The organism is Capnocytophaga sp. oral taxon 329 str. F0087 (genome assembly GCF_000213295.2).
GTDB classification, from domain to species: Bacteria; Bacteroidota; Bacteroidia; order Flavobacteriales; family Flavobacteriaceae; genus Capnocytophaga; species Capnocytophaga leadbetteri_A.
In genome coordinates this window covers 1-42,545 of record NZ_KN389999.1, presented here as the reverse complement: position 1 = coordinate 42,545, position 42,545 = coordinate 1, and the positions used below count along the sequence as shown (strand labels likewise).

Annotated in this window: 35 protein-coding genes and 1 tRNA gene; 24 read left to right on the top strand and 12 right to left on the bottom strand. The window is 42.0% G+C overall.

Annotation, left to right across the window (positions count from 1 at the left end; translation table 11 throughout):
* Nucleotides 1-430: 430 nt before the first annotated feature.
* From HMPREF9074_RS05300 to HMPREF9074_RS05210, 19 genes are all read left to right on the top strand, one after another.
* Entirely contained in the window at nucleotides 431-1,519 is a 1,089-nt protein-coding gene (locus HMPREF9074_RS05300) for a hypothetical protein (RefSeq protein ID WP_009390993.1), read from the top strand.
* A gap of 3 nt (nucleotides 1,520-1,522) precedes the next feature.
* Nucleotides 1,523-2,104, top strand: coding sequence for a hypothetical protein (locus HMPREF9074_RS05295; protein WP_009390995.1), 582 nt, complete (start codon nucleotides 1,523-1,525; stop codon nucleotides 2,102-2,104).
* Between the two features lie 53 nt (nucleotides 2,105-2,157).
* Nucleotides 2,158-2,982, top strand: a complete 825-nt coding sequence (locus HMPREF9074_RS05290) for a thymidylate synthase (RefSeq protein WP_009390997.1) — start codon at nucleotides 2,158-2,160, stop codon at nucleotides 2,980-2,982.
* Nucleotides 2,983-3,073: 91 nt separating this feature from the next.
* The gene (locus HMPREF9074_RS05285) at nucleotides 3,074-4,219 is read left to right on the top strand and encodes an alpha/beta hydrolase (RefSeq protein ID WP_009390998.1); all 1,146 of its coding nucleotides are present in this window, start codon (nucleotides 3,074-3,076) and stop codon (nucleotides 4,217-4,219) included.
* Nucleotides 4,220-4,238: 19 nt separating this feature from the next.
* Nucleotides 4,239-4,787, top strand: a complete 549-nt coding sequence (gene rfbC / locus HMPREF9074_RS05280; RefSeq protein ID WP_009390999.1) for a dTDP-4-dehydrorhamnose 3,5-epimerase — start codon at nucleotides 4,239-4,241, stop codon at nucleotides 4,785-4,787.
* Nucleotides 4,787-6,046 (top strand): putative DNA modification/repair radical SAM protein, encoded by a 1,260-nt coding sequence (locus HMPREF9074_RS05275; RefSeq protein WP_009391000.1) that lies wholly within the window; start codon nucleotides 4,787-4,789, stop codon nucleotides 6,044-6,046. Before rfbC ends, HMPREF9074_RS05275 begins: the two co-directional genes overlap by 1 nt.
* A gap of 12 nt (nucleotides 6,047-6,058) precedes the next feature.
* Nucleotides 6,059-6,796 carry a TIGR03915 family putative DNA repair protein gene (locus HMPREF9074_RS05270; RefSeq protein ID WP_009391001.1) on the top strand — a complete coding sequence of 246 codons (738 nt, stop codon included), beginning with the start codon at nucleotides 6,059-6,061 and terminating at the stop codon, nucleotides 6,794-6,796.
* Between the two features lie 96 nt (nucleotides 6,797-6,892).
* Complete coding sequence (locus HMPREF9074_RS05265) at nucleotides 6,893-8,305, top strand: TolC family protein (protein WP_034539897.1); 1,413 nt, start codon at nucleotides 6,893-6,895, stop codon at nucleotides 8,303-8,305.
* A 41-nt stretch (nucleotides 8,306-8,346) separates the two neighbouring features.
* Nucleotides 8,347-9,330 (top strand): HlyD family secretion protein, encoded by a 984-nt coding sequence (locus HMPREF9074_RS05260; protein WP_009391003.1) that lies wholly within the window; start codon nucleotides 8,347-8,349, stop codon nucleotides 9,328-9,330.
* A 2-nt stretch (nucleotides 9,331-9,332) separates the two neighbouring features.
* Entirely contained in the window at nucleotides 9,333-9,797 is a 465-nt protein-coding gene (locus tag HMPREF9074_RS05255) for a GNAT family N-acetyltransferase (RefSeq protein WP_009391004.1), read from the top strand.
* 118 nt (nucleotides 9,798-9,915) lie between these two features.
* Entirely contained in the window at nucleotides 9,916-10,632 is a 717-nt protein-coding gene (locus HMPREF9074_RS05250) for an SMI1/KNR4 family protein (RefSeq protein ID WP_009391005.1), read from the top strand.
* A 71-nt stretch (nucleotides 10,633-10,703) separates the two neighbouring features.
* Nucleotides 10,704-11,057, top strand: coding sequence for an MmcQ/YjbR family DNA-binding protein (locus HMPREF9074_RS05245; RefSeq protein ID WP_009391006.1), 354 nt, complete (start codon nucleotides 10,704-10,706; stop codon nucleotides 11,055-11,057).
* A 71-nt stretch (nucleotides 11,058-11,128) separates the two neighbouring features.
* Entirely contained in the window at nucleotides 11,129-11,578 is a 450-nt protein-coding gene (locus HMPREF9074_RS05240) for an NTF2 fold immunity protein (protein WP_009391007.1), read from the top strand.
* Between the two features lie 119 nt (nucleotides 11,579-11,697).
* A complete protein-coding gene (locus HMPREF9074_RS05235) occupies nucleotides 11,698-12,126 on the top strand; it encodes a DUF4279 domain-containing protein (protein WP_232297125.1) in 429 nt (142 codons plus the stop codon).
* A 21-nt stretch (nucleotides 12,127-12,147) separates the two neighbouring features.
* Entirely contained in the window at nucleotides 12,148-12,630 is a 483-nt protein-coding gene (locus tag HMPREF9074_RS05230) for a hypothetical protein (protein WP_009391009.1), read from the top strand.
* 19 nt (nucleotides 12,631-12,649) lie between these two features.
* Nucleotides 12,650-13,801 carry an ABC transporter permease gene (locus tag HMPREF9074_RS05225; RefSeq protein WP_009391011.1) on the top strand — a complete coding sequence of 384 codons (1,152 nt, stop codon included), beginning with the start codon at nucleotides 12,650-12,652 and terminating at the stop codon, nucleotides 13,799-13,801.
* The gene (locus HMPREF9074_RS05220; RefSeq protein ID WP_009391012.1) at nucleotides 13,788-14,972 is read left to right on the top strand and encodes an ABC transporter permease; all 1,185 of its coding nucleotides are present in this window, start codon (nucleotides 13,788-13,790) and stop codon (nucleotides 14,970-14,972) included. Before HMPREF9074_RS05225 ends, HMPREF9074_RS05220 begins: the two co-directional genes overlap by 14 nt.
* 67 nt (nucleotides 14,973-15,039) lie before the next feature.
* Nucleotides 15,040-15,432: a 30S ribosome-binding factor RbfA gene (gene rbfA, locus HMPREF9074_RS05215; RefSeq protein ID WP_009391013.1), complete on the top strand. Its 393-nt coding sequence runs from the start codon at nucleotides 15,040-15,042 to the stop codon at nucleotides 15,430-15,432.
* A gap of 5 nt (nucleotides 15,433-15,437) precedes the next feature.
* Nucleotides 15,438-16,631: an ABC transporter permease gene (locus HMPREF9074_RS05210; protein ID WP_009391014.1), complete on the top strand. Its 1,194-nt coding sequence runs from the start codon at nucleotides 15,438-15,440 to the stop codon at nucleotides 16,629-16,631.
* Nucleotides 16,632-16,689: 58 nt separating this feature from the next.
* On the opposite strand, the gene HMPREF9074_RS05205 is transcribed toward HMPREF9074_RS05210, so the two are convergent.
* The 12 genes from HMPREF9074_RS05205 to HMPREF9074_RS05150 form a co-directional block, all read right to left on the bottom strand.
* A tRNA-Asn gene (locus HMPREF9074_RS05205) sits at nucleotides 16,690-16,763 on the bottom strand.
* Between the two features lie 194 nt (nucleotides 16,764-16,957).
* Complete coding sequence (locus HMPREF9074_RS05200; RefSeq protein ID WP_009391019.1) at nucleotides 16,958-18,343, bottom strand: dipeptidase; 1,386 nt, start codon at nucleotides 18,341-18,343, stop codon at nucleotides 16,958-16,960.
* Nucleotides 18,344-18,456: 113 nt separating this feature from the next.
* Entirely contained in the window at nucleotides 18,457-20,328 is a 1,872-nt protein-coding gene (mnmG, locus tag HMPREF9074_RS05195; RefSeq protein WP_009391020.1) for a tRNA uridine-5-carboxymethylaminomethyl(34) synthesis enzyme MnmG, read from the bottom strand.
* 97 nt (nucleotides 20,329-20,425) lie between these two features.
* Complete coding sequence (locus HMPREF9074_RS05190) at nucleotides 20,426-21,133, bottom strand: hypothetical protein (RefSeq protein WP_009391021.1); 708 nt, start codon at nucleotides 21,131-21,133, stop codon at nucleotides 20,426-20,428.
* A complete protein-coding gene (locus HMPREF9074_RS05185) occupies nucleotides 21,133-21,615 on the bottom strand; it encodes a hypothetical protein (protein ID WP_009391022.1) in 483 nt (160 codons plus the stop codon). Before HMPREF9074_RS05185 ends, HMPREF9074_RS05190 begins: the two co-directional genes overlap by 1 nt.
* Before the next feature lie 68 nt (nucleotides 21,616-21,683).
* Nucleotides 21,684-24,017 carry a glycoside hydrolase family 20 protein gene (locus tag HMPREF9074_RS05180; protein WP_009391024.1) on the bottom strand — a complete coding sequence of 778 codons (2,334 nt, stop codon included), beginning with the start codon at nucleotides 24,015-24,017 and terminating at the stop codon, nucleotides 21,684-21,686.
* 20 nt (nucleotides 24,018-24,037) lie between these two features.
* Nucleotides 24,038-24,730: a ZIP family metal transporter gene (locus HMPREF9074_RS05175; protein ID WP_009391025.1), complete on the bottom strand. Its 693-nt coding sequence runs from the start codon at nucleotides 24,728-24,730 to the stop codon at nucleotides 24,038-24,040.
* Between the two features lie 11 nt (nucleotides 24,731-24,741).
* Entirely contained in the window at nucleotides 24,742-25,866 is a 1,125-nt protein-coding gene (locus HMPREF9074_RS05170; protein ID WP_009391027.1) for a GNAT family N-acetyltransferase, read from the bottom strand.
* Nucleotides 25,853-26,791, bottom strand: coding sequence for a transporter (locus tag HMPREF9074_RS05165; protein ID WP_009391030.1), 939 nt, complete (start codon nucleotides 26,789-26,791; stop codon nucleotides 25,853-25,855). The genes HMPREF9074_RS05170 and HMPREF9074_RS05165 overlap by 14 nt, the downstream gene beginning before the upstream one ends.
* Before the next feature lie 45 nt (nucleotides 26,792-26,836).
* Nucleotides 26,837-28,486 carry a hypothetical protein gene (locus tag HMPREF9074_RS05160; protein WP_009391031.1) on the bottom strand — a complete coding sequence of 550 codons (1,650 nt, stop codon included), beginning with the start codon at nucleotides 28,484-28,486 and terminating at the stop codon, nucleotides 26,837-26,839.
* Nucleotides 28,487-28,495: 9 nt separating this feature from the next.
* Nucleotides 28,496-29,647 (bottom strand): AAA family ATPase, encoded by a 1,152-nt coding sequence (locus HMPREF9074_RS11765; RefSeq protein ID WP_009391032.1) that lies wholly within the window; start codon nucleotides 29,645-29,647, stop codon nucleotides 28,496-28,498.
* A 201-nt stretch (nucleotides 29,648-29,848) separates the two neighbouring features.
* Entirely contained in the window at nucleotides 29,849-34,102 is a 4,254-nt protein-coding gene (locus HMPREF9074_RS05150; RefSeq protein ID WP_009391036.1) for a cobaltochelatase subunit CobN, read from the bottom strand.
* Nucleotides 34,103-34,548: 446 nt separating this feature from the next.
* Here HMPREF9074_RS05150 and HMPREF9074_RS05145 point away from each other — a divergent pair, with 446 nt between their 5' ends.
* From HMPREF9074_RS05145 to HMPREF9074_RS05125, 5 genes are all read left to right on the top strand, one after another.
* On the top strand, nucleotides 34,549-37,806 hold the full coding sequence (locus tag HMPREF9074_RS05145) for a SusC/RagA family TonB-linked outer membrane protein (RefSeq protein WP_009391040.1): 3,258 nt from the start codon (nucleotides 34,549-34,551) through the stop codon (nucleotides 37,804-37,806).
* 12 nt (nucleotides 37,807-37,818) lie between these two features.
* Entirely contained in the window at nucleotides 37,819-39,267 is a 1,449-nt protein-coding gene (locus tag HMPREF9074_RS05140; protein ID WP_009391042.1) for a RagB/SusD family nutrient uptake outer membrane protein, read from the top strand.
* 179 nt (nucleotides 39,268-39,446) lie between these two features.
* The gene (locus HMPREF9074_RS05135) at nucleotides 39,447-40,703 is read left to right on the top strand and encodes a sigma-54 interaction domain-containing protein (protein WP_009391044.1); all 1,257 of its coding nucleotides are present in this window, start codon (nucleotides 39,447-39,449) and stop codon (nucleotides 40,701-40,703) included.
* 9 nt (nucleotides 40,704-40,712) lie between these two features.
* A complete protein-coding gene (locus HMPREF9074_RS05130) occupies nucleotides 40,713-41,156 on the top strand; it encodes a hypothetical protein (RefSeq protein WP_009733805.1) in 444 nt (147 codons plus the stop codon).
* A gap of 33 nt (nucleotides 41,157-41,189) precedes the next feature.
* Nucleotides 41,190-42,461: a nucleotide sugar dehydrogenase gene (locus HMPREF9074_RS05125; protein ID WP_009733806.1), complete on the top strand. Its 1,272-nt coding sequence runs from the start codon at nucleotides 41,190-41,192 to the stop codon at nucleotides 42,459-42,461.
* Nucleotides 42,462-42,545 lie beyond the last annotated feature (84 nt).

Below are 42,545 nucleotides of genomic sequence, written 5' to 3'. Positions count from 1 at the left end.
CAAAACGGTACAAGGGGCTACCCCCGATGCTTCATCGCCTCAGAAAAAAGGAAAACGTTTGGGCGTAATGTACGAGACCGAAAGTGGTGAAACGATATTAGTACCCAGCGAATAACGAATAAAAACAACAAATTACTGAATTAGCAAATTAGTAAATCAGAGATTTTCTCAATTTACTAATTTGCTAATTTTTTAATGAAAAAATATCTTCTATAGCTTCCCTTTACAAAGAATATACTTACCCTTTAGGATGAGCGAAGGATAAGCGAAAGCTCACCGAAAAATAAGCATCTAATTATCCTCTCAAAACCAGAAAAATATACTATCCCCATCGCACACCTCTCAGCCCTCCCAATCCTCCCATCAACCAAATTAGCAAATTAGCAAATTATTTTGTACCTTTGCCCCGAAAATATAAAATATCAATCGTATGAAAAAAATTTTATTCAGTATTTTAGCTATCGCAGCTCTTATAGGTTGTGGTAAAGACGACAACAATACCGATGCGCCTGCGTATTCAGCTGAGGAAGCCAAGACAGAAGTAAAAGCTACAATGGACAACTTTTACGACTGCCTCAAGAAAGCTAACGATGGTGGTTTTGCTAACTTTCTTTATAACACTATTACCAAAGCACCGGGGCAAAACCAAGCTTGGTTTGGTAAATTGGCAGACCAGTTTGAACACCAACATCAGGGGCTATTTACAGCGTTAGATGATAATAAAAGATTTGATTTCAACAGCTTTAAAGGTACTTATACTTGGAGCAATGTAACTAATAGTTGGACAAAAGAAGCTAATACCGCAAAAATAGTTCTTATATTTCCTGCTACAGCTACCAGCACTACTAACAATGCACGTGCCGAGATTGATAGTTATCAAGATGAACTAGTAATAAATCAAGATAATGAGAATGTTTATCTACCCAAAAAAGCGCACCTTTTCATTTCAGTAGATAATACTAAACAGCTTGAGGTAACGCTTCGCAATGTAGAGTACAAAAAGTTAGGTGAAGGTTTTATGCCTACTGCTATTGATTTGGCTATCTTTACCAATCCGTTTACTACTACTATCAAATTAGCTAAGAAAGAGCCAACTATCTATACGCTTAACTTCAATTTTAGTTCGCCACAAGGTTGTGCTACCGGATTAGTGGGTAGTATAAAACTAACTTCTGATAATTTAGATAGCTTTACATCATTTGAAGAAGCAGTAGAATCTATCAATGTAGTAGCTTTCCAAGATAAATTCCAAGTAATAGCAAATGTTGATGTTAAATCAGTACATAAAGCAGGAAAGAAATTAGCCGATTTGGAAGGAGCTGAACTCAATACTTACTTTAAAGCAGAGCTTTACAAAAACAACAGAAAAGTAGCCGATGTGAAAGTAGAAGAAGACAACAGAGGCGATTCAGACCTTTTCTTTATCTTCTCTGATGGTTCTAAACAAAGAGCCGAAAGCTATATAGAAGATTTTGAAGAGAAAGTAGAAAATATATTCAAGCGCTTTTTCAAAGACTAAAATATGAAAAAGATAGTATTTATCTTACTTATTATAACTAATGGCATTGCTCTCGCTCAAGAGGGCAATGCTATTTTTACACCTGCTGATAGCCTAACCACTGTCCCAAGGCACCAGATAGGTATAGGGCTTTCGCGCTTTGTTAATGCAGCTTTTCCCAGCGATAGTAACACTTTCTTATTAGAATACCGATACCTAAAAAGTCCTATTTGGGCGTATAGAGTAGGGGGGGACTATAGTGCTCATAACCAAACAGACAGCCTTTATGAGGTTGCCCTAAAAGTAGGAGTCGACCACCTATACAAAAACTATCAACGTTGGCACTTTTACTATGGTGTAGATGTATGGGCGCGCCATTTGTACTACAAAGACCGTCAGCAATACTTCACCAGCATAGCGGTGAATCCGTTTTTTGGCATACAATACAAACTGAGTAAGAACTTTTCTATAGCTACTGAACCGGGTTTCTTTCTGAAATATAACATACGCCGCGACCGTAGGAGTTTCGACCCTAATGCGCAAAGCGATACTTGGGAAAGCCGATTGGCTAAAATAGGAGTGGTGCAAGTCAATTTTCATTTTTGATTTGCTGATTTGCTAATTAGTGAGTACTTTTGCCGCCCATATTTATTGTACTAATGAAAATATATCAAGACCTTTTACGACATATCTTAGCCAATGGCTATTCTAAAGACGACCGTACCGGCACAGGTACTACCAGTGTATTTGGTTACCAAATGCGCTTCGACCTCAATGAGGGTTTCCCTTTAGTTACTACCAAAAAAATACACCTCAAGTCAGTAATTTATGAGTTGCTTTGGTTTTTAAAGGGCGATACTAATATCGGCTATCTCAATGAACACGGGGTGCGCATCTGGAACGAGTGGGCTGACCCTAATGGCGACTTAGGTCCCGTCTACGGAGCCCAATGGCGCAACTGGAATGGCGAGGCAATCGACCAGCTCAAGGCAGTAGTCGATACCCTAAAGCACAACCCTGAGAGCAGGCGTATTATTGTATCGGCTTGGAATCCTTCCGTGCTACCCGATACTCGCAAGAGTTTTGCAGAGAATGTAGCCAATGGCAAGGCTGCCTTGCCTCCTTGTCACGCTTTGTTTCAGTTTTACGTAGCCGATGGCAAACTCTCTTGTCAGCTATACCAGCGCAGTGCCGATGTATTTCTGGGGGTGCCCTTCAACATTGCTTCGTATGCACTGCTAACGATGATGCTGGCACAGGTGTGCGACCTGCAATTAGGCGATTTTGTGCATACTTTTGGCGATGTACATATCTACAACAACCACCGCGAACAGGTAGCCCTGCAGCTTAGCCGTACACCGCGTCCCTTGCCTACTATGCACCTCAATCCTGCTGTAAAAGACCTTTTTGCTTTTAATTATACTGATTTCAGACTCGAGGGCTACGACCCTTACCCTACTATCAAAGCAGCAGTAGCTGTCTGAAGCGTTAAAGTTTAGTTAAATAGAGAATAAAACTTTGCTATATGCTGTTTTTTAGCGTTATTTGTGCTGTCTTAACAAATAAATTATAGCAATGAAAAAAATCAGTACCCTATTGTTAGTGCTATTGGCACTACCTAATGTTTTTGCCCAATTTACGACAGAAAACTTCTCGTCTGGCAAGCTAAACCGCTCGCAGAAAATAGGTATTTACAAACCTGCTAACTACTCTGATAAGCAAAGCTATCCGCTATTGGTAGTACTCGATGCCGAAACGCTCTTAGAGCCTGTTATCACAATGGCTAAGTACTATGAGCAGTACCAAGAGATGCCCAAATGTATCATCGTAGGGGTGTTTGGTACAAAATTAGAAGATGTAGCTATCATCGATGAGGTAGCCCGCCCGATGAATGAATCTGCACGTTTCTTTGAGTTTATCTCTACCGAATTGGTGCCTTATATGCAGGGGAAATTCCCTATAGCCGAGATGAAAGGTATTATAGGGGCTGAGGCAGCAGGATTTCTCATCAACTACTATATGCTGTCAGAAAAGCCAGTGTTTAATATGTACGTCAGCCTCAATCCTGTAACCATACCACGTATGGGGGAACAGTTTGCTGAAGCCTTAGCATTAGGATTTAAGAAGCGTATGTTTTACTATATGGCAGTTGCCGATGTAGAAAACAAGTTGAATTACGACACAGCTATTCGTTTTCAGCAAGCGATGCGTTCTACCCCTGCCCACGAATCGGTACAATACTATTTTTCTGATATGAAGGGGGAGGCTGTCAATCGCGCTAAGTTAGAAGGATTAGCAGAAGCTTTTGATAAGTGCTTCGATGTATATAAACCTATAGGCGGCAAAGAATTCAAAACCAAAATGGAGACGCTTAACAGTGGTATTTTTGAGTATTTAGAAAATAAGTACAATACAATTGAGGAGTATTTTGGGGTTAAGAAAAAGCCAACACTTAATGATATAATGGCAGATTATACCGCCATAAAAGGCGCTGCTGATTGGCCTTCGCTCAAGAAACTATCAAAATACGTAGAGGATAATGGCTATGCCAAAACAGCTATGCCAAGCTACTTTATGGCAGAATATTATGAGAAAACCTCCGATTATAAAAAGGCGCTGAAAACGTACCAAAAGGCGTATACAGAGCAAGATATAGATTTTATCACCGGCGATTTGATAACAGATAAAATAAATCAGCTAAAATCAGGAGGTAAGAAATAAGAAAATTGAATTTTGAATTATGAAAGTTATTAAAACAAAGATTGAAGGGGTAGTGATTATTGAGCCCCAAGTGTTTTTTGATGGGAGAGGCTACTTTTTTGAGTCTTTTTCGCAACAGCGATTTAATGAGCAAGTAGCCCCTATTACCTTTGTGCAAGACAACGAATCGAAATCATCGTATGGTGTCTTGCGCGGACTTCACTTTCAGAAACCACCATTCACACAATCTAAATTAGTGCGAGTAGTGAAAGGCAAAGTGCTAGACGTAGCAGTAGATTTACGTCGCAACTCACCTACCTTTGGGCAGTACGAATCGGTACTACTTACTGAGGAAAACAAAAGGCAGTTTTTTGTACCTCAAGGTTTTGCACACGGATTTGCAGTATTGAGTGATGAGGCTATCTTTCAGTACAAATGCGATAACTACTATGCCCCCCAGAGTGAAGGGAGTGTGCGTTGGGACGACCCCTCTATCAACATCGATTGGCAACTGCCTATAGCAGATGTATTGCTCTCAGAGAAAGATAAGAACGCACCTCTGTTAGAAGCACTCGAAACGATATTCTAATGAATTTTGAACGTATAAAAGAGAAATTAGCCATTCTGGCTGATGCAGCTAAATATGACGTTTCTTGCTCTAGTAGTGGTAGTAACCGCAAAGGAGTAAAAGGCGACTTAGGCAACACCTCCGCTTTTGGTATTTGTCATTCATTTACCGAAGACGGCAGGTGTATCTCTTTGCTCAAAATTTTGCTTACCAATCACTGCATTTATGATTGTGTGTACTGCGTATCGCGCCGCTCTAACGACATCAAGCGGGCTGCCTTTACTGTAGAAGAGATTGTCGATTTGACGATTAATTTCTACCGAAGAAATTATATAGAGGGACTTTTCCTCAGCTCAGGTGTATTTAAAGACCCTAATACTACTATGGAGCGCTTGGTGCGTGTGGCTAAGAAGCTGCGGTTAGAAGAGCGTTTCAACGGGTATATCCACCTGAAGACAATCCCAGGTGCTAGCGATGAACTCATCAGAGAGGCAGGCTTGTATGCCGATAGGCTTTCTATCAATTTAGAAATTCCTACTAAAGAGGGCTTGAAACTCCTCGCTCCTGAGAAAGATCATAAGCAAATGCTCTCTAATGTCGAATTTGTGAAAAACGAGTTGGCTATCAGCACTATTGAAAAGCAGAAGTACAAACACGCTCCTAAGTTTGCTCCTGCCGGACAGACTACCCAGATGATTATAGGGGCTACGAATGAAACTGACCAAAAAATCATACACGTAGCCGACTATATGTATCAGAAGTTAGCCTTGAAGCGAGTGTATTACTCTGGTTACGTGCCAGTGTTGCAAGACAGTAGGTTGCCATCGCTACAATCACAAGTGCCGGTAGTGCGCGAAAACCGCCTCTACCAAGCCGATTGGCTGATGCGCTATTACGGTTTTGCTCCTAATGAAATAGTAGACGAGCGCCAGCCTTTCTTAGACCTCGAAATAGATCCTAAACTGGCGTGGGCTTTGCGCAACTCGCACCTATTCCCTATAGATATCAACCAAGCCCCTCGCGAAATGCTGCTGCGCATACCCGGTGTAGGGGTTCGCTCAGTACAGAAGATACTGATGGCACGCAAGTTTCAGACACTTAGTTATTACGACCTGAAGAAAATGGGGGTTACCCTAAGCCGAGCAAAGTATTTCATTACCTGCAGTGGGGCTACTCCTTTGGCTGGTACCATAGACCCTCTCCGATTGCGCGGCTTGCTACTTAGTCAAAGTCATAGCAAACACAAACAGCTTTTTACAGGCCAGTTATCACTTTTCTAATCGCTTTCTCTTTTGAAATACCTAATCTACGACCATACTTTCGAAGGACTGCTCACGGCTATCTTCACCGTATTCGAGTACCGCTATGAGCAGGTAAAGATTATCAGCGAGCAGCGCTTTACGCCTATTCTTTTTGGTGAGGAAGTGCCTATATATACCGATGCCGCTAAGGCACAGCGAGTGTTTACTAAGTTAGAAAGTCTTGTAGGAAAAGAGGGGGTGCAGACCCTTCTGTACGCCTTTGTCTCAGAAGAAGAGGGGATGGAAAATAGTCTTTTAGAGGCGGTGCAGCTTATACTCAAGCACCCTACAGACAATGTGCTGACTAACTTTGCACATCCTGCTATCCTCAGCATTCGCAAGGCTGCTAAAAGCGTAGGGCGCGAAGTACATCGTATGAAAGAGTTTGTGCGCTTCGAGCAGGTAGGCGACTTATACTTTGCTAAAATCACTCCTTTTTTTGATGTATTACCCTTGGTAGTGCCTCATTTTCGCAATCGGTTTTCAGACCAAAAATGGGTGCTTTATGACCCCCAGCGGTTCTATGGCTTTGCTTACGACCTGCGGTCGGTTACGCACTTTACCCCAGCTGATAAGCACTTTGGTATTACCCAAGCGGTAGCTTATGAAAGCTACGAAACACTATGGCGCACTTACTTTCAGCATATCAACATCAAAGAACGCAAAAACCAGCGATACCAAATGCGTAATCTTCCCAAACGCTATTGGAAATACTTGCCTGAAATGTAATTTTTTATTCTATCTTAAAAACATTCCCTTTTTTTATAGCCTCTCTTTCAGAAAAACGCCGTAATTTTGCCCCGTCAAACAAAAGTAAAAGTTTTTATGAAGAGACTTATCTTATACGAATCATTTTCTTGCTTATTTTCTGCCCCTATGTGGGCACAGTCGCTTTCGTGGACTGAAGCCTTAGACCGGATGCAAAATCACAATCAAAAACTCAAAGGGATAGAGAAACAAACTGAGGCAGCTACCGAGGGCAAAAAAGCCTATCAAGGGCTTTACTTGCCACAACTGAGCCTCAATGCAAGCTATATGCACCTCGCCGACCCCTTATCGCTAGATTTTAATGATAATAAAGCGCCTTTGAAAAGTGGCTTGCAGGGCTTTGCTACCCAGCTACCGCCTACAATGCGCCCATTATTCACCCCTTTACTCGGAAGGGTGCAACCCCTCTTTGCCCAAGATTGGCGCTATGAGTTTCAGAAACAAGACATTTGGAAGATAAGTGCCGATGCCAAATGGGTACTTTTTGCTGGCGGAAAGGTGAGAGTCGCTAATAAAATAGGCACACTCAATACTGAAATGGCAACAGTAGAACGCCAAAAAACCGAAAATGTACTAATAAGCGAGTTAGCTGAACGTTATTTTCAACGTCAGTTAGCTGAAAAGGCTTTAGAAGTTCGCCAGAAGTCGCTATCTACAGCAGAACATCACTACGAGAATGCTCAAAAGCTCGAAAAGAATGGTATGATAGCTTCAGTAGAGGTGTTACAAGCCAAGAAAGCTGTTACCGATGCTCAGCGCGAGGTGATGGCAACTGAAAAAGATATGCAGTTAGCGCAGACAGCTCTGTATGGCGTAATGGGCATAGCTGAGCAACCTCTTACAGCCCTTACCACCGAACTTTTTGAGGTAGCACCGCTACAGCCGCTCGAATACTACCAACAGCAAGCCAAAGAGCACTATCCTGCTATAGTGCAAGCGAAGATAAAAGCCCAAATGGCTACCCAAAGCGTCAAAGCACAGCAAGCCGCCTACCTACCCGATGTAGCTGTAGTAGGCAAGAAATACTTGTGGAGCGAAAATCTACCACTTACCGAACCCGATAATTGGGTAGTAGGAGTAGGGTTGCAATGGAATCTCTTCAACGGATTGCAAGATAAGCACAAAATAGCCCAAGCCAAAGCCTTACGCGAGAGTGTAGAGCTCATCACCGCTCAGGCTGAAAAAGACGTACAAACCTTGGTAAAGAAACAATATACCGAGATAGAGAAGCAACGCGAACAATACCTCAGTTTAGAAGAGAGTTTGCGCTTTGCTGAAGAATTGGTGCGCGCTCGCGATAAGGCTTTTGCCGAAGGGCTCTCCACCTCTACTGATGTAGCCGATGCGAACCTCTATTTGGCTTCTATTAAAATCAAACGTTATCAAGCCCTTTTTGAAATGGACAAAACCCTCGCTCAACTTCTCGAGACCTGCGGAATGAGCGATAAATTTACTTCAATGATCAAATAACTAATAATTCAAAATACGCTATATACTATAATTATAACAAGATGAAAAAGAAAAACATCACCGGACTTATTATCACTATTGCCGTATTTGCGGTAGTACTCATTCTTTCTATTTACTTCTTTAGCGACCGCGAGCCCGTATACTTGCAAGGTCAGGTAGAAGCCAAACAAATCAACGTTGCTCCAAAAGTACCTGGTAGGGTAAAAGCTATTTATAAGCAAGAAGGCGACCAAGTGCGCAAAGGCGATTTGCTTTTAGAACTAGAGAGCACCGAACTCGATGCTAAGCTATCACAAGCCCAAGCAGCGCGTATGGCAGCGCAAGCCCAGTCTGACAAAGCCCAAAGCGGAGCGCGTACTGAGCAGATACGAGGGGCGTACAACGTATGGCAACAAGCAAAAGCAGCTGCCGAGTTGGCTGAGAAAACCTATCAACGCGTAAGCAACCTCTATAATGAAAAAGTATTACCTGCTCAAAAGAAAGACGAGGCATACACCCAGATGATTGCCCTACAAAAGCAAGCCGAGGCAGCTGAATCGCAGTACGAAATGGCTAAAAACGGAGCTCGTGTAGAGGATAAAACGGCAGCACAAGCACTTGTTGCCCAAGCGCAAGGGGTTATTACAGAGGTAAATGCTTATAAAGAGGGGGCTAAAGTATTTGCCCCTGCCGATGCCGAGATACAGACTATCATTCCTAATGAAGGCGAAATCGTAAATGCAGGTTATCCTGTGATGAACCTCATCGACAGCAGCGACGAGTGGGTAGTATTCAACATCCGCGAAGATAAAATGGCTAATTTCAAGATAGGCACCAAGTTTAAAGGGATAGTCCCTGCTCTTGCCAATCAAGTGATAGAGTTAGAGGTAAAACATATAGCTGTACAAGCCGATTTTGCTACTTGGACAGCTACCAAAAGCAAAGGCGACTTCGACAAGAAAACTTTTGCTATCAAAGCCTACCCTACCCAAAAAGTAAAAGACCTAAGACCAGGAATGTCGGTGTTAGTAGAAGATAAAAAGTAAAGGTGAAAATAACTGAAGGACTATCAACTAAAGATAAGCAAGCCATTATATATTGGACAAATAGCAAAGGGACAGATTTCTTGCAACAATGGGCAGGCGATGCTTTGCCCTATCCTATTACAATAGAAGCGCTCAATGCTTTGCCTCATTGTTTTCGTATTGAGGCAGGAGGTAACTTTATAGGAATGATTCAGAAAATAAGAGTAGAGGATAACAATGTACATATAGGTAGGTTTATTATCAATCCTTCGCTTACAGGAAAAGGATTAGGCACAGAGGCAATGCGCTTGTTTATCTCTATGCTTTTTGAAGAGGAATATGTTAGCTCCATTAGTTTAAATGTATTTGATGACAACCCCATAGCTAAAGGACTTTATACAAAACTCGGTTTTGAAGTAGTAGCCACTATTGAGGGAGAAAGAAAAAAATACAAAATGGTTAAAAATGCACCTACTTATGAAAAGTAATTGTTTACCTTGTCTATAGGTTGAGCGAAGGATAAGCGAAGAATGACCGAACTCGCCTCACAATCGCACCAGCAATTACAGAAAACCAAGCATTTTTGTAGCATAAAAAATTATTAATATGAACCCATTACAACAAATAGAACAAACTTATAGTTTTCAGTACCCCAAGCTATATCACCAGCTTTATGAGGATGGTATGCTCAATTGGGGACAATTTGGGCCTCGTTGGCGCGAACTTGAGTACCCTAAAATCAAAGATAATCCACCATTACTTTTAGAAGGGCGTATGGATTTTGAAATTTTAGAACTCTCTGAAATATCAGAAGAAATAGAATTCTTACACGGTGCCGAAAGTTTTTATAAAATTAAGCCTGAGTACCTCTTCATCCCTTTTGGGCAGAATGGAGCAGGCGACTATTATTGTTTATTTTATAATAAAGAAAACCCTTTTTCTGAACCTAGGGTAGTACTATTTGCTCACGATTTTAACGAAGCAGAAGTTCTAGCCGATAACTTTCAGAATTTTATTTTCTACGGATTGTTAGAATGTGTGTTATATATGGATGAACTCCTTGCTGATGACGATTCTTTTTATACCGAAATAGCCAATATGCTCCGCACTCATCGCCCTTATCTAAGTGAACAGCAAACAAAAATAGTAGAAGACATTTATAAAAGAAAAACTTTTGAATCTACTTACACCTATACATTTAAGGATAGAGAACGCACAGAAAAATATATAGGGTTGCTTTCGCGAGAAGAGTTCGACACTTTGTGTAGCAAGTTTATTGCTATTCCAAAAGAAGAAAAACAATTTGAATATAGCGATGTCTAAAAAGAAACATCTTTACCCCTGACGAGTTTATGGTAATCTCTCGGTACAGATTAATAAGATTTTTGAATAATATGAACTTAGAAGAACTCAGAGAATATTGTTTGTCTTTGACTCACGCTACTGAGGATATGCCTTTTGACGAGGATATTTTGGTATTTCGTATTTGTAATCGCATATTTGCGCTTACAAGTTTAGAAACAAGACCTTTGCGGGTGAGCCTCAAATGCGACCCCGAGCGCGCGATAGAACTCCGCGAGCAATACCCCGATAAGATTGTAGCGGGCTACCACCTCAACAAAAAACATTGGAATACGGTCTCTTTAGAAGACTTGCCTCTCACTCTTATTAAGGAGATGATACAACACTCTTACGACCAAGTACTCGCTAAAGTCCCCAAGAAAGAGAGAGAAATGTTAATCCATTGATTTCTCTAAAATAATTGATTTACTCGCAATCTATCTTTGTTTGACTATAACTAAAAAAACAACTATTCAAAATGACTGAAACAGAACAAACCCTACGCCAGCGTTTCACTGCTTTCTTACAAGCGATGTACGACTGGGAAACAGAAGCCAACAGAGTTGACGAAGAAGAAGTGGAAAAAAAGAAAACCCTCTCTTGGGAAGACTTTTGCAAAAAGCAAACCGAGCTCCGTATCCCTATTTATAAGGAATACATCACCGAACGCGAACGCAAATATGGTGGTTCCGAATACACCAGTCACGGATTCCCTCCTAACTACGACCCCTCTAAAGAAAGCATTACTGAGGTACAAATCTCGGGTAAAAAAGCCTCTATCTTTACCGATAGGGTCTATGCCGGAATGAATTACAAACGTGAGTACAAATACAAACTTGTAGAAGATCGCTGGCTATTAGATACTATCAAAGAACAGTATTTGCCAGAAAACAGAGACCCTGAAAAATGGAAGAGTGTGATTATATAAGTATTTATTTTATTATCAAGAGCTTACAAAAAGTCACCAAGTTGGTGACTTTTTAGAGATGTCACTGAGCATCGCCTCTTATCAACTCAAAGAAATCATCGATAACACTATCGCTGAATTTGAAAAAAACAAACTTAAAACCTCTTAGGAATAGAATGACACGAAGTAAATTAACTTTTATTGTTTATGGCGATATGTTTGATGTAGATGAGTTTTCCAAAATCATAAATATATCCCCTACCGAATTTGCTTACAAAGGTGATAAACTAAAATTTAGGATAAGTACAGAAACATTTTGGCAACATTCATTTAAAGATATTATATCTCTTTATGTAGAAGATAGTTTAAAGCCTCTTGAAAAAATTATAACCCCAAGAATTGAGGAGATAGCTTCATTTATGCAGAAAAACGATTTAAAATCTATAATGCGTTTTAAAGTTGAAACAAATAAAGAACCTGCTCCAGCAATAGTTTTTGAAAACAATACTATCAATTTGCTAAGCAAACTAAACAGTTCTATTGATTTAGATTTGTATATCTATGATTGATATAAGTCACCAATTAACAAAATGAACACATCTAATTATACCACCAAGTTTGGCACTCTTGCTTTCTCACAAAAAGTGGGAGACGAGTATTTTTGGGAGGCTTCATATCAGTGTAAAAGTGATTTCTATAAAGAAACTTTACAGCTACCTTTTTCTGTGTTTAGCAAAAGTGGAACCATCACCCCTGATACTATTGCTTTTATTGAACAGATCCTTATCAGAGCAGATAAGTTGGTAGCCAAAGCACTTTCTTATTTTCAAGAACAACTGCTGATATGTTCAGAAGGCTTTCATCTTTCAGAAGAAGAAAAACAATTGCTCAGTGTTCCCTTGCAGGAAGTCCCTTTGGAAAGTCCGCAGTTCCTATTTTATGACAACAAAGAATGGATATTGCATTTTGCCAGAGGTAGTTTCAGCTTTTGCGAACCTTATGGCGTTTCTTTTCACTTTAAAGACAAAGAACCTATCCTAATAGAAAACTTAGAAGACGCTGAAGAAATATAACTAATTTTCAAATTATACGATGAAATACTTTAAAACCGAATGCAAGAACCTATTCCTATCACCTAAACGGCTGTTTTACGTTTTGGTGCTTCCCTTTATTATCTTTGGGTTCTTTGCGGCTATTTTCTACAAAGGCGTTCCTCGCGACCTGCCTATGGCGTATATCAATTACGACCAAAGTCAGCTCTCCGAAAACCTTTTGCGTATGCTTGATGCTACGCCCAATATCGACCTGAAAATCAAACTCACCGATGAGCAGGAAGCCCAACGCCTTATTCAGCAACAACAGATAATGGGCTTTATTGTCATTCCTGCCGATTTTCAGCAGAAACTTTTCAAAGGCGAAAACCAATCGGTAATTTGCTATACCAATAACCAATTTATGTTGGGGGCAAGTCTTATTCAGAAGGATTTTCAGACCACAGTAGGTACTTTCTCAGCTGGATTGGTGATGAAAAAGAAAATGCAAAAAGGACAACAAACCGACAAGGTATATGCGGAAGCCCAGCCTATAAAGGTAGACGACCACGTTTTGTACAATCCTTATGCTAACTATGCCTATTATCTGCTCACGGCCTTTTTGCCTATGATGTTTCAGATGATAGTAATGATGGTAACCGTGTATGTATTGGGTATAGAGTTCCGCTATCGCAGAGGCAAACAATGGCTCAAAAGAGCAGGCGGCAGTCCGCTAAAAGCTCTTGTAGGGAAACTCTTGCCTTACACCTTAGCCCTCTTCTTTGTAGCGTGGTGGATGAATTATCTGCTCTTCGGACTTATCGGCGCACCTCTACATATCCCGATGCTCAATGTGGTGCTTATTACCTTTGCCTTAGTGATAGTATATCAGATTATCGGTATTACGCTTGTCTCTTTTATGCCTAACTTTAGGTCAGCACTCACTGTAGGTAGTGGCTTTACCGCCATAGCTTTCTCGTTTGCGGCTTATACTTTTCCTATGGAAGGGTTGCCTCGTAGCATACAGTATTTAGCGCAAATCTTCCCTTATGCCCATTTTATGAAATATTATGTGAATCGCGCTATCAAGGGTATCCCTGTAGAGATGACTTGGCAACCGCTTTTAGCATTGTTGCTCTTTGGTTTGCTACTGATAGTAGCCTACCCTATGTTTGTAAAGAAAATAAAATCAGGAGGATATGAAACAATTTAGAAGTTATGTATATCAAAGCTCAGCCGATTTTACCCGTGCTATGCTTTGGGAAGCCAAATATATATTCCGCGATAAAGCGGTGTTCTTTTCATTTGTAATTGTAGCTATTGCCGTCTCTTTCTTGTACACCTACCTTTATTCTGAAGAGACTCTACAAAAACTCCCTATAGGGGTGATAGATGAAGACAATACTGCCCAAAGCCGCCAGTTCTTGCGTATGATTGATGCTAATAGCGGCGTGGCTATCTATAGTAGTTACCTAAATCTTTCTGAAGCACAAAAGGCTTTTCAGCAGGAGAAAATACGTGGTATAGTTACGGTTCCTAAAGGCTTTTCACGCGACTTGCAACGCGGCGAACAACCCTCTATATCTGTCTATGCCGATGCCTCTTATATGCTCTATTACAAGCAAGTGCTTACAGCAGCCAAAATATCAGCTACTTACCTCAACGCAGGAGTAGAGATGAAACGCTCTTCAGCACAAGGCAAACTCCCTACCCAAGCGCGCGAAGAGGCTATGCCCGTAAGTGCTAAGGTAGTGAGCCTATATAACCCCTCTTCGGGCTATGCTACCTTTCTTATCCCTATGGTATTTGTGATTATCTTTCAGACTACCATTCTCACTGCGGTGGGCATTCTCGGAGGTACGATGCGCGAGGGCAATAAGCTACGCCGCATATACCCCAATTCTAATAGCTTCTGGGGGGCACTGCCTATAGTGATGGGCAAAGCGACTACCTATTTAGGTCTTTCTATGGTCATTTTGCTCATAATTCTCGGGATAATAATGCCTCTTTTTGGTATCCCAATGCGCAGTACGATGCTTACCACTATGGTGTTTATGACACCTTTTATCCTTTCAATAGTCTTTATGGGGCTTTGTTTGCTGAACTTTCTCCGCCGTAGAGAAGACGCTATTATGCTCATTATGTACACATCATTACCAGCGATGATGCTTACCGGTTTTTCGTGGCCTTCAGTAGCGATGCCCGAGTGGCTAAACGTCATCTCATATGTTGTGCCCACTACTTTAGGGGCGAAAGGCTTTACCTCTATTACCCAGATGGGTGCCTCCTTGCCTACCATTATGCCCTATTGGCTTGGTATGTGGGGGTTATGCCTGCTTTACCTATTTTTAGCAACCCTTACCCTTCGGAAGGTGCTGCGGTAATTAAGCAAATTTGCTCATTTGCTAATTAAGTTTTATCTTTGCCGAAAATATTAAAAATCAACAAGTTTTGGAAAATAACAGACAGAAGAAAATAGCAGGTATCATACAAGAGGAATTAGCCAAAGTCCTTCAGCAGTCTATTCGCGACGCAGGACAGCAAAACCTCTTAGTTTCAGTCACTAAAGTTACCGTTACTATTGATTTATCGGTAGCTAAGGTCTATTTAAGTGTATTTCCTGAAGCCAAAGCAGCTGAGGTGCTCAAAGGAGTAACCTCTAACAGTCCGCTTATCAAGCACGAACTATCGCAGATTACCAAGCACCAATTCAGACGTATGCCCGAATTGCTTTTCTATATTGATGATTCTTTACAATACATTGAAGGTATAGAGCAATCACTAAAAGAAGAAGAGAACCCGATTGAAAATCGCGAGTTGCTTTACAAGAGAAAAATGACATAGAAACGATGAACCCCATTTTTTATATAGCAAGGCGATATATATTCGCCAAAAGTTCTCAGAATGTTATCAACATTATCAATAGGGTAACAGCCTTTGTAGTAGTACTTGGGGCTGCTGCCCTTTTTATTGTCCTTGCAGGTTTTGCGGGTCTTAAGCATTTTACCCTTTCTTTCTCTTCAACTTTCGACCCCGACCTAAAAATCTTACCAGCCAAAGGCAAATACCTCTCACTTACCTCACAAGATACTCTTAAACTACAACAAATTAGCCAAGTAGCCCACTTTACTAAGGTGCTCGAAGAGCAAGTATTTCTCACCCATAATCAGAAAAATCATATAGCTTACATCAAAGGGGTAGATGAGCAATATCCTAAAGTCAATGAAATCGATAGTATCATTGTGCTCGGCAACTGGCAGCTTACCCCACCTAGCGTAGTGGTAGGAGGTACTATTTTCAACAAATTAGGCTTAAACCTTACCGATGCCTCTTCTCCTTTGCAGATAGTGGTGCCCAAGGCAGGCAAAGGCAGTATACTAAGCGACCCAATGCCTTATCGACAAGCTTTTTCGGTAGTGCAAGGCATCTATCAACTCACGGAGGATTTAGATAAGAAATATGTATTTTCATCTTTAGATGAAGCACGTTTTTTATTGGGAGTAACGCCTGATAAAGTGTCGGCTATCGAAGTGAAGTTAGTACCACAAGCCGATGAAAAGACAGCAACGGAAGCTATTGCGCGCGCTTTTGAGCAACCAGTAATAGTGAAGAACCGTGTGCAGCTAAATGATGCGCTCTATCGTATGTTAAACACCGAGAATATAGCGGTTTATCTTATTTTCATCTTAGTGCTAATTATAGCGTTATTCAACCTTGTAGGGGCTATTATTATGATGATTCTTGATAAAAAAGACGACCTGCAGACGCTTTATGCTTTGGGTATGAATCAGCGGCAAATGCGCCAAATCTTCTTTTGGCAAGGTACGATGGCTTCGGTGGTAGGGGCAACTATAGGCATTGCTTTAGGGGCGCTAATAGTATGGCTACAACAGCAATTCTCTTTAGTAATGATAAGCCCTACATTGGCTTATCCTGTAGCCATTACCCCTATGAATACGCTTATTGTATTGGTTACTATTGTAGTATTAGGCTTGTTAGCCTCGTTAGTAGCCTCTTCAAGAGTGAAGAATAGAATGAAATAACCTTTAAAATATAGTAAACAAAAAAGGCTTCACAGAAATGTAAAGCCTTTTTCTTTTGCTCCCCCTACTGGACTTGAACCAGTGACCCTCTGATTAACAGTCAGATGCTCTAACCAACTGAGCTAAGGAGGAGTGTTATATTCTTCTCTAATGCGGTGCAAAGGTACGACTATTTTTGAAACCTGCAAATTTTTCAGCAAAAAAATATCAATTATTTTTTATAGAATTTTATAGGTGCTTAAAAATCAGTTAGATAAAAAACAATAAACTTTGTCAAAGTCTTAAAAACTCTGACAAAGTTTATTGTTTTTTATCTATTAACCGACCTATTTGTTGTTCACAAAGTAATGGTAGAACCACGGAATAGTTTCAATTCCTTTAAGGAAGTTGAAAATACCATAGTGTTCGTTAGGCGAGTGTATCGCATCGCTGTCTAAGCCAAAGCCTAAAAGAATAGACTTGCTGCCCAATTCTTCTTCAAAAAGAGCTACAATAGGAATACTACCGCCTGAGCGCACTGGTATAGGCTCTTTGCCAAAAGACTCTTTGCAAGCCTTTACTGCTGCTTGGTAAGCAGGAGTGTCGGTAGGGGTTACGTACCCTTGTCCGCCGTGGTGAGGAGTTACTTTCACGCGTACCCCTGCAGGAGCGATACTCTCAAAATGCTTAGTAAAGAGTTCGGTAATCTCTTGGTTATCTTGGTTAGGTACTAAGCGCATCGATATTTTAGCATAAGCCTTGCTTGGGATAACAGTTTTAGCTCCTTGCCCAGTATAGCCTCCCCAGATACCATTTACATCAAGGGTAGGGCGTATAGAGGCGCGCTCGGTAGTGGTATAACCTTTTTCACCATATACAGCATCAATGTCTAAGGCTTTTTTATAAGCTTCGAGCGAGAAAGGCGCTTTAGCCATCTCATCGCGTTCAGCTTGCGAAAGCTCTTCTACTTTATCGTAGAAATGCGGAATCGTGATGTGGTTATTCTCATCGTGTAGCGAAGCTATCATCTTAGTAAGCACATTGATAGGGTTCGCTACTGCCCCTCCGTATAAGCCAGAGTGCAGGTCGCGGTTAGCGCTAGTTACTTCTACCTCCACATAACTAAGTCCGCGCAAGCCAGTGGTGATAGAAGGAGTATCATTAGCCAACATACCTGTATCAGAGATGAGGATAATATCGTTTTTGAGTTTTTCGTGGTTGTTTTTCACAAACCAACTAAGGCTACCAGAGCCCACTTCTTCCTCGCCCTCAATCATAAACTTCACATTGCAAGGCAACACGTTGTTTCTGACCATATATTCCAGAGCTTTCACGTGCATAAACATCTGACCTTTGTCATCGCAAGCCCCACGAGCAAAGATAGCACCATCAGGGTGAATATCTGTTTTTTTAATCACAGGCTCAAAGGGGTCAGAATCCCATAGTTCAATAGGGTCAGCGGGCTGCACATCATAGTGTCCGTACACTAGTACGGTAGGCAGCGCTGGGTCTATCGTTTTTTCACCGTAGACGATAGGGTAACCAGGGGTTTCACATATTTCCACCTTGTCGCATCCTGCTTTTTCCAAAGCATCTTTTACGGCTTCTGAAGTGTTCAGCACATCTTGCGAATAAGCTGCATCGGCGCTAATAGAAGGCATTTTCAGCAGTTCTATCAGTTCTGCAATAAAACGGTCTTTGTTTTCTTGAATATAATTCTTTACTGAATTCATATATTTTACGATTAACGATTTTTATAAAATTATTTACCAAACAATTCTGATTTTTCTCTTTTAACGCCCCAAAGGTACATTATTTTTCTTAAATAACAAAATAAAAAAGAAAACTATCGCCCCATATATATCACCAATACGCTGATGTCAGCTGGCGATACCCCACTAATGCGCGAGGCTTGCGAAAGGGTTATTGGGCGTATCTTCTTTAGCTTTTCACGCCCTTCAAACGAGAGCGATACTATCTTGTCATAATCAAAGTTTTCGGGTATGCGTACGCTCTCTAAGCGGTTGAGTTTGTCGGCGTTGTTCTTCTCTTTTTCTATATAGCCAGCGTATTTTATAGCTACTTCAGCACACGTCTTTTCCTCTTGGCTGAGGTCGTGCTCAGCTATATAGCGGCTTACTTTGGACAACTGCTCAAAGTCTGATAGGGTTACGCTGGGGCGGGTGAGTACTTTCTGCAGTTTATCCCCCTGTTTCATAGGCGATGAATCGTATTTTTCGAGTATAGGGTTCACCTCTTCAGGGGTAACGCTCAGTTCTTTTATATAAGTGATAAAATCATCTACTCTTTGCTCTTTAGCCTCCCAAGCGCGATAACGCTCCTCACTAACAGTACCTATCTCATAACCGATAGGGGTGAGCCTGCTATCGGCGTTGTCTTGGCGCAATAGGGTGCGATACTCAGCACGCGATGTAAACATACGGTAAGGCTCTTCGGTTCCTTTAGTGATAAGATCGTCTATAAGTACCCCTATGTAAGCTTGGTCGCGTTTGAGGATTAGCGGTTCGCGCTCACGTATTTTTAGCACAGCGTTAATGCCTGCCATAAGTCCTTGGGCAGCAGCCTCTTCATAACCAGTAGTACCGTTTATTTGTCCGGCGAAATACAGATGTTCTATCAGTTTGGTTTCGAGAGTGTGTTTTAGCTGGGTGGGCGGGAAATAATCGTATTCTATAGCATAGCCAGGGCGCAAGAACTTCACTTTCTCAAAACCTACCACCTGACTAAGGGCAGCGTACTGCACTTCTTCAGGTAGAGAGGTAGAAAAGCCATTTACGTACATTTCTACAGTATGCCAGCCTTCGGGTTCAACGAATATCTGGTGGCGGTCTTTGTCCGCAAAACGATTGATTTTGTCTTCTATAGAAGGGCAATAACGAGGTCCTACACCGTGAATAATACCTTGGAACATAGGCGAGCGGTCAAAGCCAGTGCGCAGTATGTTGTGTACGCGCTCGCTGGTGTAGGTCATATAGCAGTCCTTTTGTACTTGCAGGGGTTGGGTAGCTGCTGAAAAGGAGAATTTCTGAGGATGCTCGTCACCTGGTTGAGGTATCATCTTACTAAAGTCCAGCGAACGGGCATCTACACGGGGGGGAGTACCGGTCTTCATACGTCCAGCTTCAAACCCTTGCTGCACAAGGCATTCAGTGATGCCATAAGCAGCAGGTTCACCAGCACGACCTCCGCCGAATTGTTTCATTCCTATGTGCATCACCCCATTGAGGAAAGTACCATTGGTTAACACTACGCTTTTAGCTTTGATACTGATGCCTAAGGAAGTACGCACCCCTACTACTTTGTGTTTTTCTATAAGTAGGTCGTTTACCATACCTTGAAAGAAATCGAGGGTAGGGAGGCTTTCTAATTGTAGTCGCCACGCTTCGGAAAAGCGCATACGGTCTGATTGCGCCCGCGGGCTCCACATTGCAGGCCCTTTAGACTGGTTGAGCATTTTGAACTGTATAGCCGTCTTATCGGTAATGATGCCCATATAGCCACCCAAGGCGTCTATTTCGCGCACTATCTGCCCTTTGGCAATGCCCCCCACGGCAGGGTTGCAACTCATTTGGGCTATATGCTGTAGGTTCATAGTGATAAGCAGGGTTTTAGCCCCCATATTGGCGGCAGCAGCAGCAGCTTCAGCTCCTGCGTGGCCTGCCCCTACTACTATTACATCGTATTCAGTTGTAAACATTTTCTTACGTTTTTAAAATGATAAGGAGTATTGGCTAATGAAGAATGTGGCGGCAAAGGTACAAAACAATTCACAATCCACAATTCATAAGTTATAATTAATCTTTGTGGAAGGCCTCGCGATAAGCACGCTCTAAGAAGTGGTATTGGTCTCTGGGCATCGTTACAGTAATGGGGGTATTGGGTTGCTCGCGGGTGTAGATATGGGCTTCTTCTACTAACTCATATTTGTTCTCTGAACGGTTGTGGTACTCTTCCCGGCTGTCCCATTCTAAATGCACTATATCCTTTAGTGGCAAACCCTCGCCCAAACTCGACATAAAGTAGGCTTTCCCTTGGCAAATCACTACAAAAGGCGAATAGCGTTGGGTGAAGTTCATCACCTGCATCATCTCTGTAAAACGCTCATAATCAGCATCGCTCATTGCTTCTAATAGCTTTTGCAAGTGTTGTATATTCCTGTTGTGATAAAAATATAAGCCTATGCACCAGCCTAAGAAACCAGCAGCGGTAAAGCAGATAATATAAGGGTGCTGTTGGGGGTAAAGAAGTAAATTTTCGTAGAAAGAATAGGGCATATGGAAAATTTCGAAAAGCAAAAAAGAGCAGAAAGGCACACAAATCAATAACCCTGTAGAGATGGATACTATAACTACATATTTCTTTAGTTTGCTAAGGTACTGCTTCCGTTTTTCGGGCATATAATGCGCACTGCTATAGCGCAGGGTATCGGGTTTCCTATTGAAAAAATAATAAACTGTTACGATACAGAGTGCCCAAAAAGGAATAGTAGCTACAAAATCCATTATTGATTTTCTGATAAGAGGTTATGAAGCGCCTTTATAGAATGCTCAAATCGCTTGATGAGCTTGGGGTTACTCACTTGGTGCCATAGCTGCGGTTGCTCATACCAAGCAGTGTCAGCTCCTGCTTTGGCGTGGCCGAGCTCTAATTGGTCGTCTATACTAACAATAAAGTAATAATCAGAAGGGAAATAGGCATCTTTTACATCGAAGAATACGATTGCCTTAGGTAGGAAAAAGTCGCCATACTCATAGGTAGTGTGGCTTTTTTCAGAGTTCCACACTACGGCATATTTAAAATTCTTGTCTTTTTTCCAAAAAAAGATAGAAGAAGAGGCTACGGGTGGTAGTTCAAATATTTGCAAAGCATCTTCAGCTATAAAGTCACTTTTTTTCATTATTTCGTTGAATAATGAAGGGGTAATCACCTCGTTTTTCAGGGGAGGTGTATGTAGTTTTCTTTCTCTATAATAGATTCTAGGCATAATTTTTAAAGTCTTATTTTAGTCGGCAAAGATACAAAGTAATTAGCAAATTAGCAAATTAACAAAATTTATAATACCAAAATTTCGTCTATAAATAACCACGCGTCACCGCCTTTTGGGGGTGTTTTTACATTCTTGAGTTCTATTTGTAAGTAGCGAGTGCTTTGGGGGTCGAACTTTAGTACAAAATCTTTTAGCGAGGGTTTTCCTTTGATAGTGCAGGGCTCTTCTTGCGCTGCCACTTCGCGGTAGTTTTTGCCATTGGCTGAAAGGGCAACCGTTAGTCGCTCAGGGAAGTAAATACCAGATGATTGGGCATCCATTGCGCCTATACGCACCTCGCTTACCGCTGTTGTTTCGCCTAAATCGAGGGTAAGGGTTACATCATCGCCTAACCAACCGAGCCATTGCCCGTCGTGGAAGTTCTTCGTGCCGCGAATTACATTGGTAAGAGTACCTTCGCCTTGCCCCTGATAGCTCTTGTGGTATAGCGGACTATAGCTTACCGGTTTGCCTATCGCTTTGTGAAAGGTAATCTGCCCAGAGGTAATGGTGTTGGTAGCGTTTGCCGAAAAGACTGCTGCTTTGTAGGTAGTAGTGGCTTTGATAGCAATAGGACTGGTGTATTTCTCTCCTTTTTCTATAGGGGTATCGCCTAAAGCGTAACGAATATCGGCATTAGGCACTTCGCATTCTAATTTTAGGTAGATATTGCCCTCTTTGTTCTCTACGGTAGGCACTACTTGGTATACCGAATGGGCGTAATGTATGACCATCACGTCCATTCGCTGCATAAAGTGCTGGGTACGCCTCATAAAACTGTCCCAATCTTTTAGTTTATCGTTTGTCCAACTGATTTCAGCAAGTGCTAACAATCTGGGGAAGAGCATATATTCGGAGTGTTCGGTACTGCCTACGTGTTCAGCCCATAGGTTGGCTTGGGTGCCGAGTACTTTGCTTTTTTCAACAGAAGCATCAGCTAAGGCTTCTTTTTCTAAGTCGTAGTTGTATAGCTTTTTCAACGGCAGATAGCCTCCGTTGGCTTGTGGCTCGTAGTCGGGTAGCCCTTGGTAATTGTCTATATAGCAATCGCTGGTCAGCACTATAGGGTTGCCTTGTGCAAGGGCTTTCTTGCCTACTTCTATGCCTCGCCAGTTCATCACTACTGCATTTTCTGCTAGTCCGCCGTCCATTATCTCGTCCCAACCGACTAAAGTGCGTCCTTTTGAGGTTAGAAAATCATCAATTCGCCTGATAAAATAGCTTTGTAGCTGATGTACATTCTTTAGCTGGTGTTCTTTCATTCGTAGCTGACACTTAGGGCAGTGCTCCCATTCGGTATGGGTAGCCTCATCGCCGCCTACGTGTATATATTGGCTGGGGAAGAGGGCTAACACCTCGGTAAGTACCTCTTCTATAAAGTTAAAAGTTTCTTCTTGTCCGGCGCAGTAGATGTCAGTAATAGGCCACACCGCTCCTGAAGGCACTCCTATAGGGCGTTTATGGCACGACAGTTCCGGATAAGCCGCTATGGCGCTCATCGCGTGGGCGGGCATCTCTATTTCGGGTATTACCGTGATGCCGCGCTTAGTGGCATAGGCTACTATTTCTTTAATGTCTTCTTGGGTGTAAAAGCCGCCGTATTTTTTAGGAGCCGTGGTGGGGTTTGCAAAAGCATTGGAGGGGTTAGGAGTGCGTTCGTCCCATAGTTTATCCTCTTGGTCTACGCGCCAAGCACCTACTTCAGTCAGTTTAGGGTATTTTTTAATTTCTATACGCCAGCCCTCATTATCCACCAGATGAAAGTGAAAGGTGTTGAGCTTGAGCATCGCCATACGGTCGAGGGTTTTGAGTATATATTCTTTAGGGAAGAAGTGACGCGATACATCTAACATCAGTCCACGCCATTGATACTGTGGGGCGTCAGTGATAGTAACCGCAGGCACAAGCCAGTCGCGTTTTACTAATTCTGAACTTTCTACTTCGTTGGGGAGTAGCTGGCGCAGCGTCTGCAAGGCGTACAGAGCCCCATTGTAATCTGCCGCCTTTATGCTGATTTGCTGAGGGGTTACTGCAAGGGTATAACCTTCTTTGGGTAGCGATTTATCCGTATCAATTACTACCGAATTAGTTAGTATAGCTGCTTTTTGTATTGCAAACTTAAAACCAGAAGCGCGCTCAAATTGTTTGAGGAAAGGCAGTCTAGCAGGCATTAGCGCAGGGTCAATTACAAAAACAGTCTCTTGGGTAAACTGAAAATACCCTTTGCCTAATACCATCGATTGGGGTTGCGGAATGATAGTAAGGTCATTTTCGGTAAAAACTACCTCTTTTTGTAGGGTGTGGCAGGCAGTTAAGCATAAAAGTACGCTAAGGTATAATAGTTTTTTCATCGTCTTCATTGTTTAATTTGTTAATTGTTTTAAGTGAAATACGCTACCGCAAACCCTACACATACGCTTAAAAACTTCAGAAGGTTAAAACGATGCCCTTCAGCGTTTTCAAACAGAATAACGGTAGAGATATGCAAGAAAATACCGATAACTATTGCCGAAAGTTCGGTGTGATAAGCAATAAGTTGGGGTACATTGGCGCTTAAATAGGTGCCAAAAGGGGTCATCAGCGAAAAAAACAACAAAAAGAGAGCTGTTTTCCATTTATTGATACCCGAATTAATAAAAAAAGTGGTCAATACAATAGCCACCGGTAGTTTGTGTACAAAAATACCGTATACTAAATCGTGATTGTGCCCGTGCGATAGCGGGAAACCCTCTAATATAGAGTGAATGCTAAGGCTGATAAATAGCGATAGCGGGAAAGCTGTATGGGCAGTATGTAAGTGCCCCGGATGTCCGTGTTCGGCTCCGTGAGAGAAAAATTCTAAAACAATTTGCAGCAATACCCCCACTATAACAAATAGCCCTATGTATTTGAAATCGAGGGGGTGGTCGTGCTGGTGATATACTTCAGGAATGAGCACAAATACTGTTAGCGCCAATAAATACGCCCCACTGAATGACAGCAGCAACTTAGTATACCGCTGCGAGGCAGGTTTTAAGAAAGTTACCACACTCCAGCCCAATACTACCGATAAAAAAGGAAGAAAATAGTTCATTTTCTCATTTGTTATTTGTCAATTGTTAATCTGAAAGTAGCTCTTCTGGCAAAGATAACAGGGTCGAAATTCTTCCATAGTTGCTGAATAGCCAAGTTCTCTTCTAACTCTGGTGTGATAACACATTTAGTTACGCCATTGCGCTTAAATACATTGTAATAATAGTCGAATAGCAATGCCGGAATACCCTTGCTTTGGTATTCTGGCGCTACCCCTATCAGGTAAAATTCTACCGTATCGTGGTGCTTTTTAGCTTTTAGCAAGTGCCAAAAACCAAAAGGGAACAACTTGCCTTTTGCCTTTTGCAGGGCTTTAGAGAATGACGGCATCACTATGGCAAAAGATATGAGTTTGCCCTCTTTGTCCTCTATAAAGCGTATGTACTCAGGGTTGATAAACGGAATGTATTTCTTCTTAAAATAATCGCGTTGGGCATTGCTTACCGGCACGTATGAGGCTAAGCGCGAATAGGTTTCGTTATATAGGTTAAACATAGCATCTACGTGCTTAAGTACCTCTTTAGTAGTTGGTGTATCGATAAGTCGCACGCCATAACGTTTTCTAATAGCTTCAGCCGTCTTCTTAAAAAGTTCAGGCTTAGAGTTTTCTAACAAAAACGACATATCAATAAAACCCTTTTCCTTCTCAAAGCCTAATTTGGCCAAATGCTCTTTGTAATAAGGGTAGTGATACCACGTCATCATATTGGCTATGTGGTCATAACCATCGGTCAGCAGTCCTACCTTGTCCATACTCGAAAAGCCCATAGGCCCCTCCATATAGTCTAATTGGTGCTCGCGACCTTTTTCGGCTACTTTTTGTATAAGGGCTTTAGTTACGTTTAGGTCGTCTATCATATCCAGCCACCCGAAGCGTATTTTCTTAATGCCTTGTTGTAGGTCGTTTTGGTTAATGATAGCCGCTACACGACCTACTATCTGCTTTTGCTCATTATAGGCGAGGAAGAAGAAAGCCTGTGCTTGCTCAAATACAGGGTTCTTGTCTTTACTAAAAGAGGCTACTTCGTCGCTAATGAGGGGCGGCACCCAATAAGGGTTATTTTTGTATAATGAGAGAGGAAACTTCACAAAGTCAGTGAGTTCTTTTTGGGTAGCTATTTCTTTAATCGAAATCATTCTTTTTTCTTTTCTTAGGTTTTTTCTTGTGTTTTATTTTAGTAGTTTTAACCTTATCGTTCAGTACTTTTTTGATGTAACTATTGTGATTATCTATCCTATACGAAGCCCCTATCAGTCCCATATAGCGTTGGGGGGTATCGTTCCAACCGATGCCCAAATCAGCGTTTAGCTGTAGGTTGGCAGAGGCGATAAAAGCGACTCCTAAGCGTGTAATTTGGTCGCGATAACGGTCGCTATACACTCCTTGTTGTTCGGCAAAAATGCTAAACCAACCATTGTCCAAATTGTGGGTAACGGTTAGTATATAGCTGTATTCGGTACTTTCTTTGGTTAGGAATCTATCGCCTATCAGGTTGAGTACCGTCACTACGCGCGGTATGGGTTCTGCCTGAAAGATAGCCGCCACTTTGGGCGATAAGGTTGGCACCGACTCGTAATAATAGCGCTCGTTAGGCAAAAAGTTCATACCCGCATAAAGGGCTATCGAGGGGGTGAGGTTGCGCCAGCGGAAAGAGTTATTAGCTTTCCAGCTGTATATATTGGGCTCTTCGTCTAAAAATTTAGGCTTGAAGAGCAAGTATTTAGCCCCTATGGTATTATTTACAAAACCAAAGTGGGTAGTGGTGGTGTTATGGGCTAAAGTCTTGTCGTATGCCAAAGTACCGTTTAGCATAGCCTCTAAGCGTTCGCGAAAGAACCCATAACGCACAGCGTAGTTTATCCCTGCGTAGTGCATTTCAGTTTGGGTAACTTTATGTCGGTTATGCTCGTACCATAATCCACCCTCCATTTGTAGCACTCGGGGACCTACAGCATAAGCACTTTGCGAGTTGCCCGGCAGGTTAGAGTTGATAATATCGGTATACTGCCCTACCATAGTATAGGGTAGCAGGCTTAATAGGAGTAGGTATATTTTATTCATTGTTATTAAGTATTTCTTTCAGGCGACAAAGATAAGAAAAAAGAATTAATAATAGAAACTTGATTTTGTTCTGATGATGCTATAAGGGTTGTAACGCCAGTACAAATTCTTCTTTAGCGCATAAAACTTCTCAGCCATTTTCTCCTTAGGCTCTCTTAGTCCGTAATAAAAAACACCCATCATTGCTTTATTCAGCTGTAATAGGTTTGCAGTTAGCTTCATTATCATTTCTTGGTCGAAATAACTGATGTCGTGCTGCTTCAAAATAAAGTCAGTATGCCGCTTTTGGTACTCAGCATATAGGCTTTCTATTTTCTCAGTATCCATTTTTTTCTTAGCGAGTTCTTGTTCAGTGGTCTCTATCAGGGTTTTTAGTGCCAAAGCCTCTTGTTGGTAGCTGTAGAAAACCTCGCGCTCATACGCTCCTTGTAGCAGTTTTTTCATTGCCCATTCTGCTTTGGGTTCTATTTTAGCAAAGAAAGCAGCTTCGGTGGCTAAGAATGTTTTTGTATGGGCAATATACGTGTTGATGTCCTTTTGTATATCTGCAGTTGTTTGCGCAATAGTAGTGCTTGAGGCTATGCGTTGCACTATAGAACCTCGCGTTTGGTATAGCTCTTTGGCTTTGCGTACTAACTGATTATACAGAGCCTGCAAGCTGTCCGTCTCTTCACCCAAAAAGCCTCCCGCAAACTGTCTTTCTAATGCCCCTTGCTCTATTTCTTTTTTGGCTTTCGTATCCCACTTAGGGGGTGCTATAGTATCATTAGCTTGCTTTTTGGCTGTCAGAAAATTGGTTAGAGCCTTTATAGGCTCTGGGTCGGTCAGTTGTCGGTGACAAATACCCGAAAATGTATAGCAAAGGTTATAGAAGTCAATAACATCGCGAGCATCATTTTCTACTATTTTAGGCTCAAAGTATGTTTCTTCTTTTGCCGTAGAGGCTTCTTCTACAGCGGCGGCGGCTTCTATTTCCTCATCAGAAGAACACGCTTTTGCTAAAAAGGCGTATAAGAAAATAGCCATTATCACACTAAATACCCCAAAAATTATTTTTTCGACTACCGCCTGATTTTGCAATAACGACTTAGTTTTTCTTTCGGCTGTTCTCTGCTCTTTTTCCGAACTCACGTATTCTAGCGAAAGAAAATCAGAGAGCAGAGGCACTAAGGCTTTTGCCAAAAGGTACATATTAGTAGTTTTAGGCAGAGGTAGTCCGTTTTGGTCGGGGGCATAGTGCTTTTCAGTAATCTGAGCAGCAGCTTCAATGTCAATCAATGCTCTGAAAGCTTTTAGTCCTCCTTCGCCCTTGGGTTCTATAGCGTCATACCATACCGAAAAGGTAGGGTTACAGCTTATTAGGGTGATGTTTTCGCGTTCGCACAAAGGGCGAATTTCAGCTAAAATATCGTAGTATTTCTCAGTTTCGCCAACTACAAATAGCTGGTCGGGTTGTCCTGCAATAGCGGTGCGGCTATAACTGTTTTTTAGGTTTTCAATGATAGCCCATAGGTCTTGAGCGCTGCCGAAAGCATTCGTAGCTATCGGTACGTATTGTATTCTGCCCGAAGATTCATTGTAGCGCAGGGTGTCGAAATACTGCTGCATCTCAGGGTTGCTCCTGAGGTAGATAATGACTACTAATGCTTTGGGCAGCAGGTCTTTATGGGTGTTATTTTTGCTATAGGTTCTCATCGGCTTTTTTTAAGATAATGAGGTGATAGAAGGAACAGCACCATAGCGCCCTTGTAGGTAAGCGGTAGCTATAGGCAAGCTATTGCCCAATTTAAAATCGCTGAGCGAATACAGAGAAGAGGCGCCCTCTTTCTTTTCGGCAAACCATACCTCATCGGCACGCAAGAGGGTAGGGTTATCGAGTAGTGGGGTGCAATGGGTAGTGAATATCAGCTGACCTTGCGGGGTCTTATCAGTGTAATACTGCAACAAAGCGGATAGCAGTCGGGGGTGTAATTGCCCTTCTATAGCATCTATAAAAACTACTTTTTCCGATTGTTGGGCTTGGTATAACACCGGCAAGAGGCGCAACAGCTGTACGGTGCCTTCTGACAGCTCTTCAATGTCTATGTACCCTACGCTGTCATCTGGACCGTATTGTAAGAATAATAGCTCATCAGAGCCTTCTTCCCTCTCTATACCGTCTATGTCTAAGTCGCAACTTTGTATTATATCTTCAACAAAATCGAATAGTTTTTCATCGCTAGTAAGTTGCTTAGCCAGCTCTAGGTTGTCAGAAGGGTACTTTACGATGCAAAGCTGCTGCTCAAACCACTCGTACGCTGCCTTTAGTTCAGGGTTATAGCTCGCTCCTAATCCTTGATGCAGTACTAATAGCGAAGCCTTCTTATTAGCAGTGAGTAACTCATTAATAGCACTTTCGTTCAGCAGTGAATGGGTAAGGAGTTTGCTGTCTTTACGCTCAAAGATTAAGGTATCAGCACTTTTGCCTAAGCCAGAAAGATAGAGACTTTCCTCTATGCTCTCCTCAGTGATAGCCACTTTGTAGAGGTAGGCTTTCTGATGCGATAAGAATTCTACCTCAAGGCAAATAGGCGGTTTAGTATCTTCATCGGTCATACGGAAAGAGTAATCGCATACTTCTATTTCTTCCAAACATTTGGGGTTGGTACACCAGTTCTTAAGAAAAACAAAAGCTTTGATAAGATTGCTTTTCCCAGCGCCATTAGCTCCGTAGATAGCCGCTTGCTTGAGCAGTGGCAGAGGAGTGTCTTTGCTGATATGGTGGGGCAACCCTTCTATCTTCGGGTCGGTCAACATATCAAAAGAGGTTTCTTTTTGAAAAGAAAGAAAGTTCTGTATTCTGATTCTCAATAACATAGTAATGCTTTTTGTGGTTTATAGTCTAAAAATATCTTCGGTAGCTACGCTTAAAAGATTTCTAAATTGTCTTTAAAGGTTATTAGGGGCAAAGATACAAATAATTTACTAAATAATCAATTAATAAGTTAGTCGTTAGTCATTAGAATATTAACTCCTAAAGACTAACGACTAACTAATAAAATGTTTAGCGACTAATAGTTACCGTCTCCTTTTCCTAATGAAAATGATAAGCCCTACAAAGGCTAACAGTACCGCCGCACCTATCCATACAGCATTAAACGATACTTTCTTGCTTTCTTGAGCAGGGTTTTGCTCTTCCTTTTGCAATACTTTAGCGTTTTTAGTATCTACGGTCTCTCCGCTGGCTTTTTGGCTGTTAGCAAGCTGCTGTTCGTAGGCTTTAGCATTTTCAGCACTAGCTTTCTGACTGATGTAGGCTTGTAGCTTTTTGTTTTCTGATGAAAAATTTGACGAGCTTACCCCAAATTGTTCTGTCAGTTGGGTGTGTAGGTTCGCTAGGTTGCTTATCTGTTCAGCAGAGGCTTTCCACATACCTTTGCGGGTAGCCTCAAGCATTACAGCACTTACCTCTTGTAGAGCAGCTACGTTTTCCTTCTTTATAAAGTCGGTGATGCCTAAGTGCTGTTTGTCTTCTATGTAGGTGTCGTACACCTCATTCCACATGGCATCATCTATCAGTTCAGGGCGAGTAGCTTCCCAACCGTGCATATTAGTTACTATCTCGGCTATCTGTCCAGCGCTCGAGGCTTTACCCTTCATCATTTCTTTGATGTATTTAGGGTTTAGTATCGTACTGCGCGCTTCTACTCCTACAGCTTCTTTCAAGTCTTGTAGGTGCATATTCTTATGGTTGCGATAGTCAGCAAGGTAAGCATCGGGGTCTTTGCCGGTTACTTCTTTAATAGCAGCATTCATACCACCCATAAACTCATATACGTGGTCGAGGCTTAGAGCGCCCCAAGTGTTGTTTTGGCGAGGCTGAATCAGTACATCGGCATTCTTAATAGCGGCGCGGAACATCCCCTCTTGGAATTTGCTCCACTGCTCTTTGCTGCCGTAGAAAGCCCCCATATTGTGCATATACACATCGGCTATTTCTTTCTGAGTATCCCATTTGTCGCCGGCATTTATCATCTCTTTTATACCGGTGTCGTATCTGCCTTGCAACCCGCCAAAAATACGCTGAGTAGAGAGTTCGCGGGCTTCTTTAGGGGGGACGCCTGCTTTTACAAGTTCCTTTTCTATGTCTACAGTTCCGGCACTCACCTCATTGGTGTAACGCTCTTCGGGTAGGGCACTGACCATCTCAATGGCTTTGGTAAGCAAGAAAAGACGAGAGGCAGCCAAGTCACGAAACTGACCAGAGGTTTGTATCACTACATCTATACGAGGTCTTCCGAGCTCTTCTGAAGGGATAATCCTAACATCACCTACGCGTCCAAAGGTATCCCATACAGGCTCAACCCCTAGCATATAAAGGGCTTGCGCTATCGATACCCCTTCTGTTTCTATAAACTCCGAACTCCAGAAAGTGTAGGCTATCTTTTTAGGGTACTCCCCGTGTTTCTTTTGGTATTCGCTTAGGGTGTTTTGTGCCATATTCACCCCTCTGTCCCACGCTAATTTAGAAGGGGTACTTTCAGCATTCACCCCATACAAGTTGTGCCCTGTAGGAACGCCTTTAGGGTTAGCAACGGCATCACCGCCTGATGAAGGAGGCGTATAGCCACCATTTAAGGCATTAAAAAAAGCTTCTTCTTCTTTGCGCGGACTCTCCTCTAACCCTTTTTTGTACAAAAGTACATTCTGTATGGTTCTTTCCACCTCTACAATGGCTCTTGCGTGGTCTATTTTCGCTTTTTTAGCGGCTATTTCAGCTAATTCTTGCTGAGTGAGTGGCTTGCGGTCAGGTTTTTTGGCAGGGGCTTTTATCTTAGTAGGTCTGCCTACAGCATCGGGTTTCTTGGCTGTATTGGTAGCAGTACTTGCCATAGTAGTACTCGCTGTGTTAGTAGCGGTGCCAGCCTGTTTAGCAGCTTCTTTCTGCATACGTTGTTGCAAAAAGTAAGGCATACCCTTGCCCTCTTCGGTAGCCATTACCTCTTTAGCTTTGGCTAAGGCTTCAGGGGTTACGTGGGCATAGCTGCAAACCAATTCAGTGGTTACCGGTTTGCCCGCTAATAGTTGTTTTACCAAATTTTTAGCCGGATTAAGGTATTTTTCAGTGAAGAAAGTTTTGCGTTTAAGGTCTTTTTCCGTCACCTTGCCCTCATACTTATCTATAGTAGCGATGCTATAAGCTATAGGGTCAGCACTCATAGCCAGTACAGTAGAGTTGATTTTGTCGGCAGTATAAGGCACGCCGGTTACGTAAAATTCGCCATTTATCTTTTCGGTAGCTATTTCTTCAGCAAAGTTAGCAAGGCGCTCTATCTCTTCCTCAGTATAAGGTTTGCTTACAATACTATCTAAGCGCAGGTCGCGGTGCAAGCCCATTTGTACAGCTAATTTTTTGATGTGTAGCCCTATGGTTTGTTTGTCCGAAGGGTTTTTAGCTTTTTCATAAGAGAGAATGGTATTTTCTAACTGGTTGAAAGTGTTGCGCATATCACTCTCAGTAAAAGCAGGCGTTAGATACGAGATGATGCTTCCGTACGAGCGGCGTTTGGCCATCATCGCTTCCCCTATATTACCGATAGTGTAGTAGTAAAAGTGGGGAATGGTGCCTACTAATATATCGCCCCAATCGTAATCAGAGAGGGCTACTTGTTTGTTAGGGGTGAACTCCAAAGAGCCGTGGGTACCAAAGTGAATAAGCGCATCGGCTTTCAGTTTGTTTTGTACCCATAGGTAAGCCCCCATATAGGCGTAAGGGGGCACTTCTTTCACCCCGTGTAGTACCTTAAAGTCGTCTTCGGTGCTGATAGCAGCAGGGGGCTGAGGCAGAATAGTTACGTTGCCAAAAGTCAGTTGCGCAACCGCCAAATAGACTTTGCCGTCTTTGGTAGTGCTGAGGTACTCACCAGGCAATGCGCCATTTTTAGCTAACACCTCTTGGTATAAACGCTGTGGTAGAGCAGTTTTTAGCCATTGGTTCAGCTGGTTAGCTTCTACCAGTGCAGGAGCCCCAGAGGCTATAAACTTCTCTATATCGCCTTTGGCACTCGCGCGGTAAGTATTGGCGTGACTGATAAGCTGTTGGTTGAAAGCCTCTAAGGTAGGAGGGAGGGTACCCACATTGTAGCCTTGCTCTTTTAGTTGGTGCAAGAAGCGGAATAACGACGCTTCCACCTCTAAGCCTTGAGCCGCGGCAGGGGTAAGCCCTACGCCTTTAAAATAGACGATAGCCACCTTTTTATCGGCATTAGCTTTGTGCTTGAGGGTCGTGAAGTTATGCACTATCTTGGCGAACTTCTCTGCGCGGTTTTTGATAGTGTTCAAAAAGTAATAACCGTCTTTGTTTTGCTCTTGGGCAATGACTACATACGGGTAAAGCGCTCCATCGAGTTCGGGCATTACAATAGTTTGCCCCATAAAGCCTCCCGACATACCCATAGGGTCTTTTTCCCAATCTTCTTTCATCGCTAATACCGATAGACCCGTAAACAGAGGCACATTGTGCGCCTTAGCCCAGTTGGTAAAGCTTTCGGGTTGTCCCATCATCATCTGTCCGTGCGGGAAATAGATTACCGCATCAGGGTTGATAGCTTCAAGGAATTCTATGCGTTTGCTCTGTGCCGTAAAGGGGTATACATTAAGTCCCTCGTTTTGTAGGGTGTTAATCATACCGTTTAGGTGCTCTTTGTTGCCCGCAAAAGGTTCGTGCAATCCAGCTACTATAGCTATGCGGGGCGCTCCTTCTTTGTAATAATGATGCTCGCGTATATAGGCTTCGTAGCTTTTAAGGTCACCAAAAGAGCGCTCGTCATCTAAGTGAAAAAAGACGTTTTCTTTCAGTTCGATAGGGGCACCAGGTTCGGGGGCAAACCATTTTTTATCAATGTATTTGCGTATGTAGCGGGCTAAGTTCTGATAATTATTCTTATTGCCACTCTCTAAGTAGGCGGCTACTTTTTTCAGTTCGGTTTCCGATAGACTACTGATGTCGTTATCCGGATTGGTAACAGCAAAGCTGTGAAAAGGCACACGATTGGCGGCGGCTACCAGCTGGTTGCGCTGCTCATCGCTTATTTTCAAGCCCATACCCCAAACTAATACGAAGTCGTATTTTTTAAGAGTTTCGAGCTTGTCTAACGGCACTTCTTCAAACTTGATAAACTTGTCCTTGTTAGAAAGGGCGATGTTAGAAGCCTGATAACTGATGAAGTTCACCAGTGCAATGCGGGTAGGGCTTATGTATCTACGCCACCCCCAATAACCCCCTAATACTATGATAACGAGGGCTAAAATACTTAAAATCTTTTTTTTCATTATGGTTAGCTTTAGTCCTTTCAGTAGAAGAAGAAAGGCACTTTTGTTTTGAGCCGCAAAGATACGAAATTATTTTGAATTAAAACAAATAAAATATCCTCTTTATAGCTACACTATACAATGGATATACTAACAAGCCAGCTATAGCGAACGATAAGCGAACGATGAGCGAAGGATAAGCGAACGATTATAATTAAAATCTATCCTCTCAATGGGTTAATTATCTCATTTTGTTTTAACAGAATATTGTCAGAATATAAGGTGTTTTTTTTCGATATTCTCAAAGAAAATGTATTTTAATGAAAATACTGCAAGAAAATAAAGTTTTTATTGCTAAATTTATGTACTCTTCTTTTTTTAGTTGCGAAAAAAATAACAGAAAAAGTTTTGAGGTAACATAAAAATATTTATATCTTTGCGCTGTTGTTAATTAAAATATTTAGAAGATGAAATTGAACAGACTTGTGTACGCACTGTTATTAGCATTAATAGTGCACGGCTTCTCCCTCGCACAAGAGCGAGAAGTAAAGGGAACTGTACGCGACTCTAATGGTTTAGAGATGCTCGGCGTGGCAGTAGTGGTAAAAGGCGAGGCTCACGGTACCGAAACGAACCTCGATGGTAAGTATACCATTAGGGTAGCCGATGGCAAGACTCTCGAGTTTTCGTTCTTAGGTATGAAAACCAAACGCTTCAAAGTAAATGGGCAAAGCCGCATAGATGTCGTGATGGAAGAAGAAGCTCAAGAAATTGGTGAAGTGGAAGTAGTGGGCTACGTAACGGTGAAGAAAGACCAGTATGTGGGTACAGCAGCTACTATTGATAAAGAGTCTCTTAAAAGGAAAAGCGTTTCTAACGTGTCTAAGGCTATTGCGGGAGAAGTAGCTGGGGTACGTGTGATTAACTCTTCTGGGCAACCAGGTACTGAGGCTACTATACGGGTGCGCGGGTTTGGTTCAGTAAACGGTAACCGTTCACCACTTTATGTGGTAGATGGGGTACCTTATGAAGGTGCTGTATCTTCAATCAACCCTGATGATATTGAGAGTATGGTAGTACTCAAAGATGCTACTTCTACTTCAGTATACGGCTCACGCGGGGCTAATGGAGTGGTACTCATCACTACCAAAAAAGGACGTGTCGATACATCACGCATACAAGTAGAATCAAAAATAGGGTTTAATATGCGTTTATTGCCTCGTTATGAAACGATTACAAGTCCTGAGCGCTATGCAGAGCTCGGATGGGAAGCTTTGCGTCAAAGTGGGGCACTAACACAAGCTAAAAACCCAGCAGCTTTTACAAGAGCTGGTTATGCTAGTCCAGCTGATTACGCTAGCAAAAATTTATTTGGCAAATTAGGTATTGCTCCTAAATATAATATGTGGAATGTGGCGGGGGCTAATCTTATCAATCCTGCTACAGGTAAAATAAACGATGGGGTAACCCGCAAATACGACCCAGAAGATTGGGGTGACTACGCTTTCCAAACAGCCGTGCGCAGCGAGTACAATGTAAGTATGAGCGGAGGTAGTGGCAAAACCACTTATTATACAGGTTTTGGTTACCTTAAAGATGATGGATATGCTATCAATTCTGGTTTTGAGCGTTATACAGGTCGCCTTAACTTGGGCTATCAGCCTAAAAGCTGGCTTAAAGGAGAGTTTAACTTAAGTTATGCTCATACTAAAACTAAAGCTAACGGACAAACTTCTGACTCTAACAGCTTGTTCTGGTTTACTGATAACATTCCTTCTATCTATCCGTTATTCTTGCGCGATAGCAATGGTGATAAAGTAGATGACCCTCATTACGGAGGGTATCAATACGACTTTGGTAAAGGGCGTGGTTTTGGAGCGCTTACCAATGCCGTGGCACAAGCTACTTACGATAAGAAAGATAGAACACGCAATAACGTGCTTGGTAATGTATTCCTTCGTGCTGATATAGTAAAAGGACTTACTTTCGAAACTCGTTTGGGGGGTGAGTATTTTAATAATGCTTATAATAACTATACTAACCCTTACTATGGTAGTTCAGCAAGCCAGAATGGTAGCCTTAGCAAAACCCGATATGAATTGCTTAACTACACTTTCTTGCAAATGTTGCGTTACTCTCAACAATTTGCCAAACACAATTTACAAGCCTTTGTAGCGCACGAAAGTACTACTTTTGATTATTATATTCTGAGTGGAGGTAAGAGTGGTTTGGTAGACCCTAAAGGTACAGAGCTCGAAAACGCTATCAAATTAAACAGTTTTACTTCTTATATCCATAACTATCGATTGGAAAGTTATTTCAGTCAGCTGCTATACGATTACGAAGGTAAATACTTGTTCTCAGGTTCGTTGCGCCGCGATGGTACTTCGCGTTTCTTGAACCACAAATGGGGTACTTTTGCTTCAGTTGGTTTAGGATGGGTAGTGAGCAAGGAAAACTTCTTAAAAGAGAAAGAATGGTTGCCTTACTTCAAACTCAAAACCAGCTATGGTACTGTAGGCGACCAAGAGGTAGGTAGTGGCAATGCCTCTTACTACTCAGGCTATGATGTGTACGATTTGGGCAGCTTTATGGGCTTGCCTTCAGCAGTGTTCAACCGTATAGGCTACCCCGACCTTACTTGGGAAAAAGCTAAAATATTCCAAGTAGGAGCTGAGTTTACTTTCCTAAAATCGCGTGCTATCGAGTTGCAATTAGATTATTACCACAAAACTACCGATAATTTGGTATTCGACAGTCGTTTAGCACCTTCTAGTGGTAATGGCCTTTGGAAAGTAAATGATGGTAAATTGGTGAACAGTGGTTTTGAGTTCAACTTACAAACGCACGTGGTTAATACTAAAGACTGGCGCGTAGATGTAGGGGTAAACGGCGAACTACTCAACAATAAGCTTACCCAAATGCCTTATGATAAATCGATAAAAGGTGAAAAAATCATAGATATATCAGGTATTTTTGGTAGAAGCAAAGGGCACTCGCTCTATGATATTTACACACAAGAATATCGTGGGGTAAACCCTCAAACAGGGGCTGCCCAATGGACAATGCACTATGCCGATAATAATAACAATGGTACCTATGACAATGGTGACGAGGCTATCGCTTCATTGCACGAATATCAAGCCAAATATCCTAACGCTAATATAAAAGAAAAGCTAACAGAAGATTATAGCCAAGCTACCCAAAAATATATAGGCAAAAGTGCTATACCCGATGTACGTGGGGCGTTTAACTTCAATGTAGCATACAAAGGGCTTTCGCTTAGTGCGCAGTTATTGTACAGCTTAGGCGGTTATGCTTACGATGGGGTATATGCAGCCTTGATGGGTAATGAAAAAATAGGAAGTAATAACTGGCATAAAGATATAGAAAACCACTGGAAACAGGCAGGTGATGCTACTGATGTGCCAAGATTGACATCAAACTACGGCAATGATGGTCTGGCTAACAGCACTTCATCACGTTTCTTAACTAAAACAGATTACTTGGCACTTAATAATGTTACCTTGGCTTATAGCTTAGATAAAAAGGTATGTCAGACTATAGGGTTTGAAGGTTTAACCTTTACCTTAGCAGGTGATAACTTATGGTTAGCTACAGCTCGTAAGGGCTTTAACCCTACCACTTCAGAATCAGGTAATTCTGCTCGTTATACTTACTCACCTTTATCAACCTTTACTTTAGGGGTAAAAGCAACTTTTTAAACAGAACGCACTATGAAAAAGATATTAACATTTAGTATATTATCGGCAGTAGCTTTCAATCTTACTGCTTGTAAAAAAGATTTTCTTAACACCTCACCTACAGAGGTAGTATCTACAGCCCCTGCTGATGTGCGCCTTAATGGTTTATACCTAATGACCTACCAAACAGGTACAGGAGGTACTTCTGGGCATACAGACTTTGGGCAAAAAAACGTAGATATTTGTACCGATATGCTCTGCGGCGATATGGCGCTGTTGGCAACAAATTATCATCAGTATCAAGATGTTGCCAATTTAAAAGCGACCCAACAACCAAGTGATAATTATAACTATATCCCTTGGCGTTATTACTATCGTTTGATATACGAGGCTAACAAGTCGATAGCCGAGTTGGCAAGCCCTAAAAACAATAGCGAGAAGTATACTTTGGCACAGTTTCGTGCGCTACGTGGTTATGCTTATTTTTATCTAATGCAGATATTCACCACTAAGTACGAACCAGATTCAAGAACTAACTCTATACCACTCTACACTACCGCCGATATAACTAGCAAACCGAGAGTAAAACAATCGGAAGTGTATGCCCAAATAATAAGCGATTTAGAATTTGCGGTTACTAACCTTGCTGGGTTTACGCGTAGCAAAAAAGGTATGATTGATAAATATGTAGCAGAAGGCTTGCTAGCCTATACCTACGCAGCTATGGGCAATAACCAAAAAGTAGCCGACTTAGCACAAGATATCGTCAATAATAGTGGCTACCCACTTACTACTCGCGAACAAATTTTTTATGATACTACTACTAAAAAAGGTGGTGGTTTTAATGATGTAGAAACTAAAAGCTGGATGTGGGGGGTTGACCTTATCACTGAAAACAGTTTTGATTTAATATCGTGGTGGGGTATGATAGATATCTATACTTATAGCTATGCTTGGGCTGGAGATGGTAAAGCTATGGACGACAAATTATACGCCCAAATACGCACTAATGATATCCGTAAAAAGCAGTTTGATGAAGAATTGCTTCCTTCTAACAAGTTCTTTTCACCTGATAGAGTGATAGGAGGGCAACGAAAAATTTCTACTGACTATATATATATGCGGGTAGATGAGTTTTACTTATTAGCAGCAGAAGCCTTGGCTAAGTTAGGGCAAGATGCACAGGCTAAAACTATCTATAAAAAGCTTTTGAAATTGCGCTATCCTGAGGCAACTGCTACTACTGATATAGCCTATGTAGATGCGCTTACTAATGCACAGTTGCAAGACGATATCTACCTCAATACTCGTATAGAGTTATGGGGGGAAGGCAAAAGCTACTTTGCTATGAAGCGCAACCACAAAACAATAGAAAGAGGTAGTAACCACGTAGAGGAAAAGAATACAACTTTTAGCTACGACAATCCACGCCTTACCTTTGCTATTCCTCAGAATGAAAGTATTAATAACTTGAATTTGTAAAAGATTCTATATACACAACCAAGAACTGCCCCCAATAAAGGGGCAGTTTTTTATTTAGGGTAATTTGCGAATTGCTAATTGTTTTGTACCTTTGCCAAAAATACAGAATAATCACTATTAAAACCTATAAGATGAATGCTAAATATAGGTTCTTATAACCCCTAACATCTAATACAAAAGTGGAAAACATACAAACTATAAAGCAGCGATTTGGTATTATTGGCAATGACCCTAAGCTAAATCGTGCCCTCGAAAAAGCTGCTCAAGTAGCCCCTACTGATATTTCGGTATTAGTAACTGGCGAAAGCGGTGTGGGTAAAGAGGCTATCCCTAAGATTATCCACTCGCTATCACTCAGAAAACACGGCAAATATATAGCGGTAAACTGTGGCGCCATTCCCGAAGGTACTATCGACTCAGAGCTCTTCGGTCACGAAAAAGGGGCTTTTACAGGAGCGACTGCTACTCGTAATGGCTATTTTGAAGAGGCTGACGGCGGTACTATCTTCCTCGATGAGGTAGGTGAGTTACCTCTTACTACCCAAGTGCGACTGTTGCGTGTGCTTGAGAATGGTGAGTTTATAAAAGTAGGCTCTTCAGTAGTGCAGAAAACCAATGTGCGCATAGTAGCCGCTACCAATGTCAATATGCAAGAGGCTATTAAGAAAGGGCGTTTTCGCGAGGATTTATATTATCGTCTTAGCACTGTAGAAATACATCTGCCGGCTCTGCGCGAGCGCAAGGATGATGTGCATTTGCTCTTCCGCAAGTTTGCTTCAGACTTTGCTAATAAGTATAAGATGCCGCCTATTAGGTTGACTGATGATGCGGTGCAGCTGCTGGTAAACTATCGTTGGAGCGGCAACATACGTCAGCTGCGCAACGTAGCGGAACAAATATCGGTATTAGAACAGAAACGAGATATCAGTGCCGCGATATTGCGCAGTTACCTGCCTGATGAGGGGGCGCAACTGCCTTCAGTAGTGCCGCAGCACAATAGGTCAGAAACAGACTTTAGTAACGAACGCGAACTGCTCTACAAGGTGCTTTTCGATATGAAAAGCGACCTAAACGACCTGAAGAAACTCACCCTTGAGTTGTTAGAAAACGGCAATTCGGCACAGGTACAGCAAGACAATCAGGTGCTTATACATCGTATCTACGGCGACCCTAATAAGATGAAAGACCCTACACCATCGCCTTATACAGTGATACCGGTACAGCCGATTGATAAAGAACCGCTGATTCACGAGGATAGTTATGATTATGAAGAGGCTGCCGAAGAAGAGCGTTTCTCGCTTCAAGATCAGGAGCGTGAGATGATTATTAAACTATTAGAACGCAATGACGGCAAACGCAAAGAGACTGCTAAAGCCTTAGGCATTTCTGAACGCACTCTCTATCGCAAAATAAAGCAGTACAATCTTGATAATTAGTAAATTACTATGAAAAAGGTGTTATTTTTTTTACTTTTCTTGGCTTGTAATAGGGGCTATACGCAGCTTTCTGTAGTAACAGGTTACGATTACATCGGTAGAAATACCTTTCATACAGGGCTTGCTGCCGATATCGATATTTCTGACCACTGGGGGGCTCTCCTCACCACTGGAGTGCATCTTACTGGCTATGAAGGGAGTACGCGAGGTATCTTTGAAGCTACAGGGGCTATAAGCTATAATAGAATATTCGCAGGAGCTACTTGTACCCCTTATTCGGTTATCCCTAAAATAGGAGTGGGGCAAAAAGATTTGTATTTATATGTGGGCTATGCTATTCCTACCAAAGACCATTCGCCTTTAGATAAAGGTGTGGCGGTAGGGATAAATATAAATCCGCTCTATGTACTGATGTTGCCCCTTGCGCTAATTATTGGTGACCCACTAAAATAAATTAGCCTATTAACTCATCAATAAATTATTAATATGAAATCATATAAAATAGGCATTATAGGGCTCGGTTATGTGGGTTTCCCCTTAGCGTGTTTGTTTGCCAAAAAATATCCTACGGTGGGCTATGACCCTTATCAGGAGCGAGTGGCACGTTTGTCTGAGGGGGTAGATGTTACTAACGAAATTAGTACGGAGGTGATACAAGCGCGCCTGAGTACCCATCTGCGCTGTACCGCTACCCCTAATGAGCTGCGCGACTGCAATGTGTATATAGTGGCGGTACCTACCCCTATAGACCTCTATCAGCAGCCTGATCTTACGGCTTTGCGCGAAGCAAGTAGTACAGTGGGCAGCTTGCTAAAGCAGGGCGATATCATTATTTATGAATCGACTGTTTACCCTGGGGTTACCGAAGAGGTATGCGTGCCTATACTCGAACAGACGGCTGGGCTCACCTTTAACAGAGATTTTTATGTGGGCTACTCGCCAGAGCGTATTAACCCTGGAGACAAACAACACACGGTAGAGAATATCTGCAAAATAACCTCAGGCTCTACTCCTGAAATAGCCAGAGAAATAGATGCTCTCTATAACTCGGTACTCATAGGAGGAACTTACCTCGCTTCGTCTATCAAAGTAGCCGAAGCAGCCAAAGTGATAGAGAATGCTCAACGCGATGTGAATATCGCTTTTATGAACGAGATAGCTAAGATTTTCAATATTTTAGACATCGATACGAATGCAGTAATAGATGCTGCCAGCAGTAAGTGGAACTTTTTGCCTTTCCGCCCAGGGTTGGTAGGGGGGCATTGTATAGGGGTAGACCCTTACTACCTTATTCAGAAAGCAAAGCTACACGGAGTATCGCCCCGCCTGATGATGGAAGCCCGCAAAACTAACGACTCGATGGGGGGCTATATAGCTTACCAGATTATCAATCAGTTGTGTTTGCGTGGGTTACCAGTGAAGGATAGCAGAGTATTGCTGCTGGGTTTTACCTTCAAAGAAAACTGTCCTGATACACGCAATACTAAGGTGATAGACATCTACCGCACACTACAACATTTTACTGATAACATTACGGTGTACGACCCCTTTGCTAATGCCGAACGCGTGGCTGAAGAATACGGTTTGACACTTACTACCGAGCTGGCGCAACTCCCTACAGATAATGATGTGGTAGTGCTATGTGTGCCTCACCAGTGTATTCTTCAAACAGATGTGTGTCAATACCTCAAACCAGAGGGAATTATTTATGATGTAAAAGGCAAGTTGCCCCTTTCGGAGCGCACCTATAGGCTTTAATAATTAAAAATTGGCATACTTTTTGAGTGTTTCTAAAAAGAATACAAAAACTAATTGATAATGAAAAGAATAGTGTGGTGTATG

Bases quoted from the DNA above. Each gene is read 5' to 3' on its own strand.
- HMPREF9074_RS05300 (WP_009390993.1), top strand. From the start codon at position 431: ATGAAAAAAATTTTATTCAGTATTTTAGCTATCGCAGCTCTTATAGGT.
- HMPREF9074_RS05295 (WP_009390995.1), top strand. From the start codon at position 1,523: ATGAAAAAGATAGTATTTATCTTACTTATTATAACTAATGGCATTGCT.
- HMPREF9074_RS05290 (WP_009390997.1), top strand. From the start codon at position 2,158: ATGAAAATATATCAAGACCTTTTACGACATATCTTAGCCAATGGCTAT.
- HMPREF9074_RS05285 (WP_009390998.1), top strand. From the start codon at position 3,074: ATGAAAAAAATCAGTACCCTATTGTTAGTGCTATTGGCACTACCTAAT.
- rfbC (WP_009390999.1), top strand. From the start codon at position 4,239: ATGAAAGTTATTAAAACAAAGATTGAAGGGGTAGTGATTATTGAGCCC.
- HMPREF9074_RS05275 (WP_009391000.1), top strand. From the start codon at position 4,787: ATGAATTTTGAACGTATAAAAGAGAAATTAGCCATTCTGGCTGATGCA.
- HMPREF9074_RS05265 (WP_034539897.1), top strand. From the start codon at position 6,893: ATGAAGAGACTTATCTTATACGAATCATTTTCTTGCTTATTTTCTGCC.
- HMPREF9074_RS05260 (WP_009391003.1), top strand. From the start codon at position 8,347: ATGAAAAAGAAAAACATCACCGGACTTATTATCACTATTGCCGTATTT.
- HMPREF9074_RS05250 (WP_009391005.1), top strand. From the start codon at position 9,916: ATGAACCCATTACAACAAATAGAACAAACTTATAGTTTTCAGTACCCC.
- HMPREF9074_RS05245 (WP_009391006.1), top strand. From the start codon at position 10,704: ATGAACTTAGAAGAACTCAGAGAATATTGTTTGTCTTTGACTCACGCT.
- HMPREF9074_RS05240 (WP_009391007.1), top strand. From the start codon at position 11,129: ATGACTGAAACAGAACAAACCCTACGCCAGCGTTTCACTGCTTTCTTA.
- HMPREF9074_RS05230 (WP_009391009.1), top strand. From the start codon at position 12,148: ATGAACACATCTAATTATACCACCAAGTTTGGCACTCTTGCTTTCTCA.
- HMPREF9074_RS05225 (WP_009391011.1), top strand. From the start codon at position 12,650: ATGAAATACTTTAAAACCGAATGCAAGAACCTATTCCTATCACCTAAA.
- HMPREF9074_RS05220 (WP_009391012.1), top strand. From the start codon at position 13,788: ATGAAACAATTTAGAAGTTATGTATATCAAAGCTCAGCCGATTTTACC.
- HMPREF9074_RS05210 (WP_009391014.1), top strand. From the start codon at position 15,438: ATGAACCCCATTTTTTATATAGCAAGGCGATATATATTCGCCAAAAGT.
- HMPREF9074_RS05200 (WP_009391019.1), bottom strand. From the start codon at position 18,343: ATGAATTCAGTAAAGAATTATATTCAAGAAAACAAAGACCGTTTTATT.
- mnmG (WP_009391020.1), bottom strand. From the start codon at position 20,328: ATGTTTACAACTGAATACGATGTAATAGTAGTAGGGGCAGGCCACGCA.
- HMPREF9074_RS05190 (WP_009391021.1), bottom strand. From the start codon at position 21,133: ATGGATTTTGTAGCTACTATTCCTTTTTGGGCACTCTGTATCGTAACA.
- HMPREF9074_RS05185 (WP_009391022.1), bottom strand. From the start codon at position 21,615: ATGCCTAGAATCTATTATAGAGAAAGAAAACTACATACACCTCCCCTG.
- HMPREF9074_RS05180 (WP_009391024.1), bottom strand. From the start codon at position 24,017: ATGAAGACGATGAAAAAACTATTATACCTTAGCGTACTTTTATGCTTA.
- HMPREF9074_RS05175 (WP_009391025.1), bottom strand. From the start codon at position 24,730: ATGAACTATTTTCTTCCTTTTTTATCGGTAGTATTGGGCTGGAGTGTG.
- HMPREF9074_RS05170 (WP_009391027.1), bottom strand. From the start codon at position 25,866: ATGATTTCGATTAAAGAAATAGCTACCCAAAAAGAACTCACTGACTTT.
- HMPREF9074_RS05165 (WP_009391030.1), bottom strand. From the start codon at position 26,791: ATGAATAAAATATACCTACTCCTATTAAGCCTGCTACCCTATACTATG.
- HMPREF9074_RS05160 (WP_009391031.1), bottom strand. From the start codon at position 28,486: ATGAGAACCTATAGCAAAAATAACACCCATAAAGACCTGCTGCCCAAA.
- HMPREF9074_RS11765 (WP_009391032.1), bottom strand. From the start codon at position 29,647: ATGTTATTGAGAATCAGAATACAGAACTTTCTTTCTTTTCAAAAAGAA.
- HMPREF9074_RS05150 (WP_009391036.1), bottom strand. From the start codon at position 34,102: ATGAAAAAAAAGATTTTAAGTATTTTAGCCCTCGTTATCATAGTATTA.
- HMPREF9074_RS05145 (WP_009391040.1), top strand. From the start codon at position 34,549: ATGAAATTGAACAGACTTGTGTACGCACTGTTATTAGCATTAATAGTG.
- HMPREF9074_RS05140 (WP_009391042.1), top strand. From the start codon at position 37,819: ATGAAAAAGATATTAACATTTAGTATATTATCGGCAGTAGCTTTCAAT.
- HMPREF9074_RS05130 (WP_009733805.1), top strand. From the start codon at position 40,713: ATGAAAAAGGTGTTATTTTTTTTACTTTTCTTGGCTTGTAATAGGGGC.
- HMPREF9074_RS05125 (WP_009733806.1), top strand. From the start codon at position 41,190: ATGAAATCATATAAAATAGGCATTATAGGGCTCGGTTATGTGGGTTTC.